Genomic DNA, 47,940 nt, shown 5'->3' with positions numbered 1-47,940 from the left:
ACCAACTTCCTTGTTGTTATCATCTTGGTCTACGAAGGTGATAATCGCTTTTTGACCATCTTTAACATAATTGATTGGTGTATCCTGAGTTGGATCACTTGGAATTGGTGGTGGGTTGTAACCCTTGCTTGGATCGCTCGGATCTTTCGGTGTCAATGGTGTAGTACCATCTGGGCCTACTGGTGTAGTGCCTGGTACATCTGGAACTACTGGAAGATCAGTTCCTGGTTTTGTTGGATCTGTTGGATCATTTGGATATGGAAGGTTTGGTACTTTTGGAAGTCCGTCTGGTACATTTGGTACGTATGAACCGAGCTTCTTGTATTGTACAACTTCTTCGCTGTTAGCATCGCCAGCTTTCACTGTCTTCGCTGCTACATTAGCCTTATCTGCCACGAATCCAGTTACTACTGGTGTAGCTTCTTGAGCCAATTCTTTTGTAGCTGGTGTCCATGCAGTGAAGGTCTTTTCACCAGTTACAGCATTTATTTTACCAGTACGTGTGAAAGTTGCTTCTTGAGTGGCAGGAGCTTTCAGAGCTGGACGACCCGCTGTTTGACCATCTGCGTATTGATACTTGATGGTACGTGTAACCTTGCTGTTCAAATCAGCTGGATTCGTATTGTCATCCAAGCGTGGGGTTACAACAACTGTCCAAGTTTGGTCTTTTGTCTTATCGTTATCAAACTTCTGACCATTCGGTTGAGTGAAACCGTCGCTCACAAGCTTGTAACCTGCTTGTTGAAGTTGAGTGAGACGATTTACAGTTGAGTAAGCTACTGGTTCACCTGACTTACCAGCAACAGAATCTGTATAAAGAGTCTTAACTGGAACGCCGTTCTTACCATCTGTTACGTACTTGATAGAACCACGTTGTTCATCCAAGTTGTAGTTGACAACTTCAACTGAATCTCCAGTAGTAGGGTCAACAGTTACACCTGGAACTTTTGGTTTATCTGGGCTATAGCCTGTAATAGCAGGAGTGTTTACTTCTGGAAGGTTAGCATTTGGTTTATCCCAAGCACCAGGAGTTTCCACACCTGTTACCTTGTTAACAGAAACTGGACGAGTGAATGATGTTGTTTGAGTAACTGTCTTAGGAAGCGCTGGGCGTCCTGCTGTTACACCGTCACCATATTGGTATTGGATAGTTCGAGTAACATCTTTCTTCTCTTGTTTTGTTTCAATAACTGGAGTAACGACAACTTTCCATACTTGGTCTTTTGTCTTATCGTTATCAAACTTCTGACCATTTGGTTGAGTGAAGCCATCACTTACAAGTTTGTAACCTGCTTGTTGAAGTTGAGTGATACGGTTAGCAGTTGAATAAACAACATCTTCCCCTGATTTACCTGTAACACCGTCTGTATAAAGAGTCTTAGCTGGAACACCGTTTTGTCCATCTGTTACATACTCAATGATACCACGTTGATCATCTTGACTGTAGCTTACTACTTCATCTTCGTTAGGAGATGTTGGAGTAACAGTTGCAGCTGGAACACTTGGTTTGTCTGGAGTAAAACCAGTAACTGCTGGAGAATCAACTTTTGGAAGTTCTTCACTTGGCTTGTTCCATTGTCCAGGAGTTTCAACACCTGTCACCTTGTTCACAGAAACTGGGCGAGTAAATGTTGTTGTTTGAGTAACTGGACGAGGAAGTGCTGGACGACCTGTGGTCACTCCATCCTTGTATTGGTAACGAACGTTACGAGTAACATCTTTTGTTTCTTGTTTTGTCTCAATACGTGGAGTAAGAACAACTTCCCATGTTTGATCTACATTGTTATCACTGTCAAATCTTTGACCGCCAGCTTTAGTAAAGCCATCGCTAACAAGATCATAACCCAACTGTTTAAATTCGTTAATTTTCGCAGTTGTTGTGTAGTTGACAGGTGTATCTGATTTACCAGTTACGTTGTCTGTGTGAAGGGTCTTAGCCGGCACACCGTTTTTACCATCTGTACGGTAAACGATGCTTCCCTTTTGAGTTGCAGCTGAATAGCTTACAATCTCACGCCAGCTTGGGTCTCTTGGTGAAACAGTAGCTGAATTTACACGTGCTTTATTTGGTGTGAATCCGGACACTTCTGGGCTGTCAACCGCATCTACAGTACGAGTATTTGGAGTCCAATTACCGTATGTTTTCTGACCAGTTACTGGATCTTCTGATACTTGACGAGTAAATTGAACTGTTTGTTCAACCGGTTGCGGAAGTGCTGGACGATTTCTAGTCACACCATCTTCATATTCGTAAGCGATTGTACGAGTAACATCCTTAGTTTCAGTTGTTACTTTCGGATCATTCTTACGGTATGAAACAATTTCACGCCAGCTTGGATCTGTTGGTGAAACAGTAGCTGAATTTACACGAGTTTTATTTGGTGTAAAGCCTTGAATCGCTGGTGTATCAACCGCATCTACAGTTCGAGTGCTTGGAGTCCAGTTGCCGTATGTCTTCTTACCAGTTCTTGCATCTTCTGACACTTGTCGTGTGAATCGTACATTTTGTTGTACTTCACGTGGAAGGGCTGGACGACCTGAAGTCACACCATCTTCATATTCGTAAACAATTGTACGAGTAACATCTTTGGTTTCAGTTGTTACTTTTGGAGCATTCTTGTCGTAGTAAACCGTTACATCACTTGGAGTAGAATTTGGATTTACTGTAACTCCTGGAACAGTCGCTGTATCTGGAGTATATCCTGGGACATCTAGAGAATCTACAGGTGCAAAATTCTTAGATGCAGGACTCCATGGACCTGGTCTACCACCTGTCACAGTCCGAGTGAACTCAGCTGTTTGAGTATAAGCTGGCGGAAGTGTCGGTCCTGTCACACCTGGTTTATATTTATAATAAATAGTACGAGAGACTGTCTTCTTTTCTGTCTTCGTATCAGTTGCACCTCTACGGTAAACGTAGGTTACTGTACCGTTGGTACCCCAGTCAGCCAGAGTTCCTGAAGGTGGCAAGCTACCTCTCTTCATTCCAATGAAACCATAGCCAGGAATCGTCTTCTGTTCAGTGGTATAAGGCTTAGCCTTGAAGGCACCTTGTGGATAAGTTACTGAGCCTTCAGCGATTTCTCGACCTTGCTCATCTTCATAACGTACGTCAACAGAGGCACTTTGATAGAAGTCGAAGCGTTTGATTTGGAACTGTTGCAAGTTCTTGTAGTTACCAGTCGTCGCCGTAACCACCATGGACATCAGTTGTTCTGGAGTAGAAACTTTCTTCTTCCATTGCTTAATCCCAAGATTACTTTCGTAAGAGACAGTTAATTCCTTGGTTACACCGTCATACTGGATAGCAAATCTGTGGAAACGACCATCCAAGTCACTTGAGTCTAGACGTTGAGCACTACCAGCATCTGTCTCAGCCCACCAGCGGTCATACTCACCACCAGTTAAGAAACCACCACCACGAACTTTTTTATGAGTAGTACTTACCCAGGCACCGAACTGTCCCAAGCGAGGGTCTTCGTCCCAACCGTATTCGAAGGAGTTTGTGGTATTAGTATCAAAACGATTACCTCTTGGTGCTGTAAACACGTTCCAGAAAGTATCCAGTTTGAAACCATTTGCGTTACGCAAACCACCGATACCAAGGTTACCACCATTTGCCCCTAGGTCTGTTGTATTCCCTGTGTGGAAGGCAAAACCGATACCATCGGCACCATAACGTTCTTGAGTCTTATCACCAAGGTTAACTCCACCAGTCAACTTGAAGCTTTGGTTCATATTGATCTTACTCTTCAGACTGAAGTTACCTGTCTTATGGTTTTCGTCTGGGGTAAGGGTTACGATACCGTCGTATGAATTATAGGTAGCTGAACCATTCAATCTGAAGTAGTCAAGGAAGTTTTCTTTCGTTACAGTTGTTTTTCCTGTTTGCGGGTCAAACGAACGGAAGCCGCTTTCTCCCGATTTACGGAAATCAGCGTAACCTTTATTTACTTCGTTTTGAGCTGCTGCTAATGTAGAATTCGCTTCACTCTTAGCTACTGCATCTGGTGTTTTGCTAGCTGTTGCCAAACTAGCTGCTTGGCTAGCCGCTTTTTCAACTGATACTTTAGGTTCTACAGCAGCAGTTGATTCTGCAGCTGCTTCAGATGAAACTGCAGTTGACTCCGCAGTAGCTGAAGAAGCTGGCGAAGCTGCCGGAGCCTCAGACTGAGTTGCAGCAGTTGATTGGCTAGTCGCTACTGAAGCTTTAGATACTTGTGAAGTAACTTCTTTCAAGACTGCTTCACTTTTTGAAGTAGCTTCTGATTTAATAGTCTTGTCTTCTACTTTGCTAGATAAATCTTCTGCAGAGGTAGAAGATGCTGTAGAGGCAGCACTTGAAACTGCATTGCTTTCAGCAGCAGTTGCTACGGTAGAATTCTTTTCTATGGCCGACTCGGAGTCAGAATCATTCGCTCCCGAATCTTCTCCTGAATCTGGCACAGAGGTCGTTTTCTCCGTAGAGGTGCTTGAAGAATCCGTCTTAGCTAACGTATCGGCTGAAACGACATTCCCCCCAAAGAACATGAAAGCTGCGACTGCTACAGAAGCCACGCCCACATTAAACTTACGAACTGAGTATCGAAGTCGTTTCTCAGCGCTCGCACGGTTTAATCTGCGTCTCGCATTTTTATCCATGAACATCTCTCCTTTTTTAAATATAGTCCAACCACCTATTGCTCAACGTCTTAAAGCCTGAGCAGCAAAGCGTTTCACAATATATGATTGGTGGTTCTAATGCCAAAAGTTTGGACATCAAACCATACCAATAATTATACCGCTTTTTTCCTATTATATCAAGGATTTTACTATCTAATTTTTTTCTGTAACAAAAGTGACATATATTATTATCGGAACAAGGAAATCTTGTATCTTTGTTGCCTTGGAAACGCTATCTTTAAAGGAAAATCATCCTTCAAGACCAAACAAATAAGCCAAAATAAAAAAGAATCCTTCACAGGAATGTATACCAAAAGTTAGACTCAAAATCTAACAATTAAGATACAATCCCTGCTTAGGACTCTCTCAATTTTTATTGAAACTGTGCTTCGACCCGGTAAATAACCTGACCCTTGCTAGAGAATTTTTGCTCATATTCGGTTAAGACATTGCCTTCAAAGTCACTGGCATGAAGATCCAGCCAAACACCTTTGAGAACCATGCCATACTGCGAAAAGCTGACCAAACTGTACTCAAACAAGCCACGATTGTCCGTCTTGAAGTGGATTTCACCTTTTTCTGGCAAAATTTGCTTGAAGGTATCCAAGAAAGACTTATAGGTCAAGCGACGTTTTTCATGCCGTTTCTTAGGCCATGGATCAGAGAAATTCAAGTAAAGTCGGTCAATTTCTCCGTCTGCAAAATAGTTGGTCAATTCCGAACCATCCACCCAGAGCAGCTTAATATTGGGTACATCAGCTTCCAAAACCTTATCCAAGGCGTAACTAAGGACAGACTTCTGAATGTCAATCCCGATGTAATTGATGTCTGGATTAGCCTTGGCCATCCCTGTGATGAAAGCTCCTTTACCGCTTCCAACTTCAACATGGATCGGATGGTCGTTTCCAAAAATTTCTCGCCACTTTCCCTTAGCATCAACTGGATTTAGAACCACATAGTGGGGATTAGCCTCTAATAACTCTGTTGCTCCCTTACGATTTCTTACTCTCATCTTATCTTTCCATACTTAGAACGGAAGTTGCGTAGGGCGTAAATCTCCCGGTTCACATTTTCTAAATCATTGTTTTCGTAATATTTAGCAATCTGCATCAGATAGGAGTATTGACCAAACCAATACAGTTTTTTGATAACCTTGTCATTGTACTTATAACCGTAGTAGGTCAACCACTCCTGCCAATTGGTATCTGGGATGTAGTGGCTCAATATATGAGCAACATCCAACATTCTGTCCGTCAAGCGAACCGAATCCCAATCCACCAAATAAATCAAGCCACTATCCGTCTGAAACCAGTTGCTATGGCGCACATCCCCGTGGACAATCGTCGCGTAGTCCTCACGAAAAGCAGGCACCGTTTGCCGCAAATCACGGATAATAGACTGCAGGTACTGATTGTTCCTCAAAACGACCGGAGCTTGATTGAGCCAGCTATTGATTAAATCGATCGGTGTTTCCAAAATATAACCCAATTTAGCCAACTGAGTCATCAGAGGGCGCGACCGATGCAAACGCGTTAAAATATTGATCACTTGCTTTTTAGACATATCATTAGGTGTTAAAATGGCACCTGAAAGCCATTCTTGCCCGCTCATGACATTGCCATCTGGCAAGCGTCGGCTCCACAGAAGTTGCGGAGCAATTTGTTCTCTGGCTAAGCCTGCCAGAATCGGGGTCGTATTCATCTTGACGAAAACTCGCCCCCCGTCTGGATAAGTTCCCATATAGGCCTTTCCGCTCTTACCAGCTATTGGTGTCAGGGCTAGCTCGTTATCAACCAAGACCATGATTCCCCTCCTTAAAAAGTTTCCTCACTATTTTACTAATTTTCATTCTTTTAGTCAACCAATCTTTTTAGTTTATATGGCAAATAGACTAGATACAAAAAGATTGTCGCTCCAAACATTGCTAACACTGCTATCTTACCTTGAAAAAAGAGCACTGCCACTAGCGTTTCAAACAGCAAAACACTATGTCCAATCCCTGTAATAACCTGTCTTGCTCCCTTGATTTTAGACTTACTATCCAGCGGGAAAAGCTTAGTTAAATACTGATAATCAAGAGCTTCATACAAGGCCAATAACTGAAAAAGCAAAAGATAGTTGAAGAGAACAACAAAACCTGCAGCAATCCAAGACTGACTGACGAAGACAATCGTTAAAAGGGCTAAAAGTAGGAGACGCAAGGTCAGAGGGAATAAATCACCATTGCGCAGATAGGAGCGTAAAAACATATTTTGCCAAGTCTTAACATGGGTCTTAGGCAAGAGCCTCGTCAGCCCGTCCAAATAAGCTCTTCTTTTGACACTATTAGAAATGCCTTTCACATTTGTAAAGAGGGCAAAGAAACGAAGAACTTTCTGCTTGCGCCCTTCCTCAGCTGCGATCGCATACTGCCAATCGAGGCGGTCAGTCAAGAAAAAGCGACGTCCCTTGAACTGAAATACCAACCATTTTAGCAAGAGCATAAAGAGACAGTACAACCCAAAGCCCCAGATTGGCAAACCCAGAGCCAAAAACAGGGGCGCTAACAAGAGCAGCAACAAGGTTTGCAGCAGGCCAAAAAGAATATACGAACGTTGGATTTGTCCCTTGACAAACTCAATAACCGTCTGCTCCTGCACCAGCAAGAAGAGCATGTCTGGTTTCTCCAGATAGGTTGCTATACTGCCAAAAGGAAGAATGACCACAGAAAACAAAACTAATCCTACTACTATCGGCCAAGATTGACTAGGGAAATTCCGTAGCAATTGATTGTACTGAACTGCCAGAAAACCTAGAAAAATCAATAGAAACAAGACAAAGTGATCATTGAGAACATAGCGCAGATACTTCAGACAGCGCTGACGGAAATCCTGCTTGCGTTTAGCAAATACTTCTTTCATAGCGCAGCCTCTTCCGTCAAGGCCAGATAGATGTCATTGAGACTAGCTTCCGACATCTGAAATTGCTGCCGCAACTCAGCCAGATTGCCCTTAGCGCGCACCTGCCCTTTATGCAAAATCACAAAGCTATCGCACATCTTCTCAGCCGAATCCAGAACGTGAGTACTCATGAGGATGGATTTCCCTTTTTTCTTTTCCTCATCCAAGAGCTGGATAAGATCTGCAATAGCTACAGGATCCAGCCCCAAAAAGGGCTCATCCACGATAAAAAGACTAGGATCCACCACGAAAGCACAGATAATCATGACTTTCTGCTTCATCCCCTTAGAAAAATGCACTGGAAACCAGTCCAACTTATCCTTGAGTCGGAAGATAGTTAAGAGGCGCTCCACGCGCTCAAAAGCGACATCCTGCTCGATATCGTAAGCCATGGCCACCGTTTCAATATGCTCACGCAGGGTCAGCTCTTCGTAGAGACTCGGTGTCTCTGGGATAAAACCAATCTTCTTACGGTAGGCACTAGGATTTTCTCGCAGCTGCAAACCATCAATCCGAATTTCTCCCTTGTAAGGCGTCAATAAACCGATAATTTCATTGATGGTGGTGGATTTACCGGCACCATTGAGACCAATCAGCCCAACCAGCTGACCATCGCCCACTTCAAAGTTAATATCTTTCAAAACAGGAATGTTAATATAGCCTCCTGTAAGGCCTTTGATTTCTAACATATTTTCTCCAAATTCTGGTATAATGTTCTTATATTTTAAATTATAACAAAAATCTAGCGAATAGAGGTATCATTTATGGCTGATTGTATTTTTTGTAAGATTATCGCAGGAGAAATTCCATCTTCTAAAGTTTATGAAGATGACCGGGTAGTAGCCTTTCTAGACATTTCTCAGGTCACTCCAGGCCATACTTTGGTCGTTCCCAAACAGCATTTCAGAAACCTTCTAGAAATGGATGCAGATAACACAAGCCAGCTCTTCGCTCGTGTCCCAGACATCGCCCGCAAGGTTATGAAAGCGACAGGCGCCAAAGGCATGAACATTCTTAACAACAACGAGGAAATCGCCGGCCAGACTGTCTTTCATACCCATGTCCACCTAGCTCCTCGCTATGAAGAGACAGACGGTTTACAAATCAGCTTTGAAACCCACGAACCAGATTTCCCAGCCTTAGCTCAATTGGCTGAAAAGATTGCGCAAGCTTAAGGAGGAACTATGAAATTTTCAAATCTTATGCTGTTCACAGGTGCTGCCTGGACCAGCTACCGATTGGTCAAAAACCGGAAGGCAATTAGCCATGAAGTCGTCGAAACATCCGATATCTTGGATAAAATTCAAGATAATTTAGCTAACATCCAGCACAATCTTTCCATTATCCAAGAACAGCGAGACAATATCAAGGAAATGGCTCAGGACTTGACTTATAAATACAAGATTTTTGAGAAACAAGCCCAAGCTCAAATCACGCAAATACAGGACATCTGGCAATAGAAAACCTTTCTCATAACAAGAAAAACCATGGCACAACCATGGTTTTTTCATATTTGCGAGATAAAAACTTCAATCAAAACTTATCGACTATTCTTCCTTTAGTCCTTTCTCAAGAATTGATCCAAGTAATAGTCAAAATAGGTTTTGCTTCCTGTGATGACTACTGCACGACCTTCAATACCGTAACGTATCTTCTTGGCTTGGGCATCCGTTAAGGTTATTTCAGCTTCCACCTTAAAGAAGTTGCCTTTTTCCGTTTTCGTCGCATTGTTGTCAATGTTTGAAATTTTAGATTTGAGAACAAATTCTTTATTATTTCCATCCATTGCAGTGAAACGCAGAGTCTCACCTTTTTTCAGACTAGCTACATCTTTCGAGGTCACATAGGTTGTAATAACGACCTTTTTTTCCTTGGTCAAAACAGGATACAATTGAGCGAGCAACTTCCCTTCAGGAACCAGATTCGCTCCTGCTGTTTCAGGATTTAGGTGGAGAATACCATCTTCAGTTGCTGTGATCATGCCTTTTTGAGTGATACCACCTTGCACCTTGAGATTATTTTCAACTTCTAAAATCTTTTGATTCAGAGCCGTCAACTCTTGACCAACTTTAGTCAACTGCTGAGCTTTCAAGGATTCAAGCTGGCTATCCAAACTTCCAGAATAGGCTTGCTGAGCACCGGAACCTGCATACTGCACTCGATAGCCCGAAAGAGCTGATTCAAACTGCGAAATCTGATTGTCAATCTGCGACAGAACTTGACTCTTTAGCTGACCTTGACTATCAGCAGCGGCTTGCGCCTCATAAGCCTGATAAATGCTATAACCTGCATTGGTCGAAGGGACACTTGTCCCATTTTGGATGGCATTTCTAAGCGTTTGATAATCCGCCAATTTAGCATTGGTTTCATTGATCAAATTCCCCAGCTCCGCCTGTGAATTGCTGGCCGCTGAATTTTGAGAAGCAATGGTCGAATTTTGCTGCTCGGTATTACTACGGATGCTAGCAGCTTGACTCTTATAGTCATTAAAGGCCTGCTCATAGCCGAAGCGATCTTCTCCTGAAAACTGGCTAGTCCCCGTCTTCAGACTTTCTTGCAGCAGCTCCAACTGCCGTTTTTGCTCCTTCAAGCTTTCTACTTGAGAGGAGAAGGTTTCTTTTTGAGTATTTTCACTATCAGACTTATACTGAACTAAAAGATCCCCCTTTTTTACAACCTTATTTTCCTTCAAATTATTGGTGACAATCGCATTGTTACTGGTTGATTGGATGCTGGCCAAAATTTTGCTAGGCTCAATAGAGGCTCCTGAAGTAATAGTGATTTCTTTTTTAGCAAAGAGGGAGAATAAGACCACAAAAATCAACAAGAAGAAAGTCGGTAAAATCACGCGCACAGAAAAGCTAGAATATCTACGGTTATAAAATTCGGCACTCTCTAAGTAATGTTCTTCCATCTTCTTTCTCCTTTCTAACTATTCACCAGATGAGCATAGAAGCCATCCTGAGCAACCAACTCTTCATGCGTCCCTTGCTCCACGATTTCACCCTTGTCCAGAACAACCACTTTTTCAGATCGCTCCGCAATGGTCAATCGATGGGCAATGAAAATGATGGTCTTGTCCAACTCTAAAAGGTTGTCAATAATCTTTTTCTCTGTCAAGATATCCAGATTGCTGGTCGCCTCATCAAGGATCAAAATAGGAGCATCGGTCAAAAGAGCCCTAGCCAAGGCCAAGCGCTGACGCTGACCGCCTGAAATACCTGAACCATCTGATGTCAATTCTGTTTGATAATTCAAAGGCATCCGTTCAATATCTTCACGAATTTCTGCAATTTCCAACGCCCGAATGATTTCTTTCTGAGTCGTTCCGGGCTTGGCACCTAGGAGAACATTCTCCAAGATGGTACCATTAAAGACATAAGGCTGTTGCGGCAAGTAATTGATATGACGACGCAAGACATGCTTGTCAATCTGATTAAGGTTGATATTATTAACCAGAATTTCTCCCTCGTTCGGATCATAGAAATTCACAATCATCTTAGCAAGGGTCGTCTTTCCAGAACCAGAAATTCCGACAAAGGCCACCTTGCTGCCTCTTTCAATGGTCAAATTAATATCTGACAGAACATTTCGTCCATAGCCATACTTATAGCTAACATTCCGCAACTCAATGTCGCCCTTGGTCATGCTCAAATCACGGATCGCTTTTTTATCCATAAATTCAGAGTCAACCAGATAAACCTCGTTCAAGCGATTATTGGCAACTTGTGCAGTCTGAAGCTTGGTTTGTAAATTGATAATATTTTCCAGCGGATTTGTGAAATAAACCAGCAAAGTATTATAAGTAATTAGCTGCCCCAAGGTCATTTTATTGTCCATTACCAAAAGGGCTCCCATCCAAAGGATTGCAACATTCAGCAAGAGCTGAGCTGTCTTCTTCAAACCAATTTGGATATTCTCCATCCGACTATAAGCGAATGATTTCTTCAAATAATCCACAAATTCTCTATCAATCTTTTGATAGCGGAAATCTTCACTTGTCAAGGATTTGATCGTCTCAATACCATTGATATCTTCGATAATAGAAGAAGACAGAATGGCATTGGATTCCATGGTGTCGCGATTCATTTTTTCAAATGGCTTCATGAAAGCGAAAATCACGACGATATAGATAGGCAGCGAGAGCAAACTGATAAAGAACAAATAGAAGTTTTGTGAGAACAAAACAATTGCCATGACGACAACGATAGACACATCCAAAAAGATGGACAGAATAGTACTAGCTAAGGCATCAATGATACTATTGGCATCATTGAAGCGCGATACGATTTCCCCTGTCCTTCTCGTCGCAAAAAAAGACATGGGTAGATGAAAGACATGCTTAATATAGGACAAAATCACATCAATCGAAAGGCGTTGTCCCAAAATGAGAAGCAGATAGCTCTGAGCATAAGTTAGGACCTGTTGCAAAATGTAGACAACTATTAGACCGAGAGAAATAATTCCTAAGGTATTCCTCATCTGATTCGGTACGTAAGTATCAATAATCCCCTGCATGTAGTAAGAGCCCACGATGTTGATGATCGTCACCAGCATCGTTGCGATAACGATATTGGCAATCAGTCCCTTTTGTTTCATTAAAATCGGAACAAAAGACCAGAGACCGTTTTTCTTTTCCTTGTGTGGTCTATATTCTGGCGCTGGGGCGATAAAAATAGAGACACCTGTCCACTCTTGCGCAAACTGTTCCTTAGAAAGTTTGGTCATTTTTACAGCCGGATCCGGATCCGCAATATAAACCGAATGTTTATCGTGCCCAGTCACAACATAATAGTGAAGCAATTTCTTATCTTTGATAACATGGGCGATAAAAGGATAAACGATGCCCTTCATGTCAAATAAAGACATATCCGCTTTAAAGGCTCGTGTTTCAAAACCTAACTCTTCCGAAACCTTCACTAGCCCAAAAGCAGTTGTTCCTCTTAAAGTTGTCTTGGCCATTTCACGCAAACTAGCCAAAGAATAATAGGAACCATAATAACCATATATCATGGCTAGCGCTGCTACACCACAATCTCTCGCGTCAACTTGAGCCCTATAATGACGCTTTGTAAATCTCATACAATCTCCTTTATTCACAAAAGTGTAAATTTGCTTTTATGGAGAACGACCCTCGCATAAAAACTCCTAATTAGTAAACATACTATTCAACACAAACTGCTTGTCAACTTTATCCATAGCGGTTCTCTCCAGTAAAAAACAAGTATAAATTAGGAAAGAGAACTTTCATAACAAGCAAAAAATAGATATCTCTATCATACACTAATGTGGCGTATTTTTCCAATGGTATCAGTCGTTTTACTCTATATAAGCACAAAATTACTTAAAAAACAGACCTAAAGTAACTTTTACACTAAAAAGCCTCTTGTCCAAATCAAGACGAACAAGAGGCTTTATATCGAAACAAAAAATATTAGTTAAAAACGTCTGGGCTTGCAGCACCACCGTTGTTAGCACCGCCACCATTGCTAGAACCACCAGATCTTGAACCAAATCTACCTCTGATGCGACCATATGCACGAATAGCAAGTCCACGTACAGTGCGACCAACTTCACGACCGATATCAAATACGGCACGTACAAGGTCACCACCGACCCATCCACCTTCTACTTCAACCAATTCAGCTTCAGTAAGAGGCATAAATTTTTGATCTAATGATTTAAAATCTTTGTTCATAAAATTCACCTTCTTCTATTTGAAATTATTAAATTAGCTGAAAAGTCCTACTAAGAAACCTGAAACCAATGAGCCACCCAAAATAGCCAATGATACTGTGAAAATATCAACAGGGATACCGTAGAATGCCCATCCACCGTCGATCATCATCATTTCTTCTTCAGTCAACGCAGCGAATTGGTTGTCCATCATAGCAAAGTTTTCCATATGTGTTCTCCTTTTTTTACAAGGCTTCCTTAACCTTGTTAATATATTGTTTGTGGTCAGTTTTATTCAAACATCGCTTCAACACTTATATTATACAACAACCCTATCGGGTTCAACATGACATTGATGTCATGTTTGGAAGAAAAATGTGTAATTTTTTCATAATCTTTTAAATATCCTGTTTTTCCCATTTTCCCTAGTTTCATTTTGTGGTACAATAGGGGCTATGGAAAGTATTACTTTGAGTCCTAAACAAGGAGAAATTCAGGCTTTTGTCCAGAAATATCAAGACAAGCTTGTGCCTAGTAAAAATCAGTATATCCAATATCTACTGAAATTGAACCAGGCAACTGTCAGTATCTATACTTCTGGCAAGGTTCTTTTCCAAGGAGAAAAAGCTGGTCACTATGCTGCTTTTTTCGGCCATCAAGCCGAGGAAGCCAGCAAGACTTCTCAGAAGATCTCCCTTATAGGTACGGATGAGGTCGGAAATGGCTCTTACTTTGGTGGTTTAGCAGTTGTTGCTTCCTTTGTCAGTCCAGAACAGCACGCTTTCTTGCGTAAGTTGGGCGTGGGCGATTCGAAGGCCTTGACCGACCTTAAGATTCGGCAACTGGCACCGATTTTGAAAAAGGAAATCCAACATCAGGCTCTGCTCCTGTCTCCAGAAAAATATAACGAAGTGGTTGCCTCTGGTTACAATGCCGTATCTGTCAAGGTAGCTCTTCACAATCAAGCCATTTATCTGCTGCTACAAAAAGGTCTGACACCAGAAAAAATCGTCATTGACGCCTTTACCAGTCAGCAGAATTATGACAAATACCTGAAAAATGAGAAGAATCATTTCCCAAATCCCATTAGCCTCATTGAAAAAGCTGAAGGGAAGTTTCTAGCTGTCGCCGTTAGCTCCATTATCGCTCGCGATCTCTTTCTGGAAAATCTGGAAAATCTGAGTCAAGAGCTTGGTTATACTCTTCCGAGCGGGGCTGGGAGTAAGAGTGATCAAGTTGCTTGCCAGATCCTCCAAGCCTATGGAATGGCTGGCCTCCAGCATACCGCTAAACTTCATTTTAAAAATACAGAAAAAGCTAAAAAGCTCTTAGAAAGGTAGACTATGAAAAACAAACGCTTTGACTTCCGTGCCTTCCTCAAGGAGTGGGGAGTCTTTACCCTGATTGTCTCCGTCATCTTACTCACTCGCTGGCTGCTCTGGGCACCTGTCAAGGTAGACGGCCACTCTATGGATCCAACCTTAGCCAATGGTGAGTATTTGATGGTTTTGAAACACCAGTCTATTGACCGTTTCGATATTGTTGTAGCCTCCGAAAAGGATGACGATGGCAAAAAGAAAGAAGTCGTCAAGCGGGTGATTGGCCTTCCGGGTGATACCATTCAGTACGAAAACGACACCCTCTATATCAATGGTAAGAAGACTGATGAACCTTATTTAACAGATTACATCAAAAAATTCCAAAAGGACAAGCTCCAGTCTACCTATGTGGGCAAGGATTACACGGACAACGGAACTTTCTTCCGAAAGCTAGCCTCTCAAGCCCAAGCCTTTACCGTGGACAAGGAAGGTAGCCCCGTCTTTACCACCAAACTCCTAGATGATGAGTACCTGCTTTTAGGTGACGATCGCATCGTGTCTAAGGATAGTCGGCAGGTCGGTGCATTTAAATCCAATCAGATTCAAGGCGAAGCTAAATTCCGCATCTGGCCAATCCTACCTTTCAAGACTTACTAATACTTAAGAGTATACCCCATCCAAACTCAGTTGACTTCTCAGCTGGGTTTACTTTTTAAAAACAGATACATAAACAATGACAGAATTTTATTTTTCAGGCACTATTGAGCGCATCATTTTTGAAAATCCCAGCAATTTCTTTCGAATCCTCCTCTTGGATATCCAAGACACGGATTGTGAAGATTTTGATGATTTTGAGATTATTGTGACCGGAACCATGGCCGATATTATCGAAGGCGAGGATTATACATTTTGGGGAAACCTAGTTCAACATCCAAAGTACGGACAGCAGCTAAAAATTTCCCGCTACGATAGGGCAAAACCAACTAGCAAGGGGCTGGTTAAATATTTTTCCAGTGACCACTTTAAGGGTATCGGGGTCAAGACAGCTCAAAAAATCGTGGAACTCTATGGGGACGAAACCATTGACAAGATTTTAGCTGAGCCAGAAAAACTTAAAGAAATCACTGGCCTTTCTGCCAAGAACCGAGAAGCCTTTGTGGCCAAACTGCAACTCAACTATGGAACAGAGCTGGTCTTAGCTAAACTGGCCGCCTACGGCATTCCCAACAAGCTAGCCTTTCAGATCCAAGAAACTTACAAGGAAGAAACGCTGGAAATCGTCGAGCACTATCCCTACCAACTGGTCGAGGACATCCAAGGTATCGGCTTTAAAATTGCCGATCAGCTGGCCCAACAGTTGGGAATTGAAAGTGATGCTCCTGAGCGTTTTCGGGCTGGCTTGATTCATATCCTCCTGACACAGTCCATGGAAACTGGCGATACCTATTTGGAGGCCAGAGACCTATTGGTACATACGATTGAGCTTCTAGAGAGTTCGCGTCAAGTAGAGCTAGATCCCAGTCTGGTAGCCGATGAATTGGCTCACCTGATTGAGGAAGACAAGGTCCAGAATGTCGAAACTAAGATTTTTGAAAACAGCCTATTCTTTGCCGAGGAAGGCATCCGCAGCAATCTGGTCCGCCTCTTGGAAAAAGGCCATCAGGATCGCTTTGAAGAAGAGAAAATCCTTGACACCATCAGCCAAGCTGAAGATGATCTAGGCATCCACTATGATGGTATTCAGAAACAGGCCATTTTCGAGGCTATCACGCAAAAAGTCTTTATCCTGACGGGCGGCCCAGGAACAGGCAAAACAACCGTCATCAATGGTATCATCTCCGTCTACAGCCAGCTTCGAGGCTTGGATTTGAAAAAGAAGACCGATTTGCCCATCCTCCTGGCTGCTCCTACTGGTCGGGCTGCTCGCCGAATGAACGAGCTGACTGGACTGCCCAGTGCTACGATTCACCGCCACCTCGGTATGACTGGAGATGATGATAGCAGCCATTTGGATGATTATCTGGATGCTGACTTTATCATCGTGGACGAGTTCTCCATGGTAGACACTTGGCTGGCCAACCAGCTTCTCAGCAATATCTCCTCCAATACCAAACTGCTCTTGGTTGGGGATGCAGAGCAGTTGCCCTCTGTCAGTCCTGGCCAGGTATTAGCTGACCTACTGCAAATACCGAGTATCCCCCAAACCAAGCTGGAAAAAATTTACCGTCAGAGCCAAGATTCGACCATTGTTACTCTGGCTAGTCAAATCCAAAAAGGACTACTGCCAGAAGATTTTACTGAGAAAAAAGCGGATCGTTCCTATTTCGAAGCTCGAAATGAACACATCCCGCCCATGATTGAACGAATTACCAGCGCAGCTATTCGCAGTGGCATCCCAGCTCAGGATGTGCAAGTGCTGGCTCCCATGTACCGCGGACAGGCCGGCATTGACCAGATTAACAGCCTCATGCAAAATCTCATCAATCCTGTGGAAAAAGACCAGCTGATCTTTGAGGCACCTGACTGCCAATATCGACAGGGAGATCGGGTCATCCACCTCGTCAATGACGCTGAATGCAATGTTTTTAACGGTGACTTGGGCTATATCACAGACCTGCTGCCAGCTAAATACACCGAATCCAAGCAGGACGAACTAACCATCAACTTTGACGGCAACGAGATTAGCTATCAGCGCAGCGAATGGTACAAAATCCGCCTAGCCTATGCCATGAGTATCCACAAATCCCAAGGTAGCGAGTTTCCAGTGGTCATCCTTCCCATTACCCGAAGCAGCCACCGCATGCTCCAGCGAAATCTGGTCTACACTGCTATTACCCGAGCCAAGAGCAAACTGATCCTACTTGGGGAAAAGTCAGCCTTTGACTACGCCATAAAAAATACCGGAACAGCCCGCAAAACCTATCTGATTGAACGTTTTGGAGATACAGAATCCCCTCAAGAAATTATCCACAATCCTGTGGATAATAACGAGCCACCTGTGGAAAACTATATCCTGACTGAGGAAAACTTCCAGAAAATTGATCCTATGATTGGGATAACAAAAGAAGATATTCACAGTATTTTTGGCGATGGCAATTAAATGGAAACCGAATCCAATAGGTTTACTTTTTATGCTGTTTATACTGTCACAAAACTTACTGAACAATGCTAGCAAAGTTGTTCTTTGACCAGTTCCAACCTGAACTTCCTTATCAAATATCCCCCTTAAAATAGTAGAGTCTGAAACAGTTTTATACGAAAGCTTCAAAAAATGCAAAATCTCTTTCTTATGTTACAATGAGGGAGAAAAATTTATATTAAGGAATGTGAGCTCGTCTCCCTCGCCCCTTTTTAAGCTTCTTGTATTCTTTTCTAAAGTCAACTAATAGGAAAGTAGAAAATAAGCTAATTTTAGTAACGAAGATGACTAGAGAAATATCCATCCATAGCCAATATTAATCAAGAAACTTTATTTTTTATCTATTATAAACCACAGAACGGAGAGGTGTTCACAGAAAACCTCTCCGTTCAAAAACAGATCAAGAAGAATCCAATCTAATTTTCCCATAATACGATCAATGTAAGTAACTTATAAAATCCTTCCCATTGAAGATTTTATAAATTTGAGTCACTCTTGCTTTTCATTTTCAAGGGAAACAAGCTAAGCATTTGTTTGATCTCATTGAAAAACTATTTCTTGTGTAAATCCTATCTTTCTAACTGTTTTTCAGACCTTTTTGGAAGATAAAGATAAAACCATTAATAAACTAGGATTTTCCTACTCACACACAAAACTAAAAGATGCCAACAACATCATCAAGGTTATCTAGCGAAATGCTCCCAGCTTTCGGAACTTTGATAACTTTAGAATAGAATTCTTACCAATTTGAATATCAAAAAGGAGAGGAAAAATTGATCCTCTCCAGTAGATGACTTTTCGCTAACCCACTACAGTTGATAAAGAGTCGATTTTTTCTGTCTAACTTTTGGAGTGCAATCAACAATTAATTTGTTTCACTTATTTTTGTATTCCATATTTCTATCAATAAATCTATTCGTTCAACCGATTTATTACTTCCGTAGTTGTAGTAGATGAACCTTAACTTCTGCAAGGTGTCTTGAATTGTTACTATATCTTTTATTCTTTTCCCAATTTTATATCTCCTATTTAAGTTTTTTCTTATTTCACATAAATAGAATTTTTTCTCACTTGGATTACTATTCACATCTAGCCAACAATAATAGAAACAAGAAATCCTTTCCAGTGTCTCTAACTGGTATTTGATATTCCCGGTTTCATTAGCTAAATTTAATCGTTCTTTAAGAATAGAAATAGCTTCCCTAAATTTTCCTTGATTACTAAGCTCCGTTGATAAATCATAAGCAATTTCAATTAAATCCTTGACTTTGGCAACATACTTAGCACTTTGATATAGTAATTCTAAGATTTCTACACGAAGTGATAATGGGACACCATCATCATAAATATACTGGTACGCATCTTCTAAGTATTGAAACTGAGCCTCAACCGATCTTTTTGCTTGAAATTCGTTAGGCATGAAATGAGAATTCCTTTCTTCTAAAGCCTTAACCAATTCAACATACTCTTTTAGTATCTCCATCGAATTACCTAACTCAATTAATCCATCATATAGAATACTAGAATGGTAATAAGGATTGTGAAAAAGCAATGGATCTGTTCGTAAAATGATATTCCAAAAATTAATAATGCTTTCGTAATTCTCTGTTTTACACCATTTTCTGTATAATTTCTTATTATCCTTAATAATTCTATAAATCGTTTGAAAATCAGAATCGTTTGAAATTGTATAAAATGTAGGTATAGTTTCTTCTAGTTTGTCAGGGTTACGATTTCCCCTAGCTTTAAATTTATTATCTATATCTATATATCCAAGCATAATACTTAAATAGTAAGAAAAAAAATCTCTTCCATAATCCATATACCAAACAGGACTATTGTTATCAAAACTTAGTCCAATAAATTGGTTATTATAAAATTCATTAGGGAATTGTATATCCTTTATTTTAAATTGTAACTTTAGTTTAGTTATTAGAGGAAAATCGTCTCCTTCATGCAATGGAAATAAAAATATTGTTTTCCCTTTAACTCCTAACTCCTCTACTAGATTTAATTCCCATGATACTCCCTCTGTATTTCCTACTAGAGATATTATTTTATTTACTTTAGGCAATAAATAAAAAATTTCTTTTTTCCACTTATCTATATTATCGTAATCATCAACAATTATCGTTTTAAAAAAAGTCCCTTTATACCATTTTTTTTTATTAGGATTAGCGACACCAATTAAAATTCCAAAACCAGAAGTATTTATTAAGCGAGATAGTCCCTCAGAAAAATTAATCAACGGAAAAAGTGCGAATCTTAAAAATGTAGGTCCAGCAATAAACGGAAAGTATATTAGGTTATCATCTTTCGCAAAAGGACGTAAAAATAACACAACAGGTTCTTGGCGATTAATTAGATTTTGAAAACTGAAGTTTTGCTTTGAGTATATTAATGCAAATAAATAGTCATATAATAGTTCTGAACATAATAACACACTGTAGCTGAACATTGCTATTTTAAGATTTGTTAAAAATTCTCCTCTAAAAGTAAGTAAAATCTGAAGAGCACTACTTGTCATTATTAAAGAAATCGTCCATATTAATAGTAAGCCCATTTTTTGCATAGTATTGAAACATATATAGTAACCTGCAACCTTTCCTCTTTGTTTATTCTCCAAAAAAGAATAAGAAAAGTTACATATTGAAAGAATAATGGAAAAAATGTACTTCCAACTTGTAGGAAATTTTGAAATATGAATTAATAACAATAATACAAAAAAAAGAAATGGAACTAACAGTGTAACCCTAAATTTAAACATTACCAATAATTCTTGAGCAACGTCACTCAACATGTACACCTTAGTATTTTCAGCTTGATTCAATTTATTGAGCTGATCGTATTGCTTTTCTACATCCTCTATCAGAATACTAGCGCTCGCTGAAAAAAAACGAAACAATCCTTTAGAAACTGCACTACGATCTGCCAGAAAACAACAAATATGAACTATAATAACAATTATTAAAAAGTAAAGAAATATCATATTACTTCATACCACTTTATATATTAAATGAACAAGAACTCTACAAATAATATCCCCATATGATTCGCTATATTAAATGTTGTCTAATCTTTTCAATTTCATCTATTGTCTCCTGCAAAGATGCTTGCTCCCATGACACACTTTTAGATTTAAATACGTCTAAATACTGTTTGTAAAGTGTTTCACATTCCAAATAGTAGTAGGCAACTGCTAAAGTTGCATATTTCCAATAGTCATCTTCATCCGCATTTTCAGTAATCAGGTCTATAAGTTCTCTATAAACTTTGTTAGCTTCAAATTGATTATATTTAATCTGTTCCTTATCAGTAATATGTAAAAGCTGCAATAATAAACAATTAGCATAATTCTCCCCATTATAATAATCTTGTTTAACTATGTATCCTTTTCTATAAATATTTATCGCATCTTCTAAATAATCTGGATTTTTATTTACTCTATACAATCTCTTATATATAGCACCAGCTATGCCCAATGTTTCAGTATCAAGGGTCTTCTTTAACGGCAATTGCTGAATAATCTTTAACGCCTCCATTAAAGCTCTTGTCTCATTAGGAACCTTGGATTTATATGTAGCGAGAGCCAATTGCTGGATAAAATAATCTTCCCCTGGTGATTTTTCAACTAATTTTTTCCAACAATTTTTTGATTCTACAAAATTTCCCTTCTTTTTAAGATCTTTCGCTTTTTGTAACAATTCTCCAATCGTATCCGAATAGTTTTCTGCATCAGAAATCAATTTACAATAATAATTATTATCGTATTGAAGAGGTTTCACTTTTGGAATATAGGTATATAGAGGGCTATCCGTTTGCTGTTTTTCTGATTCTTTAATATATTTTTTGAGTTTACTCATCATTTCATCTGATTCAGATTTCGAAATTTTTTCACCAAATTTTTTGTATCTATAGATACGAGAATGGTTTAGATCAAATGGAATATCGTGATCTTCTTGAATCATCATCACAGTAGAGAAAGGCTTCGCAGCATGTCGAACACCCAATTCATAAGCAGCATTTATATTATAAGTCGTCAAGTCGGCAATAACTAAATCTGCATGCAAAAGTAGTTCATACATGCTAACATCAATGATTGTTGATCCAGCAACATCATCTGCTCTAATTACTTTATAATTCTGAAATTCTTTCTCAAATAATGGTTTAATAACTTCATTATAGATTTCATCCAAATCAATTAATTCATTCGTTTTAAAATATGTTTTTTTCCCAAATCCCATCACAACAAAACAAACTTTATTTTTCATTAAAATCCTCTTCTCTAAAAAATTCTGATTCTTTTCCCATCTATATAAATATTTCTGAAATTCTTTCCTCCATAAGCTTCCTCATGAAAAGATGTTATTTTATTCGGAATAAAAGTTATTGACTTTCCCTTCTTTACCATCTCTATAATATCTTTGTTATACTCTCGACTAAGTTGAATCCAATGAGACTCACCTTCATGAAAACCTTCCTCTATTGGCAGCAAGGTATCTAATTTACAAAATATATAGGCTTTTCTTTCATCTACTTCTGCAATTTTAGCAGTAAATTCTTTTTTCAAAACAGATATCTTTCGAAATTTTCCACAAGCTTCATCAAGCTCTTTTTCTAACCTATAATTATCGCAATTTAATTCAAAATGATGAAAAATAAAATCTAAAAATCTTTTCAACGCAGAACGACACTGACTATCTCCATTCAAAAAGACGCCTTTTGAATTACTGTCTATACAGCTATTCAAAAATTTATCATCTTTTAAATTGAATCCCGGAACATAAAAATTATAGTAGTCATGTTTTTTTACCCACGTTGCCCCCAGCTCATTCAGACAAACTACACTAGAAAAGTAATCCGAGGAAAGTAGAAATAATACAATTGTCTTACCATTAAGATATTCTTGTAAATAGTCATATATATTTTTACCGAAAGGCACATCATTATTTTCATTCGAAGTATAGATTAACTTATTATTAGTTAAACCTACACCAATCAACAATTCTCGTAATACATCCCCATACTCTTTATTCTTTGAATTATGACTCAAAAATATATTAACTTCATCATTCTCAAATTCATTAGAAGTACGTTTACCAAAAAAAGGAAAAGAAGACATCTTATCACCTCGAACTCAATATATAACTAATAGTACCAAATTATCTATAACTTTTCTACTGTACAGTACTTAAAATAAATTATCATATTAATCCACAAACAAAAGCATACATATTTTATTATAATTTTTACCTAAATCCCGTCACTGTCAGTCCTAATAAGCGAACGCCTCGCGGCTGCTCTTCCAGGCTGTCATAAATTTCATGACTAACCCGCTCAATCATTTCTCCTTCCCTCGTTTCTTGCTCTAAGGTCCTCCTTTTGGTTAAGGTTGAAAAGTCAGCATAGCGGATTTTAAGGACAACTGTCTTGCCAGCCTTCTGGTGTTTCTCTAAGCTGAGGGCGACCTTAGCTGCCAAGCGAGATAGTTCTTTTTTTATATCCTCCTCGCCATGGAGCAATTTGGCATAAGTTCGCTCCTTACCGATAGACTTGCGAATACGATTGGACTTGACCGGACTATTGCTGATACCACGCGCTTTCCGGTAGAGATCAAAGCCAAAGCGGCCGAACTTATCAATCAAGGTCATTTCTGGTATTTTGAGCAGATCCGCACCAGTATAAACACCCATTTCATGCAGTTTCTCGACACTCTTCTTACCCACCCCATGAAATTTAGCAATGTCCATGGGGGCTAGAAAGGCCTCTGCCTCTTTAGGCAGAATGACCGTCAGACCGTGCGGCTTCTCATAGTCACTGGCAATCTTGGCCAGAAATTTATTATAAGAAACGCCTGCAGAAGCCGTCAGCTGCAGTTCATTCCAGATATCATGCTGGATCAGCTTGGCTATCTTGACCGCAGATTTAAGCCCTAGCTTATTTTCCGTCACATCCAGATAGGCCTCGTCGATACTCATGGGCTCAATTTTATCCGTATAGCGCTTAAAAATCTCTCGGATCTGCAAACCAACCGCCTGATATTTTTCGTAATTCCCCGAGATAAAAATTCCCTGCGGGCAGCGCTCATAGGCTTCCTTGGAACTCATAGCTGAATGAACTCCGAACTTTCTGGCTTCATAATTACAAGTCGAAACCACACCACGTCCACCCGTCTGACGCGGATCACTACCGATAATCACAGGCTTTCCCTTTAGTTTAGGATTGTCCCGCTCTTCGACCGAAGCAAAAAAAGCATCCATATCAATATGAATGATCTTTCGCGATGTGTCATTGATTAGCGGAAAAATTAACATGCCGTCTCCTATAAGTAGAATAGCTCTTTAAGAAATTTTATCATTTTTAAAGCAAGTTTCAAAGGATTTTTATCCAAAAGTATGACCAGAGAAAACAAGAAACTTTCAGTACTGGGTAAGTATGATCAAAATAAAATGTAAAACAAGTATCCTGCAACTCGGTTTATCCAAATCTTCCTACTATTTTCATTTACATTTTCAAAATTATAAGACAGTTTACGAAAAATATCAATCTGTATTATAAAAGAAAGCCTCTCTTAGCACTGAAATTCGTTTGTGAAACCGATTACCTTATGATATACTTTAATTATAAATGTAACAGTTTATGTTGCTAGAATAAAGAGGAAAATCTAATGGTTGTTAAAACAGTTGTGGAAGCTCAAGACATTTTTGACAAGGCCTGGGAAGGCTTCAAAGGTGAAGACTGGAAAGAGAAAGCAAGTGTTTCTCGCTTCGTTCAAGCCAATTACACACCTTATGATGGAGATGAAAGCTTCTTGGCAGGTCCTACTGAGCGCTCACTCCACATCAAAAAAATCGTAGAAGAAACAAAAGCTCACTACGAAGAAACTCGTTTCCCAATGGACACTCGTCCAACATCTATTGCAGATATCCCTGCTGGTTATATTGACAGAGATAACGAACTAATTTACGGTATTCAAAACGATGAACTCTTCAAATTGAACTTCATGCCAAAAGGTGGTATCCGCATGGCTGAAACAACTTTGAAGGAAAATGGATACGAACCAGATCCTGCTGTTCACGAAATTTTCACAAAATATGTGACAACTGTTAACGACGGTATTTTCCGTGCTTATACTTCTAACATCCGCCGTGCTCGTCACGCCCACACTGTAACTGGTCTTCCAGATGCTTACTCACGTGGACGTATCATCGGGGTTTACGCACGTCTTGCTCTTTACGGTGCAGACTACTTGATGCAAGAAAAAGTCAACGACTGGAATGCTATCAAAGAAATCGACGAAGAAACAATCCGTCTTCGTGAAGAAGTAAACCTTCAATACCAAGCTTTGCAACAAGTTGTTCGCTTGGGTGATCTTTACGGAGTTGACGTTCGCAAACCAGCGATGAACGTTAAAGAAGCAATCCAATGGGTTAACATCGCCTTTATGGCTGTCTGCCGTGTTATCAACGGTGCTGCTACATCTCTAGGACGTGTGCCAATCGTATTGGATATCTTTGCAGAACGTGACCTTGCTCGTGGTACATTTACTGAATCAGAAATCCAAGAATTTGTTGATGATTTCGTTATGAAACTTCGTACAGTTAAATTTGCTCGTACAAAAGCCTATGACCAATTGTACTCAGGTGACCCAACCTTCATCACAACTTCTATGGCTGGTATGGGTAACGACGGTCGTCACCGTGTTACGAAGATGGACTACCGTTTCTTGAACACTCTTGACAACATCGGTAACTCTCCAGAACCAAACTTGACAGTTCTCTGGACTGACAAGCTTCCATACTCATTCCGCCGCTACTGTATGCATATGAGCCACAAACACTCTTCTATCCAATACGAAGGTGTAACAACAATGGCTAAAGACGGATACGGAGAAATGAGCTGTATCTCATGCTGTGTGTCACCACTTGACCCAGAAAACGAAGATCAACGTCACAACATCCAGTACTTCGGTGCTCGTGTAAACGTATTGAAAGCTCTTCTTACTGGTTTGAACGGTGGTTACGATGATGTGCATAAAGATTACAAAGTATTTGACATCGATCCTATCCGTGATGAAGTTCTTGAATTCGAATCAGTTAAAGCGAACTTTGAAAAATCACTTGACTGGTTGACTGACACTTATGTAGATGCTTTGAACATCATCCACTACATGACTGACAAATACAACTACGAAGCTGTTCAAATGGCCTTCTTGCCAACTAAACAACGTGCTAACATGGGATTCGGTATCTGCGGATTCGCTAACACTGTTGACACATTGTCAGCTATCAAATACGCTACAGTTAAACCAATCCGTGACGAAAATGGCTACATCTACGATTACGAAACAATCGGTGAATACCCACGTTGGGGTGAAGATGACCCACGTTCAAACGAATTGGCAGAATGGTTGATCGAAGCTTACACAACTCGTCTACGTAGCCACAAACTTTACAAAGACGCAGAAGCTACTGTATCACTTTTGACAATCACATCTAACGTTGCTTACTCTAAACAAACTGGTAACTCACCAGTCCACAAAGGTGTATACCTTAACGAAGATGGTTCTGTGAACTTGTCTAAACTTGAATTCTTCTCACCAGGTGCTAACCCATCTAACAAAGCGAAAGGTGGCTGGTTGCAAAACTTGAACTCACTTGCGAGCCTTGACTTTGGTTACGCAGCTGACGGTATCTCATTGACAACACAAGTTTCACCACGCGCTCTTGGTAAGACTCGTGACGAACAAGTGGACAACTTGGTAACAATTCTTGATGGTTACTTCGAAAACGGTGGACAACACGTTAACTTGAACGTTATGGACTTGCAAGATGTTTACGACAAGATCATGTCTGGCGAAGATGTTATCGTACGTATCTCTGGATACTGTGTAAACACTAAATACCTCACTCCAGAGCAAAAGACTGAATTGACACAACGTGTCTTCCACGAAGTTCTTTCTATGGATGATGCACTTAGCTAAGCCTCTTTCCTAATTGTAAAACCAGCTGAAAATCAGCTGGTTTTCTTTTGCTTTGGAGAGATAGCTTTGAGCATTTGTGTTATAATAGAGTTATTGTGAAATGAAAAAAGGGGATATAATGGCTGAGAAAATGTCTACAGATGAAAAAAATCTTAATCTGGCCGTCGATGTTATCATGCTAGCTGGGACTTTGCTATTACAAAGTGGTTCAGAGATTTATCGGGTCGAAGACACCATGATCCGGATCGCCCATTCGCAGGGCATCATGGACTGCAATGCCTTGGCCATGCCAGTTGCCATATTCTTTTCCATTGAAAATACCAATATTTCTCGAATGAAGCGAAATATCCATACGAACTATAATATCGAGAAGGTCTGTGATGTCAATCAAGTCTCTCGCCAACTGGTTAGTGGTGCCATCAATCTGGAAGAAGCGCTTGAACAACTAAAGGAACTTAAAATAAAAAAACTTCCTTATAGCAAAAAAGAACTGATTACAGCTGCTACGCTCAGTGCTCCCTTCTTTTCGATCATGTTCGGAGGAAATTTCTACGATGCTCTTGGGGCTGGTATAGCGACCCTATTTGGCTTTTCTTTCTCCCTTTATGTCGATAAATACATTCGGATTCCTTTCGTATCAGCCTTTGCTGGGGCTTTCGTCTTTGGATTATTGGCCCAGATTTGGGCTCGCTATTCAGGCTTCGATTCAACAGCAGACTTGATTATTGCAGGGGCTGTCATGCCCTTCGTCCCAGGAATCGCTCTGACCAACTCTGTGCGTGACATCATGACCAGCCATATCAATTCTGGGATGAGCAAGCTCTTTGAATCGCTCCTCATTACCCTTGCTCTCGGTGCAGGTACCTCTGTCGCCCTCCTTATTATGAAATAAGCCTATGACAATCTTGACTTTCTTACTGCAAGCCCTTGCCAGCCTACTGGCCATCATCACCTTTTTAATCGTTCTAAATGTCCAGCGGAGTATGCTGATTCCTGGCGGAGTCTTAGGAATGGCCACTTGGCTACTCTATCTCCTGCTCAAAGGACCGACCAATGTCATTATTGCAACCTTTGTGGCTGCTATCATTGGTTCCTGTGCCAGCCAAATCCTCAGCATCATCTATAGAACGCCAGCTGTCGTCTTTATTTTGGCTATTCTGGCTCCTCTAGTGCCTGGTTATATTTCCTATCGGACAACGGCCTTTTTTGTGACAGGCGATTATAGTCAGGCCATGGTTCATGCTACCTTGGTCGTCATCCTAGCCTTGGTCATCTCTATCGGGATGGCTAGCGGGACTGTCGTCTTAAAGATTTACAGCTACCTTAAGAAACATCCTCTTCACTATAAAAAATGAGAGTGGGACAGAAATCGGTCATTCGTTAGAATTCGATTTCGTCGTCCCACCTCCGCACAGTTGAGTAGGGCTGTAAAAGCTGATGAAATCAGCCTAGTAGAGCCCACTCAACCACTGCGGCTTGCTCGACAATCCAAAGACAATTGAGAGGCTAGGACTTTTGTCCCAGCCTCATTTTTCTTTACGCATTTTAGCTAAAATTTCCTTGGCTTTTGCCTGATTGAATTGCTTTTCTTTGAGAAGTTCTGCAACAACAGCAGCAATCTCATCTTCCTGAGCACCGATCAATAAAGCTAGGGATTTAGCTTGGAGCTTCATGTGGCCAGCCTGAATTCCCGTGGTCACCAGCGCTCTCAAGGCTGCAAAATTCTGCGCTAAGCCGACAGAGACAATTATCGAAGCCAATTCTTTGGCTGTAGGTTGCCCTAATAAATCAAAACTGGCGACAACCATTGGATTAAGCCCAATGGAGCCTCCCTTGGCCGCAACAGGCATGGGTAGAGTCAACTGGCCATAGAGCTTACCTGCCTCTAGATCGACCTCCCACTGACTCAATCCTTGGTAGCCGCCATCGCGAGCAGCATAGGCATGGGCTCCGGCTTCAATGGCCCGCCAGTCATTTCCTGTCGCCAAAAGAACTGCATCAATTCCGTTAAAAATACCTTTATTATGCGTGCTGGCCCGATAAGGATCCTGCTTTGCAAACTGACTGGCTAGAGCGATTCTTTTAGCGGTGCGTTCGGCTTCTGCCTTATCTCGACTGAGTGAATGGAAATCAATTTCACAAGAGGCTGTTACGAGCGCTTCAGTCGCATAGTTAGATAAGATAGCCATCAAGCTCTGTCCACCTGTTAACTCCTCCAACCGTTCTTTTAGGGCTTCCAGCATTGTATTAAGGATATTGGCACCCATGGCTTCCTGAGTGTCCACGACAAGGTAGACGACTAGAAAGTCCGTCTCTCCCTCCAGGAAATCCGTTCTCAAATCACGCGCCCCACCACCTCGCTTGACGATGGAAGGATGGGCTTGATTCGCCAATTCCAGCAAAGCTGACTTCTCATTTTGGATTTGCTCTAAGGCTTTAGCTACATCGGGTACATCATAGAGTGCGACCTGCCCAATCATCTGCCGATTATGAATCTTGGTCTTGAAACCACCGCTACGCTTGATGATTTTTGCTGCAAAACTAGCAGCAGCAACGACAGAAGGCTCCTCTGTTGCAAAAGGTACCGGATAAACCTGCCCATCTATGAGAAAGTCCGGTGCAATCGAATAAGGCAAAGCCAGAATAGAAAGCACATTTTCACTCATTTGATTGGCTGTCTCCAGCGGTAAATGGCTTTGATTAGCAAGGTTTTGCCAATTCTCATCCTGGAGTAGGCCATGGGCTTTCAGAAACTCTAGCCGCTCTGTAGGTGTCTTTTTAGAAAAGCCAGTCCAATTTATTTTCATGATGGTTTCTCAACTTTGATATACTTGCGCTGGTGTTGGTCGATTTGAACCAAGGCATAAACTTGGTCATCGTAGCCAGAAAAGACAGCTGAGCCGTTTTCATCCAGCTGGGCTTCTGCAAAGAAAAGCTCTTCATAGGCAGCGACCGTCAGTTCCTGCCGTTTATTTAATTTCTCCAAACGATTAGTCGTCAGCTGTTTTTCATAACCTTCTACCAGATTGGCACTGAAAATCTCAGCGACAGCACCACTACCATAACTAAAGAGAGCAATCTTGTCACCAGCCTTAAGATTTTCAGAGTTTTCTAAGAGGGACAAGAGCCCCAAAAAGAGCGAGCCTGTGTAGATGTTTCCGACCTTTTGGCTATAAAGAATAGACTTATCAAAGTTTTCTTGCAGGCCTTTTTGCTCCTCCTGAGACAAGCTTTTATCCATAATTTTATTTAAACCTTTGAGTGCTAATTTGGGATAGGGAAGATGGAAACAAACCGCTGCAAAGTCTCCCAAAGCTAAACCATGACGCTTTTGGTATTCCTTCCAAGTCGTCTTAAGGCAATCTAGGTACTGCTGGGTTGAGTAAACACCATTGACGTAAGGAGTCGTAGAGTAATTTGGGCGCCAGAAATCCATAATATCACGAGTCTGGGCCACATTGTCATCGTTGAACTCCAGAATTCGTGGATTTTGACTGATCAGCATAGCAATTGCGCCTGCACCTTGAGTCGGCTCGCCTGGCGCCTCTATCCCGTATTTTGCAATATCACTAGCGATGACCAAGACCTTGCTTTCTGGATATTGTTTGATATGTAGCTTGGCATAGTCTAGAGCAGCAGTTCCAGCGTAGCAGGCTTCCTTCATTTCAAAGCTACGAGCAAAGGGCTGGATCCCCAAAAGACCGTGAATAAAGACCGAAGCCGCCTTGCTTTGGTCGATGCTAGACTCCGTTGCGACAATGACCATATCAATGACCTGCTTATCCTCTACGGTCAAGATTTGTTCAGCCGCTGTCGCACCCAGAGTGACAATATCCTCGGTTAAAGGAGCAATGCTGATCTCCTTCATCAACAATCCCTTACTGAGTTTATTAGGATCAATACCCCGCTTCTCAGCCAGATGATCTAATTTTAAAACATAATTGCTGGTCGCAAAACCGATTTGATCGATTCCGATTTTCATCATAAAGACCTCATTCAATTCATTTGATAGCTAATAGTATTCAGACACTATTTTACCATAATTAAGGCTAAAACTCTTTTAAAAACCATTTTTTAAGCTCAAATCCGACTTGAGACGGAGAAAGTTTCTCATCAAAAAATGAGAGAAACCCAATTTTCCAATTCAGTTTCCCTCATCAGTCTATTCCAAATTTTGAGCTGGCAAATTTATGGATTTAAGGATAAGCTTCCCTCCATAAACTCCTTGAAATATCTCTTGTTTTTTTCTTTATAAATAGTCCAAAGCGAGTCCTACTTCCGTTTCCTTGCAATCAAGTGAATCGGTGTTCCTTCAAAGACAAAGGCCTTGCGGATTTGATTTTCCAAGAAACGCAGGTATGAGAAGTGCATAAGCTCTTCTTCGTTGACAAAAATGACAAAGGTTGGCGGTTTAGTCGCTACTTGAGTCGCATAGAAAATCTTGAGACGTTTGCCCTTGTCAGTCGGTGTCGGATTAATGGCGATAGCATCCATGATGACATCATTAAGCACCGCTGATGGAATACGGGTATTCTGACTCTGACTGATTTGCTTAATCATGTCCGGCAGCTTATGGAGACGCTGCTTGGTCAGAGCAGAGACAAAGATAATCGGTGCATAAGACAAGTACTGGAACTGGTCTCGGATATCCTCTTCCCAGTCTTTCATGGTATGGTTGTCTTTTTCCAGCGTATCCCACTTATTGACGACGATGATCATTCCTTTTCCTGCTTCATGGGCGAAGCCAGCGATTCGCTTGTCGTACTCACGAATCCCTTCTTCAGCATTCAGCACCATCAGAACGACATCTGAGCGATCGATTGCCCGCATAGCCCGCATAACAGAGTATTTCTCTGTATTTTCATAGACCTTGCCTGACTTGCGCATACCAGCCGTGTCGATCATGGTAAATTCCTGACCTTCACTGTCCGTAAAGACCGTATCAATCGCATCGCGCGTGGTACCAGCCACTGGACTGGCAATGACCCGATCCTCACCCAAGATAGCATTGATCAAGCTAGATTTGCCGACATTAGGACGACCAATCAAGCTAAACTTAATCATATCAGGATTTTCAACCACTTCCTCATGTGGAAGATTTTCAACGATAGCATCCAGAACATCCCCTGTACCAATCCCGTGGACAGAAGATACAGGGAATGGATCTCCCAAGCCCAGCGCATAGAAATCATAGATTTCATTGCGCATTTCGGGATTGTCCACTTTATTAACCGCCAAGATAATCGGCTTGTGGGTCTTGTAGAGCATGCGAGCGACATACTCGTCCGCATCAGTGATGCCTTCCTTGCCGGACACGACAAAAACGATGACATCAGCCTCGTCCATAGCGATCTCAGCTTGATGCTTGATTTGCTCCATAAAAGGCGCATCAACATCGTCAATTCCGCCCGTATCAATGATACTAAACTTACGATTCAGCCAATCTGCCGTCGCATAGATTCGGTCTCGGGTAACCCCTTCCACGTCTTCAACAATGGAAATCCGCTCTCCCGCAATCCGATTAAAAAGCGTTGATTTGCCGACATTAGGACGGCCGACAATGGCAATAGTTGGTAAAGCCATGTTTTCCCTCTTTCATTCTTTGGGACAGAGCAGAGCTCCGCCTTAATTTTCTAATTTCTTTTCTTTGAACAGCTGGTCAATCGCTTGATTCGGCTCCTGACCAAATTGAGCTGCCAAACGCTGGCTCCAAGTATCCTGTGCTCGCTCTCCAGCATACTCAGCCTGCACACGGTCATAGGCCTCGATAACTGAGCTTCCCTGCTCACAGTATTCTTCCTCAAAGACCACCGCTTCATAGGGCAGGCGTGGCTTGACAGCATGGTTTTGATTTGGTTTTCCTAAAGCCATACCAAAAACTGGATAAGTATAGTCTGGCAGATTAAATAGCTGGGCAATTTTTGAAGCTTCGTAGCGAACTAAACCAATAATAACACCGCCATAACCCAGACTTTCAGCTGCCAAGAGGGTATTTTGCCCTGCCAAAGCAGCATCTACCGAGCTAATGAGGATATTTTCAGTTCCCTCCGGATAAAAATCTTCTGTATGTAGCGCAGCTCCCTTTTTAGCTCGATTGAGGTCTCCTACAAAGAGCAAAAAGGCTGATGCCTGAAGAATTGCTTTCTGCGGAACTAAGTCAAAAAGAGCCTCTTTTTTCTCCTGGCTGCGCACCACGATGATAGAATAGGACTGGAAGTTTTTCCAACTGGAAGCAGCACGTCCAGCATCAATGATAGTACGTAATTCCTTATCCGAAATCTGCTCCTCCGTAAAGCGACGAACAGACGTGTGAGCATTCATCAAGTTAATTGTTTCATTCATCGGCGATTCTCTCCTTCTAGGTGTACTTCTTGAGCTAAAAACTTAATCCGCTCCATTACCCGCTTAGCCTGCCAAGTCTCATCGCCATTCTTCGAGTTGGCAAAGTGACGCTCCAAATCTGCAAAACTAAAGTTAGAAGTGAAGAAAGTCGGCAGATTTTCCTGCATACGGTGCTGGAGGATAACCTGCAAAATCTCATCCCGCATCCATGGACTAGACTGCTCAGCACCGATATCGTCCAAAATCAGCACTTGAGCTGTCTTGACCTGGTCAATTTTGTCCTTGACCAAGCCAGAACTGATCGCATTTTTAACATCCAAAACAAAGCTCGGATAGTGGAGAAGAGTCGTTGAGACACTGCGCTTTTCTGACAAATCATGCGCCAGAGCAGCCATTATGTAGCTCTTACCCACGCCGAAATCTCCGTAGAGATAAACAGCCTTTTGATAATGCGGAAAGTCCGCAACAAAACTGGTCAAGAGCTCGAAAGCTTTGTAGCGACCGACATCGTCTAAATCCACTTTGGCCAAACTAGCCTCTTTTAAACTGGCTGGCAGATTGATAAGGTTGAGACGGCTTCTAATCGCTTCCTGTCTCTCCTGCTCAATCAACTCAGGCGTTTCCTCATAGGCAACATCCGCATAGCCTTCATTTTTCACCAAAATCGGCTTATAACCCTTGGCAATATAGTTCTGATCTTCTAGCAGGAAGCGATCGCGTTCGGTAATGTATTGATTGAACTTAGAAATGCTCCGCTGAATTTCGGTTGGAGACAGTTGTTCTCGACTGATAAAGGCAGCGATATCTGGATCTGCTAAAATCTGCTGGACTAATTTTTGATAATCAAACTGCTTCACCTTATTCATATGAGGCATCGCCTGTCCTATTTTTTCCATTTAATCGCCTCCTTCTTCCAGTCTCGCTAAAAGTCTTCTTTTTTGTTCTTCTAGTTCCGCTTGTTTTTCTAAGCTAGTTTCATTTTTGTAATCCGGCTGACTCCAATTCGGCACATTGCTTTTAGCAGAAGCTGGGCTGACTTGCGCAGGACGAGTATTCGTCTGCTGGTTGCGCTCACGGATTTTCAGGACTGCCTCTTCAGCCGAGGCCACCTTTTGATAAGAAAAGTCATTGGCCACCTTGAGGGCATACTTCTCATTGAGGTTGGCTGAATCCACCTTATTAAAAGTCAAGAGCAGGATGATATTGATAACTTCATCCAAAAGCCCCATCTCTGCCAAATCCTGAATCAGTTTCCGTTCACTACGCGTAATGGCCGCTTGACGAGTTTTCTTGATCTCGGCCAAAAAGAGTAGTGGCTGCTTGCTTTTGGCCTCACGAATAATAGACTGCTCTTGCGGAGAAAAGTCTCCCGAAACTGGCTTTTGCTGAATTTTTTGCTGCATCCTTTTCGTCGAAATCACATGCGACACAGCCGTTTCACGCGCTAAGACATAGGTCTCATACCAAGTCCATTTCTTCTGCTCCGCAATGGTAAACAAGTCCAAGAGGTCCGCTTTTTCATCTGCAAAACGCAAGCCATCCTGAGCCATTCTCTGTTTAAAATGCGTCAAATCAAAATCATTTTGGCGACTAGTTCTCGTCGGACTGACGTCATCCATGCCATAAATCTGGCTAAAAGAAGGACTGATCTTTTGCCCAGCTGGATTTTCCGGTCGTAGCTTATCTACCGCCGCCTGACCAATCTTTTTCTCCAAAAGACTACTGTACACATGGTGAGCAAAGAAGTCCTCAGCGGACAAGGTTGGATAGAGGCGGATGGAAAATCCCGTCTCAGTCTGAAAAAGCTCTAGCAATCCAATAGCTGATAGGCGCTCCAAACTTCTCTCCAACACTTCCATACCAAAATCAAGATGATTTAAAATATGGCTGAAAAGTCGCTGCTGAGCTCCATTATCCCAAAAAGAAACCAGATAAAGATAAAGTGCCACTGCATCCTTACCCACAATGGGTAGATAATAACGGACCAGCCCGCTCACATCTTGACCGACCTGGTTATTAGACAAGAAAGAAAAATGATCATTTGGTTTCATAAGCCCCTATTTTTCCTTTTTCTTCTTAGAACCCTTGGTAATCTGCTTCAAAAGGCTTTCCAGCTCGCCAACATCTTTGAAACTCCGATAAACACTGGCAAAACGGACATAGGTAATTTCATCCAGTTCGGCCAGCTCATCCATAACCAGAGAGCCAATATATTCGCTAGCAATTTCATTTTCACTCTGACTGCGGAGCTTTTGCTCAATCCGATTGACCAATTCTTCAATCTCATCACTTGATACCGGACGCTTCTGAGCGGAGCGGATGATTCCGTTAAAGATCTTATCCCGAGAAAANTGCTCACGCGTTCCATCTTTTTTGACAACGACTAGGGTTCTTTCTTCCACGCGCTCATAAGTTGTAAAACGATGCTGGCATTCCTCGCATTCACGGCGACGACGGATTGTATTTCCATCTTCTGCCTGCCGGCTGTCAACCACACTTGATTTGCTTCCGCCACATTTGGGACAACGCATGTCATTTCCTCCTAGAATCTTAATACTTCATTATACCATGTTTTGGCCAATAACAAAAGACGATAGATTTCTCGCCCATAAAAAAACTAAAGCTAGCAAAGCAGCTTTAGCAAGGTAACCTTCTTTCAAAAATCAAGCAAATGGAAACTCAGCCCTTCTTGTCAAAATACTTTTTGGTTTCGGCAATAATAACAGGAGATAAGACCAAAAGAGCAATCAGATTTGGCAAGGCCATCAAGGCATTGACAATATCGGCAATAACCCAAACTGCTTCTAACTCGATAAAGCCTCCTAAAAGCACCATGGCGACAAATATGATCCGGTACAAGCGAATATATTTGACGCCAAACAGGAACTCAAAACAACGTTCACCATAGTAGTTCCAGCCTAAAATTGTAGTAAAGGCAAAAAGAACCAGAAAAATAGTGAGAAGAACAGGACCGAAACTAGAGAATATCGTAGAAAATGCTGCTTGTGTCAATCTAACGCCGTTCAAATCACTATTCCAAACGCCAGTGACTAAGATTGTCAGACCAGTTAAACTACAAATAATGAGGGTATCAATAAAGGTTCCCGTCATCGAAATCAAGCCTTGCTCGACCGGCTCCTTGGTCTTAGCCGCCGCCGCTGCAATGGGCGCTGACCCTAGACCAGATTCATTTGAAAAGACGCCACGAGCTACCCCATTTTGAATGGCCATCCGCATGCTTGCACCAGCAAAGCCACCGACAGCAGCCGTCTGACTAAATGCAGAACTAAAGACTAGCTGAAGAGTTGGCAGCAAACGATCTAGATTGACTGCTAATACAGTCACAGTCCCCAAGATATAAATAGCCGCCATAAAAGGCACAATCTTGGTCGACACTCGAGCAATAGACTGGATACCGCTAAAAATAACCAGAGCCACCAAAATAGCCAAGATAGAGGCAGTCACAGCTGGAGGCAGCTGAATGGTATTCTGCATAGCTTCTGTAATGGAATTCACCTGTGTGAAGGTCCCAATCCCTAAAAGAGCCACCAAGACACCCGCTACAGCAAAGAAGATAGCCAGCGGACGCCATTTTTCGCCCATTCCTAATAGGATATAATGCATGGGACCACCAGCAACAGCTCCGTGAGCATCCTTAGAACGATACTTGATTGCTAATAAACCTTCGGCATACTTGGTTGCCATTCCAAAGAAAGCTGCTAGCCACATCCAAAATAAGGCGCCCGGTCCACCAACTTTTATGGCAGTCGCTACACCGATAATATTCCCCGTGCCAACCGTGGCTGCCAATGCTGTACAAAGAGCTGCAAAGCTAGACACGTCTCCATGATGATCCTCGCCGGAAACAAAAATTAAGCGAAAGGCGCGAGAAAGGCGCGAAATCTGTAGCAACCTCAGACGAAGTGTCAGATAAAGCCCTGTTCCAACTAATAAAATCAAGAGGGGAGGCCCCCAGACCAGAGAATCAATTTGATTCAACAATTTCAACATAAATCTTCTGCTCCTTTTCCACACCGAGAAAAAGAAAAGTACATGTGTAAACATGTACTCTGGATGCCTGAGAACGACCGTTTCCTGTCCTTCCCTTGCTCTGTCCTTTTACCTGAGAGTTTGAGCAGTTGCCTGCCTTGCCCCTTCGGTGCCAATCATGGTCTCTCCAGAGTTCCGTCCATTTCACAGTCATAAGGCTCAAACGCTTATTTCTGAAAAACTTCATTCGGTGTTTATTCTAAATTTTCTATTATTTTAAAATAATATTCGTTTTTTGTCAATGTTTTATGAAAAACTTTGAAGATGTAAGCGCTTTTTGACATAAAAAGAAGCCCTGGGGTTTCTTTCTTAGCTTAACTCCGCCAAAATAGCCTTCAATTGCTCCTTAGTATGAACACCAGCCACTTGCTTCACGACTTGACCGTCTTTCTTGAACAGAAGGGTCGGAATGGACATAATGCCAAATTCACGGGCAGTATTTGGATTTTCATCCACATCCATTTTAAGGATTTTCAGTTCATCTTCATGAACTTCCCCTGCCAACTGCTCCAAGATAGGCGCCTGCATACGACATGGACCGCACCAAGTTGCCCAAAAATCAATCAGAACCAGTCCGTCTTTTGTCTCTTCAGCGAATGTTGCATCTGTAACTGCTGCTACCATAAATCTTCTCCTTTGAATAGCTTACTTTTGATATCATTGTACACTAAATTTAGAAAAATAAAAAAATTCTCTAGCAAAGTAGAGAATTCTTATTTTTCCAAACAATTTTTTAAAATAAAAATAGATTGAGGGACATCTGAGAAAACTTGGATTAAAAATTCCAAATGTTGCTGATCTATGCTATCTAAAGCTACGGTGTGCTTGACATTTACAGTGCCATCATTATTCTCAATGATCTGATGACCAAAAAGGATATCTCCAAACGGGGTCGCTGTTTTATCCCAAAATTCCTCAAAGGGCTTGACAAGTGTCAGCTGATATTCCATTGGGGGCATTCCTTCGAGTTCCATCATCCCACAAGATCCTGTCTTAAATTCACCATTTAATGTAATATTTTTTAAATCTTCTTCCCAGTCATACCACTTTTCAATATTTTCATAGTAGGCCCATACATCTTCTTTTGATGCTTTTATGGTTAAACTAAAACTAAATTCCATTATAAAATCTCCTTTATGATATGTATGCTTATTATAAGTGTATTTATTAAATTTGTCAAATGGTTTCCCACTCTAGCATTAGCATTTCTTCTAAATGAGCTACCTGCTTTGGTTCTTCTTTTCATACTGATAAAATGGAATCAGAACGATGTCTTGGTCGTATGGCTTGATTTTCGCTCTCTTATTTAACCATTTAGGCAATAGTGCGATTCCTTTCCCGTTTTCAACTAAGCTGATAATGTTCTCAAAAGAATCAATTTCTACAACTGATTTTAAATGAGCAAACTTCATTAAGCTTTGTTTTCTAAAAGGGCAATTTTTATCTTTATTAACGAATATAGGCATTTCCTCAGTAGCCTTTATATTGCTCGAACAAGCATAAACTGACTCGATATGCCCGATAGTCTCATCATAATGCTTTAAATTTTCAATTTTTTGAAAGCAAAAAATTTTATCAAAGTCTTCCTGATGAGCAATGATTGGTATATCCGAAGTTTTTTGGATATTGATCTCACTTTTATTCAAATCAATTGTTTGTGAATTATTAATATCGTGATTGAATAATAATTCTGAAATTAAGATGGATATTTTCGAGGTTTCACATTTCTTTTTTAATTTCTCTAAATTGTTAGAAGTTTCCTTACAAAATTGATAAAATAAGTCTCCACTTTTTGTCGGAACTAAACCATTATATTTTCTGTAAAATAATTTCGTATCTAATTCAGTTTCAAGCACTTTCAATCTAGCGCTGAGATTAGATTGCGCATATTGTAAGATCTTTGAACTTTTGTTTATTGATCTTGTCTCATAGATCGTCACAAAAATGCTCATATCATTAAAATTCATTTAAAACACCCTATCACTTTTTATGATAATTATATCATTTTTAAGTATTATTCAACATGATATAAATTATTTATACTATCAATAGTTAATTAGAAAAGGGGTGCTGCTATGCAAGCAATGCAATATACTATAAAATTACCATCAGATTATGATATGGATATCATTAGACAACGTGTCCGAAATACAGGTCATTTGATGGATGGATTCGACGATTTATTTTTCAAAGTTTATTTAATCTCTGAAAAGTCTGAAGGCCAATTATTTAATAGTTATTGTCCACTATATATCTGGAAAAATACTAACGGAATGACAAAATTCATATTTGATGGTTACTTTGATCATATTTTAAATTCGTTTGGCTGGCAAAATATTGAAATCGGAATAACTTCATCAGTCGAAATATCTGATCATTTTGACTCAAGTAAATATGCTACATTAGAAGTCATTGATATAGAAGCATCTGAAAGTTTAAAATCCTTTACCATTCACGAGCAAATGCAAAACAACGAAAGTGGCAAAGCCGTTATTTTCAATCCTGATAAATGGAAAAAATGTATTTTTACTTTTTATACCAATAAACCCGACACACAACTATCAACATTTGAAATTTTGCACATTTCACAATAAGTGCTTATGATAAGTTATAGGGAAACGCCTGAGCAAACACTTCTTCAGTATTTTGCACACTATGATAGTATACTTGCTCTTCCCAAAATTGTATGACCTTTACTGTCATCGGCTAAATGAAAAAATCGTTACGACATGTAACGATTTTTTGGCTATGATATTAACTCAATTCCGCGATAATAGCCTTCAGTTGCTCCTTTGTATGAACACCAGCTACTTGCTTAACGACTTGACCGTCTTTTTTGAACAGAAGAGTCGGAATGGACATAATGCCGAATTCACGAGCAGTATTAGGATTTTCGTCCACATCCATTTTGAGGATTTTCAGTTCATCTTCATGAACTTCCTCTGCCAACTGCTCCAAGATAGGCGCCTGCATACGGCATGGACCACACCATGTTGCCCAAAAATCAATCAGAACCAGTCCGTCTTTTGTCTCTTCAGCAAATGTTGCATCTGTAACTGCTGCTACCATAAATCTTCTCCTTTGAATAGCTTACTTTTGATAATATTGTACACCAAACACAGAGGAAAAGAAAATATTTACTACGGCAGTGCCCTATGCTTCCCTACTTAAAGATTACAATCGTCGCGCCGCTGCCTCCGGCATTTTGCGGAGCATAGCCGAAGGACTTGACCTGCTTGTTATGACGGAGGTATTTGGTCACTCCTTCACGGATAACACCCGTTCCGATACCGTGGATAATATCCACCTGAGCCATGTTGTTAAGGAGGGCCTGATCGATAAAGGCATCAAGCTCTTCCATGGCCTCTTCATAGCGCTTGCCACGCAGATCCAGTCTGGCTCTTGGACCATTGGTATTGGTTCGCTTGACCACATTGACCTGCTTGCGCTTAGGCTGCTGTTCCTTTTCAGCTTTGAGAAGATTAAATTCCTGTTCCTCTAGAGTCATCTTGATTAGACCAACCTGAGCTTCCCAGCGGCCGTCCTTGAGCTGCTTGACCAAGGTTCCCCGCTGACCATAGCTGGTCACTAGAATATCGTCTCCCACCTTGGGCGCCCGATTTTTCTTGGCCTGCTTGAGTACCTTATTCTTTGATAAATCAACGGTTTCAGGTGCCAACTTTTTAAGCTGAGCCTTGGCTTCAATAATCTCATGCGGTTTAAGACTGGACTTATCATGGAGATTTTTGAGAATGCTCTCACTCTCTGACAAAGCCAAATCAACGATTTCCTGGGCTTCCAAGCGTGCCTTATTGAGCTCGATTTCCTTTTCTCGGTTAAACTCATTGTAAAGTTTTTTGAGGGCTCGGTTAAATTTGAGATTTTCCTGCTCGACCTCACGGATATTATCCAAGCGCTTGCGGCTTTCCAGCGTCTGCTCCTCCAGTCGCTCGATAATTCGATTGACATCACTATCCGTATTTGTCTGCTCTTGGGCGTGGCCAACGATAACTTCCGACAAGCCCAAACGCCGAGCAATTTCAAAGGCATTAGAGCGGCCAGGTACCCCCTGCATAAAGCGGTAGGTCGGCCGCAAACTATCTGTATCAAATTCCATGCTGGCATTTTCCACCCAGTCCGTCTCAATCCCATAGGCTTTGAGCTCAGGATAGTGGGTAGTCGCCATAGTTTTAATCTGTCTCAGCTGCAAGTCTTCCAAGATAGCAATAGCCAGAGCTGCTCCCTCCTGCGGGTCAGTCCCAGCTCCCAGCTCATCCAGCAGGACCAAACTCTCGCTATCAACCTGCTCTAAAATAGAGACGATATTAGTCATGTGACTGGAGAAAGTCGATAGGCTCTGCTCAATGGACTGCTCATCACCAATGTCTGCAAAAATCTGACTGAAAATCCCGACGCGGCTCCCCTTGTCCGCCAGAATCGGCAGACCTGACTGGGCCATGATTTGAGCCAAGCCCAAAGTCTTCAGCATGATGGTCTTACCACCCGTATTAGGTCCGGTAATGACAATCTCTGTCAAGTCTGGCCCGAAATGCAGGTCATTAGCCACTGCATTTTCAATCAGGGGATGGCGGACACTGAGTAGTTGGATATCCTGCTCTTCTGACAGGTCTGGCACCACCGCTCCCGTCTCCTGCATGAAGCGGACCTTGGCACGCACCAGATCTAGATGACCGATAATCCAAGCATTGTTGGCAATTTCAGCCGCATGAGGCCGTATCATATCGGACATAGCCTGCAAAATCCTCTGAATTTCATAGCGCTCGTCCGCCCGACTGCTAGCAATCTCTTCATTGAGATTGACCACCGCCCGCGGCTCAATGTAAACCGTACTTCCGCTGGCCGAAATATCGTGAACGACACCCGCAATACGGTTACGGTAGGTATTTTTCACAGGTAGTACATTACGGCCGTTCCGGCTGGCCACCACTTGGTCTGCCAGCATGTCACCCTTGGTTTTGAGAATTTCTTGCAGAATATCTCGAACCTGAACTTCATTTTCTTGGATTTTCCGGCGAATACGACTCAACTCTTCACTAGCAAAACTTTCGAGAAAGCCCCCATCATTGATAGCTTGCAGGCTTCCCTGAATACTAGGAAACTCTACTAAATTGTTAAAAAGGCGATCCAAACGCTCCAATTGGACATTTTCCAAGTCCTCGTAGAAAGATACCAGCTCATGCGTCACAGCTAAGACCCGCTTGAGGGCCAAAAACTCCTCGATATTCAGGTCACTATCCAGCTCTAGGCGCTTGGTCAAACCCCTAATATCCTGAATCGCTCCCAAACTAAAGTGCGGATGTTGCACAAAAATCTGCCGCATATCGGACATTTCCAAAAAAGCAGCAACAATTGATTCTTTTTTGCTGTTTGGCTGGAGCTGCTTTAACTCCAATTCTCCCAGCTCAGTCAGTAGATAGGGAGAAAAAAGCTCCTTAATTTTATCAAATTCCAAAGTTTCTAAAATTTTATGATTCATCATGTTCATTCTATTTCTATATGATTTAAACTGAAAAAGAAACTCAGCTACAGGGCAACTGAGTCTTAATTATCCGATAATTTTTGTGACCCAAAGGTCATGTAAAATGGATGAAGTTACAGGCGTATGATTGATAATAAACCGAATCAGCAAACTCGAATTTAAGCGTTCTTGGATAAAGGACATAGGCACAGTAGCTAAAATAGTCAGTCCCATCTCGATAACAAAGAGTGCGATGAAGACTGCAATAGCCCCACTGACCATATTAAAAACTTTGGTATCCCACTTATTCGGATAGGGAATTAAATTTACAAAAATCCCCAAAAAGCGGCCTACTATATAAACAAGACTGAAAACAAGAAGATAAGCCAGCCCCGCATAAAAAACCTTATCCAAATGGAAAAGTTGGGAACTCGCAAAGAAATAAGTTGAACTGCCTTTAACAGCGCTAGCATAGGGCACCCACAAGCTGATAGACTTAGCCAAGTCCTGATATAGAGCTCCAGCCACCAGCATGGATACAATCGTCATAGCAGCATAATAACCCTGCAGAACAATCCCACGCGAGTAGCCAATATAAAAGCTCCAAGCTAATATTAGTAAAATAATAATTGCAAACACTATCTTTCCCCTGTATTAGCTGACTTTTCTCTCAGCTCACTGAGCATTTTGTGACGAAGGCTTTCCAATTCTTTTTCCTTATCATCAAACTCAATCTCGCGGCTGAGCTGGGTAGATAAACTATTAATCGCCAGCAAAATGGCCAAGACTTCATCATCTGCTGCAGGCATCTGCTCTTTAATGGCCTTATATTTTTCCTTGGCAACCCGCTCCACTTCTTCCATGAAAAGATTATCGTGTTCTGTTGTTAAAGTTAAGGTTTTGCTTCCAAATGTAAACTTATATCTATTCAAATTTGCCATAAAATCACCTCATGATATTATACCAAAAATCGCGACATTTGTCAGGTAGAAATCTGCTATCTATCCTTGGATAAATTATAACTCTTTCGTATAATAATATCGCTCACCTGTATAAGGATATTCTTTTAATCTAAATACTTCCTCATAGCCATGCTTTTTATAAAAATCTGGCGCTTGGAAATGGAAGGTATCCACAAATGAATACTTACACTTCCTGTCACGAGCTTCCTCTTCCGCCCTTTGCAAAATATGGGAACCAAGCCCTTTCCCTCGTAAATCCTCACTCACATATAAATACTCAATCTCCAGCCAATAACCAAACGTCTCGGCTACCAGACCTCCCATTAAATCGCCGTCTTCATCTTCGACAAAGATATTGAGAGGCTCACTTGTTGAAGCTTCCCTTTTAGAGCGATTATAAGCTCGAATTAAATTCCCAAGTTCTTGGACACGTTCAGATTCTTTATTTTCCAATCTCAATTTCATTAGGCTCTCCTTCTTATCAAATCTTAAATCTATTCTACCATTTTAGCAAGATAAGTAGAATTTATTCATTCCAAAAGTAAAAATTTGAAAGATAGATACCTTAAAATGTATTAGAAAAGACAAGGCAGCAAACCTTGTCCTTATACTGTATCTAATAGTTCTCTTATTCATAGATTTTCTGCATGCATATCGCCCTCTATTTATACTCACTCTTACGATCCTGCACTTTCGTAGGCGTCCAAACCCCTATCCCAAAGTTTGAGGGAAATGAAAAAGCAAACAAGGGAAATCAGAATCAAACCACCAATGTTAAAGAGTCCATTCTTGTCCTGCAAGAAATAGCTGGCAGGGTAGTAGGCCGTAAAGGCGAAAGGCACGATAAAGCTAATCAACCAGCGAAGAAGGGAATTGTAAATCGAAATCGGGTACTTAGCAAAATCATTAAACATATAGAAAATGTAAATCATAGCGCCTGACTGCTTAGTCCAAAAAGCGATGCTGGCAGTCGCGATTTTCAAGGAAGTATAGATCAAGGTCGCAAAAGGAATACAGACTAGGAAAAGCAGGAATTTTGGAAGAGTCCAAGCAATACTAGATACCGTTGTCGCTAGCAAGATTCCACCGACCAAGAGTTCGCCCAAGGCATCAATCTGAAAGGTCTCAACCAGAATATGAAAGAGAGGATTGATAGGACGAGTCAGATACTTGTCAAATTCTCCCTTTCGCACCAGGCGCTGGCCTAGTGCCCAGAGATTATCAAAAAAGAGATGGTCCAATCCTTTGGGAATCAAGGAAAAGCCATAGATAAAGGCAATCTCCTGAAAAGTCCAGCCTTCCAAGGAAGGGATGTGTTGAAAGAGTACATTGAGAAACAAGAGGTTCAAGCCTTGGGTCAAGAAGACACCTAAAACACCAACCACAAAATCAACCTTGTATTCCATGATTTGCTTGATGTATTGTCTGATAAAAATCAGATGCATACGTTGATATTTTTTCATACTAACCTCCTTGAATGGTAATGAAAGACTGGACTCGTTTCCAAATCAACTGAGACAAGCCCACCATCACTATGAGCCAGAAGAACTGTAGCAAGAGTGCTTGAAGAATCTGACTGGCATCGTATTTTCCAACAACAATCATAACTGGAGTATAAATCAAGGATGAAAAAGGCAAGAAGGACAGAATATCTGATACGATCTTTGGAAAGAAAGCCAAGGGAATCAAACTCCCAGACATAAAGTCAATCAGAGAATTCTTAAGCAGATTAGAGCCCCATAAATTTTTAAACACAAAGGCTGAAAATCCAAAGCAGATATTAAAGAAAAAGTTGATCAGGTAGGCTAGGATTAAGCTAAAGAGATAAAGGATGGTTAATCCTAGCACTTCTACAACCCCTTGCCTAGATAAAATTTTCATCAATACGATGACACTTAAAAATGGCAGTCCAACAGAGATAAAAATCAACCACTTGGATCCAAGCTCTGTGAAAAGATATGAGGCCGCAAAATGCACCGGTCTCAACAAACGCATGATAATGGAACCATCCTTGACCTCCTCACCAATCATAAAGGAAGAATCCGACCTAGTCAGAAGATTAGTCACAAAACTCATGATTATGTAGAGGGTGATATCTGCCATACTGAAACCCTGAATCAAAGACTCTTGCGAGGAATCAAAGACAGCCTTCCAGAGATAAAATTCCACAAAAGCACCCATGACATCGCCAATCCGATAAAGAAGAAAGTTGACTCGATAGGTAATCAACTCCTGAATCCCTGCATTGATAAAGGGTTTATAACGTCGCCACAATTTGACCATCTTAGAGCTCCTTTCGGTAGAAGCGACGGATAATATCCTCAATATCCGTATCCATCATCTTCAAATCGCGAATCTCAAAATCAGACAGGGTTTGCTTGATAATATCAGCTGATTGATAGCGTGAACTATCAAATTCAATATTAAGGCTATTTCCTTGTCTATCAATGGTCATATCAGGCAAACCCTCGTAGTGAGAAACGAGATGACTTTGACCTGGTACCAGTTCAAAGGAAAGAGTCTTCATCTTGCCAAATGTTTCCTTGAGCTGGCTAACCGTTCCATCAAAAATCTCTTGCCCCTTATCAATCATAAAAATCCGATCACAAAGTTGCTCAATGTCGCTCAAGTCGTGAGTGGTCAAGAGAATAGTGGTCTCTTCCTCCTGATTGATTTGGGTAATGGCCCGACGAATATTGTCCTTGACCGACACATCCAAGCCAATGGTCGGCTCATCTAAAAAGAGAACCTTAGGATTGTGGAGCAAGGAAGCCGCAATGTCCGCCCGCATCCGTTGGCCAAGTGAAAGAGTCCGCACGGGGTCTTTGATAAATTCCTTCAAATCCAAAACTTCATTCAAAAAGTCCATACGCTTATGGAAGAGCGAGTCTGGCACGTCGTAAATCTCTTTCAAGACCGTGTAGGTCTCTTGCAGAGCCAAATCCCACCATAGCTGGGTTCTTTGCCCGAAGACCACTCCAATATCTTTGACATAGTTTTGGCGATTATCCTGCGGAATCTTGCCATTAATCCGACAAAAACCAGATGTCGGTTTCAAAATTCCTGTCAGCATTTTAATGGTTGTTGACTTTCCAGCACCATTGGCCCCGATAAAGCCTAAGATCTGCCCCTTGGGCACCTCAAAGGTCAAATCCTTGACCGCTTCAAAGGTCTGCTTTTCAGGATGAATAAAGGAGCGCAAAGCCCCCTTCAATCCCGGTTCCTTGACTGTCTTCACAAAATTTTTCTGAAGATGTTCCACTTCTATCATTGCCATACATTTCTCCCTTTAGAAAGTCTTCGGTAACTCGTTTCACAATGTCTAATTTAACGCAAAATAAAGAAAAAAGCAAAAAATCAGACGATCTAGCATAACATAAGAAATTATAAATAACCCAAAGATAAAAATTGGTAAAAAAAGACAAGATCCGAAAACCTTGTCTTTATTACTATACCGGCGGCCGGGGTCGAACCGGCACGTCCTTGCGGACACTGGATTTTGAGTCCAGCGCGTCTGCCAATTCCGCCACGCCGGCAAAGTAACTGGGGTAGCTGGATTCGAACCAACGCATGAGGGAGTCAAAGTCCCTTGCCTTACCGCTTGGCGATACCCCAGAGACGGAATCGAACCGCCGACACATGGAGCTTCAATCCATTGCTCTACCAACTGAGCTACCGAGCCAAATTGCGGGAGCAGGATTTGAACCTACGACCTTCGGGTTATGAGCCCGACGAGCTACCTAGCTGCTCCATCCCGCGATATTCTAATCTAAGGAGGATGTGGGATTCGAACCCACGCACGCTTTTACACGCCTGACGGTTTTCAAGACCGTTCCCTTCAGCCGGACTTGGGTAATCCTCCAAAATATATAGTCCGTACGGGATTCGAACCCGTGTTACCGCCGTGAAAAGGCGGTGTCTTAACCCCTTGACCAACGGACCATATTACTATTCAAATGGGCACGAGTGGACTCGAACCACCGACCTCACGCTTATCAGGCGTGCGCTCTAACCACCTGAGCTACGCGCCCAAGTTATAAAAACTTGGTATGAACTTCTGTTCAAAGCGGGTGACGAGAATCGAACTCGCGACAACAGCTTGGAAGGCTGTAGTTTTACCACTAAACTACACCCGCTTGAATATGGGAGTTAACGGGATCGAACCGCTGACCCTCTGCTTGTAAGGCAGATGCTCTCCCAGCTGAGCTAAACTCCCAAAAAGGAAGCACTCCGACTTCCTATCCTGCTAAGCGACTACCATATCTCACAGGGGGCAACCCCCAACTACTTCCGGCGTTCTAGGGCTTAACTTCTGTGTTCGGCATGGGTACAGGTGTATCTCCTAGGCTATCGTCACTTAACTTGCTGAATTAACTTACAATATCTTAT

The 47,940-nt window shown here is 41.4% G+C and carries 41 protein-coding genes, 8 tRNA genes, 1 rRNA gene, 1 pseudogene and 1 riboswitch; of the genes and pseudogenes, 10 read left to right on the top strand and 41 right to left on the bottom strand.

Features of this window, described 5'->3' with window-relative positions:
* From D8792_RS09645 to D8792_RS09625, 5 genes are all read right to left on the bottom strand, one after another.
* Positions 1 to 4,641: mucin-binding protein (locus tag D8792_RS09645; RefSeq protein ID WP_185758440.1), on the bottom strand; the 4,641-nt coding region annotated here is incomplete at its 3' end.
* A gap of 394 nt (positions 4,642 to 5,035) precedes the next feature.
* Entirely contained in the window at positions 5,036 to 5,674 is a 639-nt protein-coding gene (gene trmB / locus D8792_RS09640) for a tRNA (guanosine(46)-N7)-methyltransferase TrmB (RefSeq protein WP_125373826.1), read from the bottom strand.
* Positions 5,671 to 6,465, bottom strand: a complete 795-nt coding sequence (gene ccrZ / locus D8792_RS09635) for a cell cycle regulator CcrZ (protein ID WP_125373825.1) — start codon at positions 6,463 to 6,465, stop codon at positions 5,671 to 5,673. The genes trmB and ccrZ overlap by 4 nt, the downstream gene beginning before the upstream one ends.
* A gap of 50 nt (positions 6,466 to 6,515) precedes the next feature.
* Positions 6,516 to 7,562 carry an ABC transporter permease gene (locus D8792_RS09630; protein ID WP_125373824.1) on the bottom strand — a complete coding sequence of 349 codons (1,047 nt, stop codon included), beginning with the start codon at positions 7,560 to 7,562 and terminating at the stop codon, positions 6,516 to 6,518.
* Positions 7,559 to 8,290 (bottom strand): ABC transporter ATP-binding protein, encoded by a 732-nt coding sequence (locus tag D8792_RS09625; protein ID WP_125373823.1) that lies wholly within the window; start codon positions 8,288 to 8,290, stop codon positions 7,559 to 7,561. The genes D8792_RS09630 and D8792_RS09625 overlap by 4 nt, the downstream gene beginning before the upstream one ends.
* Before the next feature lie 75 nt (positions 8,291 to 8,365).
* Here D8792_RS09625 and D8792_RS09620 point away from each other — a divergent pair, with 75 nt between their 5' ends.
* Together D8792_RS09620 and D8792_RS09615 are read left to right on the top strand one after the other, a co-directional pair.
* Complete coding sequence (locus tag D8792_RS09620) at positions 8,366 to 8,776, top strand: HIT family protein (RefSeq protein WP_125373822.1); 411 nt, start codon at positions 8,366 to 8,368, stop codon at positions 8,774 to 8,776.
* Positions 8,777 to 8,785: 9 nt separating this feature from the next.
* Complete coding sequence (locus tag D8792_RS09615) at positions 8,786 to 9,061, top strand: hypothetical protein (protein WP_125373821.1); 276 nt, start codon at positions 8,786 to 8,788, stop codon at positions 9,059 to 9,061.
* Positions 9,062 to 9,159: 98 nt separating this feature from the next.
* Here D8792_RS09615 and D8792_RS09610 read toward each other — a convergent pair whose 3' ends face one another.
* The 4 genes from D8792_RS09610 to D8792_RS09595 form a co-directional block, all read right to left on the bottom strand.
* A complete protein-coding gene (locus D8792_RS09610; RefSeq protein ID WP_125373820.1) occupies positions 9,160 to 10,515 on the bottom strand; it encodes a bacteriocin secretion accessory protein in 1,356 nt (451 codons plus the stop codon).
* A 14-nt stretch (positions 10,516 to 10,529) separates the two neighbouring features.
* The gene (gene comA, locus D8792_RS09605; protein ID WP_125371130.1) at positions 10,530 to 12,683 is read right to left on the bottom strand and encodes a peptide cleavage/export ABC transporter ComA; all 2,154 of its coding nucleotides are present in this window, start codon (positions 12,681 to 12,683) and stop codon (positions 10,530 to 10,532) included.
* A 352-nt stretch (positions 12,684 to 13,035) separates the two neighbouring features.
* Positions 13,036 to 13,263: a hypothetical protein gene (locus D8792_RS09600; RefSeq protein ID WP_260470288.1), complete on the bottom strand. Its 228-nt coding sequence runs from the start codon at positions 13,261 to 13,263 to the stop codon at positions 13,036 to 13,038.
* 69 nt (positions 13,264 to 13,332) lie between these two features.
* On the bottom strand, positions 13,333 to 13,506 hold the full coding sequence (locus tag D8792_RS09595; protein ID WP_005592399.1) for a class IIb bacteriocin, lactobin A/cerein 7B family: 174 nt from the start codon (positions 13,504 to 13,506) through the stop codon (positions 13,333 to 13,335).
* 226 nt (positions 13,507 to 13,732) lie between these two features.
* On the opposite strand from D8792_RS09595, the gene rnhC reads away from it, so the two are divergent.
* The 4 genes and pseudogenes from rnhC to D8792_RS11750 form a co-directional block, all read left to right on the top strand.
* A complete protein-coding gene (gene rnhC / locus D8792_RS09590; protein ID WP_125373818.1) occupies positions 13,733 to 14,617 on the top strand; it encodes a ribonuclease HIII in 885 nt (294 codons plus the stop codon).
* A gap of 3 nt (positions 14,618 to 14,620) precedes the next feature.
* Positions 14,621 to 15,253, top strand: a complete 633-nt coding sequence (gene lepB / locus D8792_RS09585) for a signal peptidase I (RefSeq protein ID WP_125373817.1) — start codon at positions 14,621 to 14,623, stop codon at positions 15,251 to 15,253.
* A gap of 76 nt (positions 15,254 to 15,329) precedes the next feature.
* Positions 15,330 to 17,696, top strand: coding sequence for an SF1B family DNA helicase RecD2 (gene recD2, locus D8792_RS09580; protein ID WP_125373816.1), 2,367 nt, complete (start codon positions 15,330 to 15,332; stop codon positions 17,694 to 17,696).
* Between the two features lie 533 nt (positions 17,697 to 18,229).
* Positions 18,230 to 18,512 (top strand): annotated as a pseudogene (locus D8792_RS11750) (ISL3 family transposase); the annotation flags it as partial.
* Positions 18,513 to 18,600: 88 nt separating this feature from the next.
* On the opposite strand, the gene D8792_RS09575 reads toward D8792_RS11750, so the two are convergent.
* The 4 genes from D8792_RS09575 to dinB all read right to left on the bottom strand — a co-directional run bounded on the left by D8792_RS09575 (position 18,601) and on the right by dinB (position 24,049).
* Positions 18,601 to 20,724, bottom strand: a complete 2,124-nt coding sequence (locus D8792_RS09575) for a hypothetical protein (RefSeq protein ID WP_125373815.1) — start codon at positions 20,722 to 20,724, stop codon at positions 18,601 to 18,603.
* A 67-nt stretch (positions 20,725 to 20,791) separates the two neighbouring features.
* Positions 20,792 to 22,006 (bottom strand): TRAFs-binding domain-containing protein, encoded by a 1,215-nt coding sequence (locus tag D8792_RS09570; RefSeq protein ID WP_260470287.1) that lies wholly within the window; start codon positions 22,004 to 22,006, stop codon positions 20,792 to 20,794.
* A gap of 14 nt (positions 22,007 to 22,020) precedes the next feature.
* Positions 22,021 to 22,857, bottom strand: a complete 837-nt coding sequence (locus D8792_RS09565; protein ID WP_125373814.1) for a toll/interleukin-1 receptor domain-containing protein — start codon at positions 22,855 to 22,857, stop codon at positions 22,021 to 22,023.
* A gap of 127 nt (positions 22,858 to 22,984) precedes the next feature.
* Complete coding sequence (gene dinB / locus D8792_RS09560) at positions 22,985 to 24,049, bottom strand: DNA polymerase IV (RefSeq protein WP_125373813.1); 1,065 nt, start codon at positions 24,047 to 24,049, stop codon at positions 22,985 to 22,987.
* A 353-nt stretch (positions 24,050 to 24,402) separates the two neighbouring features.
* Here dinB and pflB point away from each other — a divergent pair, with 353 nt between their 5' ends.
* The 3 genes from pflB to D8792_RS09545 all read left to right on the top strand — a co-directional run bounded on the left by pflB (position 24,403) and on the right by D8792_RS09545 (position 28,073).
* Entirely contained in the window at positions 24,403 to 26,718 is a 2,316-nt protein-coding gene (gene pflB, locus D8792_RS09555) for a formate C-acetyltransferase (protein WP_005591101.1), read from the top strand.
* Positions 26,719 to 26,836: 118 nt separating this feature from the next.
* Positions 26,837 to 27,610, top strand: a complete 774-nt coding sequence (locus D8792_RS09550) for a threonine/serine exporter family protein (RefSeq protein WP_125373812.1) — start codon at positions 26,837 to 26,839, stop codon at positions 27,608 to 27,610.
* 4 nt (positions 27,611 to 27,614) lie between these two features.
* On the top strand, positions 27,615 to 28,073 hold the full coding sequence (locus tag D8792_RS09545) for a threonine/serine exporter family protein (RefSeq protein WP_125373811.1): 459 nt from the start codon (positions 27,615 to 27,617) through the stop codon (positions 28,071 to 28,073).
* A gap of 171 nt (positions 28,074 to 28,244) precedes the next feature.
* Here D8792_RS09545 and D8792_RS09535 read toward each other — a convergent pair whose 3' ends face one another.
* The 11 genes from D8792_RS09535 to D8792_RS09485 all read right to left on the bottom strand — a co-directional run bounded on the left by D8792_RS09535 (position 28,245) and on the right by D8792_RS09485 (position 39,077).
* Positions 28,245 to 29,525, bottom strand: a complete 1,281-nt coding sequence (locus D8792_RS09535; protein WP_125373810.1) for a hydroxymethylglutaryl-CoA reductase, degradative — start codon at positions 29,523 to 29,525, stop codon at positions 28,245 to 28,247.
* The gene (locus tag D8792_RS09530) at positions 29,522 to 30,700 is read right to left on the bottom strand and encodes a hydroxymethylglutaryl-CoA synthase (RefSeq protein WP_125373830.1); all 1,179 of its coding nucleotides are present in this window, start codon (positions 30,698 to 30,700) and stop codon (positions 29,522 to 29,524) included. Before D8792_RS09530 ends, D8792_RS09535 begins: the two co-directional genes overlap by 4 nt.
* A 290-nt stretch (positions 30,701 to 30,990) precedes the next feature.
* A complete protein-coding gene (der, locus tag D8792_RS09525) occupies positions 30,991 to 32,301 on the bottom strand; it encodes a ribosome biogenesis GTPase Der (RefSeq protein ID WP_048765864.1) in 1,311 nt (436 codons plus the stop codon).
* Positions 32,302 to 32,343: 42 nt separating this feature from the next.
* Positions 32,344 to 33,060, bottom strand: coding sequence for an NADPH-dependent oxidoreductase (locus D8792_RS09520; RefSeq protein WP_125373809.1), 717 nt, complete (start codon positions 33,058 to 33,060; stop codon positions 32,344 to 32,346).
* Entirely contained in the window at positions 33,057 to 33,956 is a 900-nt protein-coding gene (dnaI, locus tag D8792_RS09515; RefSeq protein WP_125373808.1) for a primosomal protein DnaI, read from the bottom strand. Before dnaI ends, D8792_RS09520 begins: the two co-directional genes overlap by 4 nt.
* Positions 33,957 to 35,111 carry a replication initiation and membrane attachment family protein gene (locus D8792_RS09510; protein ID WP_125373807.1) on the bottom strand — a complete coding sequence of 385 codons (1,155 nt, stop codon included), beginning with the start codon at positions 35,109 to 35,111 and terminating at the stop codon, positions 33,957 to 33,959. It abuts the gene before it with no gap.
* A gap of 6 nt (positions 35,112 to 35,117) precedes the next feature.
* Positions 35,118 to 35,591, bottom strand: a complete 474-nt coding sequence (gene nrdR, locus D8792_RS09505; protein WP_125373806.1) for a transcriptional regulator NrdR — start codon at positions 35,589 to 35,591, stop codon at positions 35,118 to 35,120.
* A gap of 148 nt (positions 35,592 to 35,739) precedes the next feature.
* The gene (locus D8792_RS09500) at positions 35,740 to 37,071 is read right to left on the bottom strand and encodes an alanine/glycine:cation symporter family protein (protein WP_125373805.1); all 1,332 of its coding nucleotides are present in this window, start codon (positions 37,069 to 37,071) and stop codon (positions 35,740 to 35,742) included.
* Between the two features lie 90 nt (positions 37,072 to 37,161).
* A riboswitch (glycine riboswitch) is annotated at positions 37,162 to 37,251 on the bottom strand.
* Positions 37,252 to 37,419: 168 nt separating this feature from the next.
* Positions 37,420 to 37,734 carry a thioredoxin gene (gene trxA, locus D8792_RS09495; protein ID WP_045498501.1) on the bottom strand — a complete coding sequence of 105 codons (315 nt, stop codon included), beginning with the start codon at positions 37,732 to 37,734 and terminating at the stop codon, positions 37,420 to 37,422.
* 89 nt (positions 37,735 to 37,823) lie between these two features.
* Complete coding sequence (locus tag D8792_RS09490; protein WP_125373804.1) at positions 37,824 to 38,231, bottom strand: SRPBCC family protein; 408 nt, start codon at positions 38,229 to 38,231, stop codon at positions 37,824 to 37,826.
* Positions 38,232 to 38,330: 99 nt separating this feature from the next.
* On the bottom strand, positions 38,331 to 39,077 hold the full coding sequence (locus tag D8792_RS09485) for a LysR family transcriptional regulator (RefSeq protein ID WP_125373803.1): 747 nt from the start codon (positions 39,075 to 39,077) through the stop codon (positions 38,331 to 38,333).
* A gap of 108 nt (positions 39,078 to 39,185) precedes the next feature.
* Here D8792_RS09485 and D8792_RS09480 point away from each other — a divergent pair, with 108 nt between their 5' ends.
* Positions 39,186 to 39,704 carry a DUF4865 family protein gene (locus D8792_RS09480; RefSeq protein WP_185758439.1) on the top strand — a complete coding sequence of 173 codons (519 nt, stop codon included), beginning with the start codon at positions 39,186 to 39,188 and terminating at the stop codon, positions 39,702 to 39,704.
* Positions 39,705 to 39,864: 160 nt separating this feature from the next.
* On the opposite strand, the gene trxA (D8792_RS09475) is transcribed toward D8792_RS09480, so the two are convergent.
* The 17 genes from trxA (D8792_RS09475) to rrf form a co-directional block, all read right to left on the bottom strand.
* Entirely contained in the window at positions 39,865 to 40,179 is a 315-nt protein-coding gene (gene trxA / locus D8792_RS09475; RefSeq protein ID WP_125373802.1) for a thioredoxin, read from the bottom strand.
* A 94-nt stretch (positions 40,180 to 40,273) separates the two neighbouring features.
* Positions 40,274 to 42,607, bottom strand: coding sequence for an endonuclease MutS2 (locus D8792_RS09470; protein WP_125373828.1), 2,334 nt, complete (start codon positions 42,605 to 42,607; stop codon positions 40,274 to 40,276).
* 69 nt (positions 42,608 to 42,676) lie between these two features.
* Positions 42,677 to 43,228, bottom strand: a complete 552-nt coding sequence (locus D8792_RS09465; RefSeq protein WP_125373801.1) for a CvpA family protein — start codon at positions 43,226 to 43,228, stop codon at positions 42,677 to 42,679.
* Entirely contained in the window at positions 43,228 to 43,530 is a 303-nt protein-coding gene (locus D8792_RS09460; protein WP_005591116.1) for a hypothetical protein, read from the bottom strand. The genes D8792_RS09465 and D8792_RS09460 overlap by 1 nt, the downstream gene beginning before the upstream one ends.
* A 75-nt stretch (positions 43,531 to 43,605) precedes the next feature.
* Positions 43,606 to 44,016, bottom strand: coding sequence for a GNAT family N-acetyltransferase (locus D8792_RS09455; RefSeq protein ID WP_125373800.1), 411 nt, complete (start codon positions 44,014 to 44,016; stop codon positions 43,606 to 43,608).
* Positions 44,017 to 44,228: 212 nt separating this feature from the next.
* Complete coding sequence (locus D8792_RS09450) at positions 44,229 to 45,014, bottom strand: ABC transporter permease (protein WP_125373799.1); 786 nt, start codon at positions 45,012 to 45,014, stop codon at positions 44,229 to 44,231.
* 1 nt (position 45,015) lies between these two features.
* Entirely contained in the window at positions 45,016 to 45,834 is an 819-nt protein-coding gene (locus tag D8792_RS09445; RefSeq protein ID WP_125373798.1) for an ABC transporter permease, read from the bottom strand.
* A 1-nt stretch (position 45,835) separates the two neighbouring features.
* The gene (locus D8792_RS09440; RefSeq protein WP_125373797.1) at positions 45,836 to 46,828 is read right to left on the bottom strand and encodes an ABC transporter ATP-binding protein; all 993 of its coding nucleotides are present in this window, start codon (positions 46,826 to 46,828) and stop codon (positions 45,836 to 45,838) included.
* 175 nt (positions 46,829 to 47,003) lie between these two features.
* Positions 47,004 to 47,087, bottom strand: a tRNA-Leu gene (locus D8792_RS09435).
* 7 nt (positions 47,088 to 47,094) lie between these two features.
* A tRNA-Gln gene (locus tag D8792_RS09430) sits at positions 47,095 to 47,166 on the bottom strand.
* Between the two features lie 70 nt (positions 47,167 to 47,236).
* Positions 47,237 to 47,310, bottom strand: a tRNA-Met gene (locus D8792_RS09420).
* A 13-nt stretch (positions 47,311 to 47,323) separates the two neighbouring features.
* Positions 47,324 to 47,413 (bottom strand) — tRNA-Ser (locus tag D8792_RS09415).
* Between the two features lie 8 nt (positions 47,414 to 47,421).
* Positions 47,422 to 47,493, bottom strand: a tRNA-Glu gene (locus D8792_RS09410).
* Positions 47,494 to 47,508: 15 nt separating this feature from the next.
* Positions 47,509 to 47,582, bottom strand: a tRNA-Ile gene (locus D8792_RS09405).
* 34 nt (positions 47,583 to 47,616) lie between these two features.
* Positions 47,617 to 47,687: transfer RNA gene (locus D8792_RS09400), tRNA-Gly, on the bottom strand.
* Positions 47,688 to 47,694: 7 nt separating this feature from the next.
* Positions 47,695 to 47,767: transfer RNA gene (locus D8792_RS09395), tRNA-Val, on the bottom strand.
* A gap of 29 nt (positions 47,768 to 47,796) precedes the next feature.
* Positions 47,797 to 47,912 (bottom strand): 5S ribosomal RNA (gene rrf, locus D8792_RS09390).
* Positions 47,913 to 47,940: the final 28 nt, after the last annotated feature.

This window comes from Streptococcus cristatus (assembly GCF_003943505.1).
Classification (GTDB): domain Bacteria; phylum Bacillota; class Bacilli; order Lactobacillales; family Streptococcaceae; genus Streptococcus; species Streptococcus cristatus_E.
This window is presented reverse-complemented; position numbering and strand designations above follow the sequence as displayed.

Coding starts and splice junctions, on each gene's coding strand:
- trmB (WP_125373826.1), bottom strand. CDS start 5,674: ATGAGAGTAAGAAATCGTAAGGGAGCAACAGAGTTATTAGAGGCTAAT.
- ccrZ (WP_125373825.1), bottom strand. CDS start 6,465: ATGGTCTTGGTTGATAACGAGCTAGCCCTGACACCAATAGCTGGTAAG.
- D8792_RS09630 (WP_125373824.1), bottom strand. CDS start 7,562: ATGAAAGAAGTATTTGCTAAACGCAAGCAGGATTTCCGTCAGCGCTGT.
- D8792_RS09625 (WP_125373823.1), bottom strand. CDS start 8,290: ATGTTAGAAATCAAAGGCCTTACAGGAGGCTATATTAACATTCCTGTT.
- D8792_RS09620 (WP_125373822.1), top strand. CDS start 8,366: ATGGCTGATTGTATTTTTTGTAAGATTATCGCAGGAGAAATTCCATCT.
- D8792_RS09615 (WP_125373821.1), top strand. CDS start 8,786: ATGAAATTTTCAAATCTTATGCTGTTCACAGGTGCTGCCTGGACCAGC.
- D8792_RS09610 (WP_125373820.1), bottom strand. CDS start 10,515: ATGGAAGAACATTACTTAGAGAGTGCCGAATTTTATAACCGTAGATAT.
- comA (WP_125371130.1), bottom strand. CDS start 12,683: ATGAGATTTACAAAGCGTCATTATAGGGCTCAAGTTGACGCGAGAGAT.
- D8792_RS09600 (WP_260470288.1), bottom strand. CDS start 13,263: ATGCCTCTTACTGAAGCTGAATTGGTTGAAGTAGAAGGTGGATGGGTC.
- D8792_RS09595 (WP_005592399.1), bottom strand. CDS start 13,506: ATGGAAAACTTTGCTATGATGGACAACCAATTCGCTGCGTTGACTGAA.
- rnhC (WP_125373818.1), top strand. CDS start 13,733: ATGGAAAGTATTACTTTGAGTCCTAAACAAGGAGAAATTCAGGCTTTT.
- lepB (WP_125373817.1), top strand. CDS start 14,621: ATGAAAAACAAACGCTTTGACTTCCGTGCCTTCCTCAAGGAGTGGGGA.
- recD2 (WP_125373816.1), top strand. CDS start 15,330: ATGACAGAATTTTATTTTTCAGGCACTATTGAGCGCATCATTTTTGAA.
- D8792_RS09575 (WP_125373815.1), bottom strand. CDS start 20,724: ATGATATTTCTTTACTTTTTAATAATTGTTATTATAGTTCATATTTGT.
- D8792_RS09570 (WP_260470287.1), bottom strand. CDS start 22,006: ATGAAAAATAAAGTTTGTTTTGTTGTGATGGGATTTGGGAAAAAAACA.
- D8792_RS09565 (WP_125373814.1), bottom strand. CDS start 22,857: ATGTCTTCTTTTCCTTTTTTTGGTAAACGTACTTCTAATGAATTTGAG.
- dinB (WP_125373813.1), bottom strand. CDS start 24,049: ATGTTAATTTTTCCGCTAATCAATGACACATCGCGAAAGATCATTCAT.
- pflB (WP_005591101.1), top strand. CDS start 24,403: ATGGTTGTTAAAACAGTTGTGGAAGCTCAAGACATTTTTGACAAGGCC.
- D8792_RS09550 (WP_125373812.1), top strand. CDS start 26,837: ATGGCTGAGAAAATGTCTACAGATGAAAAAAATCTTAATCTGGCCGTC.
- D8792_RS09545 (WP_125373811.1), top strand. CDS start 27,615: ATGACAATCTTGACTTTCTTACTGCAAGCCCTTGCCAGCCTACTGGCC.
- D8792_RS09535 (WP_125373810.1), bottom strand. CDS start 29,525: ATGAAAATAAATTGGACTGGCTTTTCTAAAAAGACACCTACAGAGCGG.
- D8792_RS09530 (WP_125373830.1), bottom strand. CDS start 30,700: ATGAAAATCGGAATCGATCAAATCGGTTTTGCGACCAGCAATTATGTT.
- der (WP_048765864.1), bottom strand. CDS start 32,301: ATGGCTTTACCAACTATTGCCATTGTCGGCCGTCCTAATGTCGGCAAA.
- D8792_RS09520 (WP_125373809.1), bottom strand. CDS start 33,060: ATGAATGAAACAATTAACTTGATGAATGCTCACACGTCTGTTCGTCGC.
- dnaI (WP_125373808.1), bottom strand. CDS start 33,956: ATGGAAAAAATAGGACAGGCGATGCCTCATATGAATAAGGTGAAGCAG.
- D8792_RS09510 (WP_125373807.1), bottom strand. CDS start 35,111: ATGAAACCAAATGATCATTTTTCTTTCTTGTCTAATAACCAGGTCGGT.
- D8792_RS09500 (WP_125373805.1), bottom strand. CDS start 37,071: ATGTTGAAATTGTTGAATCAAATTGATTCTCTGGTCTGGGGGCCTCCC.
- trxA (WP_045498501.1), bottom strand. CDS start 37,734: ATGGTAGCAGCAGTTACAGATGCAACATTCGCTGAAGAGACAAAAGAC.
- D8792_RS09490 (WP_125373804.1), bottom strand. CDS start 38,231: ATGGAATTTAGTTTTAGTTTAACCATAAAAGCATCAAAAGAAGATGTA.
- D8792_RS09485 (WP_125373803.1), bottom strand. CDS start 39,077: ATGAATTTTAATGATATGAGCATTTTTGTGACGATCTATGAGACAAGA.
- D8792_RS09480 (WP_185758439.1), top strand. CDS start 39,186: ATGCAAGCAATGCAATATACTATAAAATTACCATCAGATTATGATATG.
- trxA (WP_125373802.1), bottom strand. CDS start 40,179: ATGGTAGCAGCAGTTACAGATGCAACATTTGCTGAAGAGACAAAAGAC.
- D8792_RS09470 (WP_125373828.1), bottom strand. CDS start 42,607: ATGAATCATAAAATTTTAGAAACTTTGGAATTTGATAAAATTAAGGAG.
- D8792_RS09460 (WP_005591116.1), bottom strand. CDS start 43,530: ATGGCAAATTTGAATAGATATAAGTTTACATTTGGAAGCAAAACCTTA.
- D8792_RS09455 (WP_125373800.1), bottom strand. CDS start 44,016: ATGAAATTGAGATTGGAAAATAAAGAATCTGAACGTGTCCAAGAACTT.
- D8792_RS09450 (WP_125373799.1), bottom strand. CDS start 45,014: ATGAAAAAATATCAACGTATGCATCTGATTTTTATCAGACAATACATC.
- D8792_RS09445 (WP_125373798.1), bottom strand. CDS start 45,834: ATGGTCAAATTGTGGCGACGTTATAAACCCTTTATCAATGCAGGGATT.
- D8792_RS09440 (WP_125373797.1), bottom strand. CDS start 46,828: ATGGCAATGATAGAAGTGGAACATCTTCAGAAAAATTTTGTGAAGACA.